This is a genomic window from Actinomadura sp. NPDC000929, assembly GCF_040492065.1.
GTDB lineage: Bacteria > Actinomycetota > Actinomycetes > Streptosporangiales > Streptosporangiaceae > Spirillospora > Spirillospora verrucosospora.
The window spans coordinates 1-43,141 of record NZ_JBEUPA010000056.1 but is presented as its reverse complement, the minus strand read 5'-3'; the positions used below and the strand labels follow the sequence as shown (position 1 = coordinate 43,141).

The window sequence follows — 43,141 nt, the reverse complement described above, 5'->3', positions numbered from 1 at the left end:
CCCCCCCCCCCCGGGGGCCCCCCCGCGCCCCGCCCGCCCGCCGAGCAGCCCTCCCCCCGCGTGCACGCGGGGGAGAACGACGGCGGCCCCGCCTCCGGGCAGCGCCGCCGTCCCGTCGTGTTCGACGAGGACGACGACCTCGACGTGCCCGACTTCCTGAAGTGATCACCGCCGTCGCCCTGGGCGACGGCGTCGGCGCCGGCTTCACCGGCCGCGCCGGCGGCGTGAGCGGGCCCCCCTACGACTCCCTGAACCTCGGCGGCGCGGTCGGCGACGACCCGGCCGCCGTCCTGGACAACCGGCGGCGCGCCGCCGCCGCGCTCGGCGCCGACCCCGAGCGCACCGTCTTCATGCGGCAGGTGCACGGCGCCGACGTCGCGTTCGCCGCCTCGACCGACCTGCCCGGTCCGGTCGACGCCGTCGTCACGACCGTGCCCGGGCTCGCTCTCGCCGTCCTCGTCGCCGACTGCGCGCCCGTCCTGCTGGCCGACGCGGCCGCCGGGGTCGTCGGCGCCGCCCACTCCGGCCGCCCCGGGACGGCCGCCGGAGTCGTCCCGGCCCTGGTGAAGGCGATGTGCGAGCGGGGCGCCGACCCCGCCCGGATGACCGCGGCCATCGGACCCGCCGCGTGCGGCCGCTGCTACGAGGTCCCCGCGGAGATGCGGGACGAGGTCGCCGCCGTCGTCCCCGCCGCGTACTCCACGACGTCCGCGGGCACCCCGGCCCTCGACATCCGCGCCGGCGTCGCCGAGCAGCTCGCGTCCGCGGGGGTGACCCGCGTGACCGCCGACGGCCGCTGCACGATCGAGGACCCGGGCCTCTACTCCTACCGCCGCGAGGGACGCACCGGCCGTTTCGCCGGATATGTCTGGTTGAAGGAAGGCACGTGACCGACCGGGACCACACCGGCGCCGCCGCGGACGGCCCCGCGGCCGGGCGGCGCGCCGAGATCGCCGAGGGCCTGGCCGCCGTCCGGGCGCGCATCGCCGCCGCGTGCGCGGCCGCCGGCCGGAGCGAGGACGAGATCACGCTGATCGCGGTGACCAAGACGTTCCCCGCGTCCGACGTGCGGCTGCTGGCCGGGCTGGGCGTCACCGAGGTCGGCGAGAACCGCGACCAGGAGGCGCGCCCGAAGGCCGCCGACTGCGCCGACCTACCACTGACCTGGCACTTCGTCGGACGGCTCCAGACCAACAAGGCGCGCGCCGTGGCCGGCTACGCCGACGTCGTGCACTCCGTGGACCGGTCGCGACTGGTCACGGCCCTCGCTGAGGGCGCCGCCCGCGCCGGCCGCACGCTCCGCTGCCTCGTGCAGGTCTCCCTGGACGAGGCGGGGAAGAAGGGCGAGGTGGGGGAGAGGGGCGGGGCCGTGCCCGACGACGTCCCCGGGCTGGCCGACGAGATCGCCGTCGCCCCCGGCCTGGAGCTCGGCGGCGTGATGGCCGTCGCGCCCCTCGGCGCGGACCCGCTGCCCGCCTTCGACCGGCTCGCGGAGACGGCGGCGCGGATGAGGCGGAACCATCCGGACGCGCGGATCGTCAGTGCGGGTATGAGCGGCGATCTGGAGCAGGCGATCGCGTGCGGCGCGACACACCTGCGGATCGGTACGGCGTTGCTCGGCGGCCGACGGGCAATCGTCAGGTAATGTCCCCCCAGTGGTACCTGCCTGAACGCGGGAGGCCACGACTGATCAGTCCAACGGCGGGGCCGGACGCGCCCGGCGCCGAGGCCACAGGACACGGAGGGACGTATGGCCAGCGCGATGCGCAAGATGGCGGTCTACCTCGGCCTTGTGGAGGACGATCGCTACGACGACAAGTACGGCGACTACGACGAGTACGAGGTCTACGACGAGGAGACCGACACCGGGCAGGGACGCCGTCGCGATGACGAATCCGGCGGTCAGCTTACCCGAGCCGAAGAGGCGTCGGACCGCGATCGCGACCATCACTCCACGTCGACCATCGAGCGACGGTCCGTGGCGCTCTACGAGTCCGGTACCACCGACCTCGCGCGTATCACTACGCTGCATCCGAGGACCTACAACGAGGCGAGGACGATCGGGGAGCACTTCCGGGAGGGCACGCCGGTGATCATGAACCTGACCGAGATGGTCGACAGCGACGCCAAGCGCCTGGTCGACTTCGCGGCGGGTCTCGTGTTCGGGCTGCACGGCAGCATCGAGCGTGTTACCAACAAGGTGTTCCTGCTGTCGCCCGTCAACGTCGAGGTGACGGCGGAGGACAAGGCCCGGATGGCGGAACGTGGGTTCTTCAACCAGAGCTGAGAGTCGCATGCGAGAGTGTCCGTGAACATCGTTGGATCCGTCCTGCAGGGCGTTCTGTACCTCTTCCTGCTGTTCCTGATCGGAAGGCTGGTCCTGGAGGTCCTGCAGTCGTTCGCCAGGCAGTGGAAGCCGACCGGAGTGGTGCTCGTGATCGCTGAGGCGACCTACACGGTCACCGATCCGCCGCTGAAACTCCTCAGGCGTTTCATCCCGCCCATCCGGCTGGGTAACGTTGCCCTGGACCTCAGCTTCACGGTCCTCATCCTTGTGGTCTGGGTCTTGATCGTCTTCGTCGGCTCCATATTCGGCGGAGGTTAGGTCGATCGGATACCGTCCTTCGGGGACAGACTCCAAGCGCGCCAAGGAGACGAGAACATGCCGCTGACACCCGCCGACGTGCGGAACAAGCAGTTCAGTACCACCAGGCTGAGGCCGGGGTACGACGAGGAGGAGGTGGACGCCTTCCTCGACGAGGTCGAGGCGGAGCTCGACCGCCTCATCCAGGAGAACGAGGAACTGCGGGCCAAGCTGGCCGAGTGCCTGCGCGGCAAGGTTCCCGCCATGGCCGCTCCCATCGTGGAGCCCAAGCCGGACATCCAGAAGATCCCCGAGCCTCCCCGCCCCGAGCCGCAGCCGCAGCCCGAGCCGGAGCCCGTCCTCGGCGGCCTCGGCATGTCGTCCCCCGCCCCGAGCGGCGAGGACAACATGGACACCGCGGCCCGCGTGCTGGCGCTCGCGCAGCAGACCGCCGACCAGGCGATCGCCGACGCCCGCCGCGAGGCCGACGAGACGCTCGGCCGCGCCCGCCGCGAGGCCGAGGAGATCCTCGGCAAGGCCCGCCGGCAGGCCGACCAGATCGTCAGCGAGGCCCGCTCGCGCGCCGAGGCCCTCGACCGCGACGCCCAGGAGCGGCACCGCCAGGTCATGGGCTCGCTCGTGCAGCAGCGCGAGGAGCTCGAGCGCGAGGTCGACAACCTGCGCGCCTTCGAGCGCGAGTACCGCAGCCGCCTGAAGGTCTATCTGGAGGGCCAGCTGCGCGACCTGGAGGCGGGCAGCACCGAGACCGGCGCGTTCGCCGCCGTCCCGGGCGCGGCCCCCGTGCAGGCGCAGCAGAACACGCCCCAGGCCGGTCCGCAGACGGGCCCGCAGAACGCCCTTCCGCACGCCGAGAACCGCAACGGCGGCGGCGCGCCGGCACCGGGCACGTTCCCCTCGCCCGAGCACGCCCAGCAGGTCCAGCACTCGGCGACGGGCGCTTTCCACTCCGGCGGCGACAACCCGCCGCACGACAGGCGCTGACACGGACGCCTCAGGCGATAGTGTCGTTCCGATCGCCGCGCCGGGGATGGCGCGCCGCCATCCCCGCGGCGCCGGGCGGTCGTGCCCAGGGCCGGCCGCCGGCCCTCTCGCGCGGCCCGGAGCCTAGCGGTCTGAACGAGGGGGAGTGACCCTGTGATCATCCTGAGTGGCGTTCTCGTGGTAGTGGCGATCGCCCTGCTGGTAGCGGGAATCGTCGCGGGCAACGGAGACAGCGCGCAGGTCTTCGGCCTGGACGCCCTGGTGGTGATCTACATCTCGATCGCCGTCAGCATCGTCTCCGCGGTGTGCCTGGCCATCGGGGTGTTCCTGCGGCGCAAGGAGCTGTTCGGCCCGGGAGCGTCGCCGACCCCGGCCCGCCCCAGCAGGAAGGCGCAGAAGGCCAAGAAGGACAAGCGGGCCAAGGGCGGCGAGAGCGCCCCGGCCGCGTCCGCTCCGGCCAAGGACGCGCAGGGCGCCGCGAAGGCCGAGCCTCCGGCCGACCCGGCCGACACCGAGGTCGAGATCCCCGCCCCCGCCGTCGACGTCCCCGACGACGCGCTGGTGTTCGTCGTCCGCGGCCGCAAGCGCTACCACCTCGACACCTGCCGGCAGCTCGCCGGGCGGGACACCGAGGAGCTCACCTACGCCGAGGCCAAGGAAGAGGGGTTCAGCCCCTGCACGGCCTGCATGCCCGACACCGCACTGGCGGCGCGCGCCGTGGCGTCGGCCCCCGCGTCCGCCGACGCGAGCAAGACGGCGGAGACCGCACCCGCCGCCCGCAAGCCCGCCGAGCGATCCGAGAGCGGCCTCGCGGGCCTCGCCAAGCCCGCGCCCACCTCGTTCGACAAGCCCGGCGCCTCTGACAGGCCCGGCGCCCCTGACAAGCTTGGTGCCCCTGACAAGCCCGGCGCGTTCGACACGACGGCCGAGATCCCGCGGGCCGGCGAGCCCGCCGACGACGCGGACCGGAGCGCCGAGGACGCGGGCGCCCCGAAGCGGGGCGCGGCCGTTCCCACCCGCACCGACATGCCCGTCGCGGGCCTCTTCGCGTCCGGCGCCTCCGAGGAGCCCTCCACGGCGCCGGAGACGGCCGATCCCGCCGACGCCGAGACCGATGACCGGCCCGGCGCCGAACCGGGCGCTGCGGCCGAATCCGCGCCGCCGGACGTCACCGTCGACCTCGGCACCGCACCGTTCGGCGGTCCCGACACGGACGACGCCCCGGCGCCGGAGCCCGAGCCGGACGAGGCCGGCGACGACGGCCCGCAGGTCCGCATCCTGAGCGGCACCAAGCGCTACCACCGCGTCGACTGCGCCCTCATCGAGGACATCGGCGACGAGGCCGACGACCTGGAGTCGCTGTCGCGCGCGGAGGCGAAGGCCCGGGGCTGCACGCCCTGCCTGGTCTGCCAGCCCGACCGCGAGCACGCCCGCGACTGACCCGCCCCGCCTCGTTCGCGTGACCCCCGGGCGGCCCGAGCCGTCCGGGGCTCAGCGGCCGTGGTGCCGTTCGTCGCGCAGTTCGCGGAGGCGGTCCCGGCGCGCGTCGCGCCGCTCGCGGTGCAGCCGCCGCATCTCCTCGTGGTGCTCGCGGCGGAGTTCCTGGTGCTCGCGGTGGAGCTGGTGCCGCTCCCGGTGGCGACCGCGCTTCTCGCCCACGGCCTTGCGCTCGACCGAGATGCCGCCGAACAGCAGCATCCCGGTCAGCCGGATGACGGGCGCGTCCGGGTCCACGGTGTCGTCCTCGGGGAGGTCGGTGCCGCCGAAGATCGTGAAGTGGGACCCGACGACCCGCACGCCCGGCGGCACCACGATGTTCACGCCGCCGAACACGCAGGTCACGGAGAGGGTGACCTCGCCCTTGCTGAGGACCGCCTGCCGGAAGTCCAGCTCCACGCCGCCGAAGACGCAGGTGACCGTGGTGGTCGGCTCGACCAGCCAGCGCCCCTTGCGCTCCGCCCCGCTGAACACCGCCACGAGGTGCGGCGACTGCGAGGGCGGCGGCGGGAGCCGGGGCGCCTGCTCCTTGCGCAGGTCGACCCGCGGCCGCGGCGCGTGCTGCGAGGGCAGGTCGCTGAGCACGGGCTCCAGCTCGGCGTAGGTCTTGGCGTTGTAGACGACGTCGATGCGCTCGGCGTGCTCCTCCGGCGTGATGCGCCCCTCGGCCAGGGCCTCGCGCAGGCGGTCGGCGACCTCGTCGCGGTCGGCGTCCGACGCGCGCATGCTCGCGGACGACGGACGCGCGGGCGGTTCGGAACCGGACGGCTGCTCGGGAAGATTCACGGATCCATCATCGCAAACGCGATGTGTCGCGAAGAACCCCATCCCGAAATTTCCCCAACCCCGCGAAGTCCCGCAGGGCCCTCCGCCGCAGCCGGGCCGTACAGCCCGACCGCGGCGGAGGGTCCGTTGAGCTAGGTCACGCCTTGCGGAGGTAGTACGTGAGGCCGAGCTCCTCGTCGCGGGTGGCGGTGAGGCTCTCGGGACGGCCCTCGGACACCGAGGCGGCGAGCACCTCGGCGGCGACCTCGTCGGCGTGGGCGCGCAGCGCCTCGGCGAGGTCGGTGCCGGTGGCCTCCCACCACAGGTCGATGCGGTCGGTCACCTCCAGGCCGGCGGCCTTGCGGCCCTCCTGGACGAGGCGGACGGCCTCCCGCACCAGGCCCGCGCGGCGCAGTTCGGGCGTGACGGTGAGGTCGAGCGCGACCGTCTCGCCGGCGGCGCTCTCCACCGCCCAGCCGCTGCGCGGGCGCTCGGTGACGATCACGTCGTCCGGGCCGAGCGGCACCGCGCCGACGCCGTCGGCCTCGACCTGCGCCGAGCCCGCGCGCAGCGCCTGGACGAGGGCGGCCGGATCGGCGGAGGTGATCGCCTTGGCGACCTTCGGGGTGTCCTTGGCGTACCGCTTGCCCAGCTCGCGGAAGTTGGGCTTGACCTCGTACTCGACCAGGTCGCCGCCGATCGAGGACAGCTCCTCGAAGCCGAGCACGTTCAGCTCCTCGGAGATCTGCGCGCGCAGCTGCCCGGGCAGCGCGGACCAGCCGGGGGCGCCGACGAGGGCGCGGCCGAGGGGCTGGCGGGTCCGGACGCCGCTGGCGGCACGCGCGGACCGGCCGAGCTCGACCAGCCGCCGGACGAGCGCCATCCGCTCGGTCAGCTCCTCGTCGAGGAGGCCCTCGTCGACGGCGGGCCACTCGGCGAGGTGCACCGACTCGGGGCCGTCCTCGGGGCGGATCACGTCCCAGACGTGGTCGGTGATGAACGGGACGATCGGCGCCATCAGCCGGGTGAGGGTCTCCAGGCACTGGTAGAGCGTCGCGAACGCGGCCGAGCCCTCCGGCGTCTCCGGGCCCTCCCAGAAGCGCCGCCGGGAGCGCCGCACGTACCAGTTGGACAGGTCGTCCACGAACTGCGAGAGCCGGCGTCCCGCGCGGGCGGTGTCGAACTCCTCCAGCGCGGCGTCGACCTCGCGGACGGTGCGGTGCAGCTCGGCGAGCGCCCACCGGTCCAGGAGCGGGCGGTCGGCGGGGGCGGGCGCCTCGGCCAGCCGGTCCGGCGTCCACGCGCGCCCCTGCGCCCGCGCCGCGTTGGCGTACAGGACGAAGAAGGACGCGGTGTTCCAGTAGGTGAGCAGGACCTTGCGGACGATCTCCTCGAGGGCGCCGTGCCCGACGCGGCGGGACGCCCACGGCAGCCCGCTCGCGGCCATGAACCAGCGGACCGCGTCGGCGCCGTGCTGGTCCATCAGCGGGATGGGCCGCAGCACGTTGCCGAGGTGCTTGCTCATCTTGCGGCCGTCCTCGGCGAGGATCAGGCCGAGGCACACGACGTTCTCGTAGGACGACCGGTCGAACACCAGCGTCCCGACGGCCATGAGCGAGTAGAACCATCCGCGGGTCTGGTCCTGGGCCTCGCAGATGTACTGGGCCGGGTAGGCGTCCTCGAAGACCTCGTTGTTGCGGTGGGGGGCGCCCCACTGCGCGAACGGCATGGACCCGGAGTCGTACCAGGCGTCGATGACGTCGGGGACGCGGCGCGCCTCCGCCCCGCACCTGGGGCAGGGGAGGGTGACGTCGTCCACGTACGGGCGGTGCGGGTCGAGCGCGGAAAGGTCACTGCCCGCGAGCTCGCCCAGTTCCTTGAGCGACCCGACGCAGGTGATGTGCTCCTCGTCCTCGCCGCAGACCCACAGGGGGAGCGGCGTGCCCCAGTAGCGGCTGCGGGACAGCGACCAGTCGACGTTGTTGCGCAGCCACTCCCCGTACCGGCCGTGCTTGACGGTCTCGGGGTACCAGTTGGTCTTCTCGTTCTCCTCCAGCAGCCGGTCCTTGATCTGCGTGGTGCGGATGTACCAGGCCGGGAGCGCGTAGTACAGCAGCGGCGTGTGGCAGCGCCAGCAGTGGGGGTAGCTGTGGTCGAAGTGCCCGCCGCGGAACAGCAGCCCGCGCGCGCGCAGGTCTTCGGTGAGCGGCTCGTCGGCGTCCTTGAAGAACTTGTTGCCGACCAGGGGCACCTCGCGCAGGAACCGCCCGTCCGGCCCGATCGGGTTCACGATCGGCATGCCGTAGCGCTTGCAGACGGTCATGTCGTCGCCGCCGAACGCGGGGGCCTGGTGGACGAGCCCCGTGCCGTCCTCCACGGTGACGTAGTCACCCAGGACGACGTAGTGCGCGTCGGGGATGTCGACAAGGTCGAACGGCCGCCGGTAGGGGGTCCGCTCGAGCTCGGTGCCCTGGAACGTGGCGAGCCGCTCGGCGCCCTCGCCGAGGACCTGGTCGACCAGGGGCTCGGCCACCACGAGGACCTCGTCGGACCCCTCCGGCCGGGCCGCCACGTACGTGACGTCGGGGTGGACGGCCACGGCGGTGTTCGACACCAGCGTCCAGGGGGTCGTCGTCCAGATCAGCAGCGCGGCGCCCATCTCGGCCAGGGGGCCGGACGTGACGGGCATCCGCACGAACACCGACGGGCTGGACACGGTCTCGTACCCGCCCGGCTGGCCCAGCTCGTGGTCGGACAGGCCCGTCCCGCAGCGCGGGCAGTACGGCGTGATGCGGAAGTCGCGGAACAGCAGGCCCTTGTCGAACACCTGCTTCAGGGACCACCAGACGGCCTCGACGTACTCGGGGTCCATCGTGCGGTAGGCCTGGTCGGTGTTGACCCAGTAGCCCATCCGCTCGGTCATCTCCTCGAAGGCGTCCACGTGGCGCAGGACCGATTCGCGGCAGCGGGCGTTGAACTCCGCGACGCCGTACTCCTCGATGTCCTTCTTGCCGGTGAGGCCGAGCTCCTTCTCCACGGCGACCTCGACGGGCAGGCCGTGGCAGTCCCAGCCGGCCTTGCGCGGGACGTGGTGGCCCTTCATGGTCTTGAAGCGCGGGAAGACGTCCTTGAAGACGCGGGCCTCGACGTGGTGGACCCCGGGCATGCCGTTGGCGGTCGGGGGGCCCTCGTAGAACACCCACGGGGTCCCGGACGCGGTCCGCTCCAGGGACCGCTCGAAGACCTTGTTCTCCTGCCAGCGGCGCAGCATGTCCCGCTCCAGGGCGGGTAGATCGACCTGCGCGGGCAGCGGCCGAAAAGCTCGGCTCACGATGGCGGACCTCCGGATCGACGCGAACACGGTGACCGGAGGGACGAGGCGGCTGCCCCGCGGTACCACCCTCCTTGACCGTGCCCGTGCGGCGCGGTCCGCTTCGTTCCAGTCTGGGCGGCCGGGTCTACTGGGCCCCTCGGCGGGGCGGTTCTTCCGGCGGCTCCGGGGTGATCAGACCGCCGGGCTCGCCCCCGGGCTCGCACCGTCCCCGGGTCGCTCATGGCTGCGTGCGGCGGCAGGTGTCCCCATCAGTGCCTGCCATGCGACTGCTCGTCCCGACTTTAACGCACGCCGGGCCCCGCCTCTTCCCCTTTTCCCTCCCCGGGGACACGGTTCCTTTGCGATCTCGTGCGCGGCGGGGGAGTTTCCATGCGTTCGGCGACCGGGCATAAGCGGTCGGTAACACGGCCCAGGTTGTTTACCGTGCCCGAGAGAGGGGACCAATGCTGCCCGCACTGCCCGTTGAGGCGACCAGCGCGAGGGAGGCCGACATGGCCGGCGCGATGAGGGGCGCGACGCCCGCCGCAAGCAAGAGCCGGGGCACGGCTCGGCCGTCCCAGACCCGGCCGCCCGCCGCGAGGACGGACGCGAGAACGGGTGCGGCGGAGAAAGGCGCAGCAGGAAAAGGCACGGCTGAGAAAGACGCCCCGGGAAAGGGCGCCGCCGGAAAGGGCGGGGCGGGAAAGGACGCGGTCGACGCGGTCGACGCGGTTGACGCGGTCGAGGCGGGCGCCGCCAAGAACCCGGCGAAGGGCACCGCCGTGAAGCCGGGCAAGGCGGCCGGGCGTCGGCCCGGGAAACCGGGCGGGGCCGGGACGGCCGCCAAGACCGGCGGGGCGCCGCCGGACGTGCGTGAGCCTGCCAGGACGGCCGCCGCGGAGCTGCCGGTCCGCGAGGGGGAGCACCAGTGGACGCCGGCGGAGCTGGCGGAGGTGCGGGCGGGCCTGGAGGAGCAGATCGAGGGGCTGCGCAGCGAGATCGCCGCGTCCGCCAGCCAGATCGCCGAGGGCGACGCCAGCGACGGGGCCGGCGACGACCAGGCCGACGCGGGCGCCAAGACCTACGAGCGCGAACACGAGCTCGCGCTGGCCTACAATTCACAGGACCTGCTCGCCCAGATCGAGCGGGCCGTCCAGCGGATGGACGCCGGCACGTACGGGATCTGCGAGTCCTGCGCCAGGCCGATCGGCAAGGCGCGCCTCCAGGCCTTCCCGCGTGCGACCCTGTGTGTGACATGCAAACAACGCGAGGAACGTCGCTGAGCGACTCAACGAACCCAGAGCGGCAGGCCGGGGAGACCGCGGAGTCTCCCCGGCCGCGCCGCGTCGGCGTGCTGGTCGCCGTGGCCCTGGCCGCGCTCGCCGCCGACATCGTGTCCAAGATCATCGTGGTGTCGACGCTGCAGGACCGCGCGCCGGTCCGGCTGCTCGGCGGCCTGCTGACGCTGCGCGAGACCCGCAACAGCGGCGCCGCGTTCTCGATCGGCACCGGCTACACCATCGTGTTCACGCTGATCGCCTGCGGGGTGGTCGTGGCGATCCTGCGGACCGCCCGGAACCTGCGCAGCGCGCCGTGGGCGGTCTGCCTCGGGCTGCTGCTGGGCGGCGCGATCGGCAACCTCATCGACCGGCTGCTGCGGGCCCCGGCCCCGCTGAAGGGCCACGTCGTCGACTGGATCCAGCTGCCGCACTGGCCGGTGTTCAACCTGGCCGACTCCGCGATCGTCTGCGGCGGCGTGCTGGCCGTCCTGCTGGCGGCGCGCGGCCTCCAGGTGGACGGGACGCGCCTCAAGGACGAGGGCCCCGGCGCCGGCGAGACCCCGGACTCGGACGAGGGCCCGGAAGCGGAGACGTCCTCCGGCAGGGGGGAGGCCGCCGCCGAGGGCCGTGCCACCGAGCGCGCGGCCGCAGGCGAGCCCGAGGGAGAGGCCGAGGTTCCGGCCCCCGAGGAGAAGTCGTGATGGGCGACGTGCGGAGCCTCCACGTCCCCGACGGCCTGGAGGGCGAGCGGATCGACGCCGCCCTGGCGCGCCTGTTCGGGCTGTCGCGCGGCAGCGCCGCCGACATCATCGCCGCGGGCGACGTGGCATTGGACGGCGCGCCGGTGGCCACCAAGTCCGAGCGGCTGCACGCCGGCGCGTGGCTGGAGGTCACGCTCCCGCCGCCTCCCGCGCCGCCCGCCCCGGTCGCCGAGCCCGTCCCCGGGATGGGCGTGCTGTTCGAGGACGACGACATCGTCGTGGTGAACAAGCCGGTCGGCGTCGCCGCCCACCCGACCACCGGATGGACGGGCCCGACCGTCCTCGGCGGGCTGCTCGGGGCCGGGCACACGATCGCCACCAGCGGCGCGTCCGAGCGGCAGGGGATCGTGCACCGGCTCGACGCCAACACCACCGGCGCCATGGTCGTGGCGAAGAGCGAGGTCGCCTACTCGCGGCTCAAGCGCGCGTTCAAGGAGCGCCGCATCGACAAGCGCTACCAGGCGCTCGTCCAGGGCCATCCCGACCCCTTCCGCGGGACGGTCGACGCCCCCATCGACCGGCACCCCTCCGGCGACGGCCGGTTCGCGGTCGTCGCGGGCGGGAAGCCGTCCGTCACCCACTACGACACCGTCGAGGCGTTCCGGGCGGCGTCGCTGCTCGACATCGACCTGGAGACGGGCCGCACGCACCAGATCCGCGTCCACATGTCGGCGATCCGGCATCCGTGCGTGGGCGACATGGCCTACGGAGCCGACCCGACCCTGGCGGAGCGCCTCGGCCTCAGGCGGCAGTGGCTGCACGCTGTGCGGCTCGGGTTCGAGCACCCCACCAAGGGCGAGTGGGTGGAGTTCGAGAGCCCCTACCCGGACGACCTGGCCCACGCCCTGGAGATCGTCGCTGCCGAGTCCTGAATGCAGGACAGAGCGCCCCTCAGAGACCGAGGAGGCGCAGCCCCGCCGCGACAGCGGCCGCGACGACCAGCACCACCAGGAACGGCGCGCGCAGCAGGAGCGCGGCGACGGCGGCGCCCAGGCCCGCCAGCCGCGCGGCGTCGAGATCGAGGGCCCGGCCGTCGGCGAGCGCCTGGACGGCGATCAGCGCGGTGAGCAGGGCCACGGGGACCAATTCGGTGAACCGGCGCACCCGGGGGTCGTCCAGCATGCGGCGCGGGGTGAGGAGCCCGCCGAGCTTCAGCGCGTAGCAGCCGAGTCCGGTGGCGATCACCGCGATCCAGACGCTCACGGCGCGGTCCTCCGGCCGAGCAGGGCGGGCAGCGCGGCGACGGCGGCCAGCATGACCGGCACGCCCGGCGGCAGCACCGGCGTCGCCGCCACCGCGATCACCGCCGCCGCGACGGCGACGCGGACCGCGGTCCGCCCGCTCGTGAGCCGGGGCCAGAGCAGGGCGAGGAACGCCGCCGGACCGAGGACGTCCAGGCCCACGGCCTCGGGATCGCCCAGCCGCGCCGCGCCCACCGCGCCCAGCAGCGTGGTGAGGTTCCACGCCAGGTAGAGGGTGATCGCCGTCGTGTAGAACCCGGCGCGGGCCGCGGCCCGGCCGCGCTGGGCGGTCGCCACGGCGGCCGTCTCGTCGATGACGACGTGCGCGGCGGCGAGCCTGCGCCGGCCGCGCACGCCGAGCGTCGCCGCGAGCCGCATCCCGTACAGCGCGTTGCGGCCGCCGAGCAGCACCGCGCCGAGGGTCCCGGCGACGAGCCCGCCGCCCCCGCCGATCACCCCGGCCAGCGCGAACTGGGACGCGCCGGTGAACGCCAGGAGGCTCAGCGCGCACGCCTGCGCGACCGTGAGCCCCGCCGTGACCGCCGCGGCGCCGAACGCCAGGCCGGACACCCCGACGGCGATGCCCACGCTGAGCCCGTGGCGTATGGCTGCGGCCCGCGCGGCCTCGTCCGATTCGCCCGCCTCCGGAGCGGTCTCGTCCGGGACGTCCTCACCGGCCGCCCGCGCGGACCCGGGCGCGCTCATCGGCCGGACTCGGCCGCGTCCAGCCCCGCCTCGATGATCGCGTTCACGATGGGGGCGAGCCGTTCCGGGCCGAGGGAGGGGGCGCGCACCGCCATGGCCTCGACGATCCGCCGCTCGCGCTCGGGGTCGCGGCCGGCGAAGCCGCCGACCGGCTTGAGCCGCTGGACGACGGCGGCGACCGCGGTGCGGTGCTCCAGCAGCGTCGCGAGGGCGGCGTCGAGGCCGTCGATCGCCTCGCGGGCCTCGGCGAGCGTGGTGACGTCGGCGGCCGACGGCAGCGCGACCCGCATCTCGCCGGACGGCTCGCGGACCGGGCACGCCGCGTCCGCGCCGACGTGGTCGATCACCTGGTCGTTCATCTCGGATCCCCTCTCGCGCGGCCCTTCCGGGCGGGGGAGCGGGTGCCCCGGGCCGCGCCTGATCAGCGAAAAGGCTGCTCCAGAAGAAAGGCGGAGTCCACGGGGACTCCGCCTCGGCCGGCTCCGGGGTCGTCGCTAGGTCGCGCGGGCGACCGGCTCACCCGGAGCCGGCCGCGTAAACCTGAGATGGCGACGTTCCACGGGACGATCGTATGCCGTGCCGCCCGGCGGGCCAAACTCCGGACATCCCGTCCCGGGTTCCGAGACGACCGGAAGGGGGCCCCCGGGGATTGGGCGCGTCGGGGCGCGAGTGACCAGGGATGCGGGTTAGGCTCTCAGAGCCGCGTCGTTCCGGCGCCCGCCGGCCCGACGACGTTCCCCCGGTACCGAGCCGCGACCACGTGCCGACCCCGCACGTGGGCGGTCGCATGCGACGAGCAGGAGGCGCAGCACGCATGGCCGACTCTTTCGTTCACCTGCACGTTCACACCGAGTACTCCATGCTCGACGGAGCCGCGCGGTTGAAGCAGATGTTCGAGGAGGTCGGCCGGCAGAAGATGCCGGCGATCGCGATGACCGACCACGGCAACATGCACGGCGCCTACGACTTCCACAAGCAGGCGACCGCGGCCGGCGTGACCCCGATCATCGGCATCGAGGCCTACATGGCGCCGGAGTCCCGCTACCACAAGAAGAAGGTCCAGTGGGGTGAGCCGAGCCAGAAGCGCGACGACGTCTCCGGCGGCGGCCTGATCAACCACATGACGCTGTGGGCGCGGAACAGGGCGGGCCTGCACAACCTGTTCAAGCTCTCCAGCCGCGCCTACACCGAGGGCTTCGTCTTCAAGTACGCGCGCATGGACGAGGAGCTGCTCGCCGAGCACTCCGAGGGCCTCATGGCCACCACCGGCTGCCCGTCCGGCAAGGTCCAGACCCGGCTGCGGCTCGGCCAGTTCGACGAGGCGCTGAAGGCCGCCGCGAACTTCCAGGACATCCTCGGCAAGGAGAACTACTTCCTGGAGCTGATGGACCACGGCCTCGAGATCGAGCGCCGCGTCCGCGACGGCCTCATCGAGATCAGCAAGCGGCTGAACATCCCGCCGGTCGTCACCAACGACTCCCACTACACGCACGAGTCCGAGGCCACCGCCCACGACGCGCTGCTGTGCGTGCAGGTGGGCAAGCAGCTCGCCGACCCCGACCGGTTCCGGTTCGACGGCAGCGGCTACTACCTCAAGACCGCCGAGGAGATGCGCGCCATCGACTCCTCCGACATCTGGGCCGAGGGCTGCAGGAACACCCTGCTGATCGCCGAGCGCGTCGACCCCGCCGGGATGTTCGAGTACCGCGACCTCAGCCCCCGCTTCCCCGTCCCGGAGGGCGAGACCGAGGAGAGCTGGTTCCGCAAGGAGGTCTGGAAGGGCCTGGAGCGCCGCTTCCCCGACGGCCTCCCGGACGGCTACAAGGAGCAGGCCGAGTACGAGATGGGCGTCATCCTCGGCAAGGGGTACCCGTCCTACTTCCTCGTCGTCGCCGACTTCATCATGTGGGCCAAGGAAAACGGCATCCTGGTCGGCCCGGGGCGAGGCAGCGCCGCGGGCTCGCTGATCGCCTACGCGATGGGCATCACCGACCTCGACCCCATCCCGCACGGGCTGATCTTCGAGCGGTTCCTGAACCCCGAGCGCGCGTCCATGCCCGACATCGACATCGACTTCCCTGAAGACCGGCGGGCCGAGGTCATCAAGTACACGACCGAGAAGTGGGGCGCCGACAAGGTCTCCTTCATCGCCACGTTCGGCACCATCAAGGCGAAGGCCGCCATCAAGGACGCGGGCCGCGTCCTCGGCTTCCCGTACGCGCTCGGCGACCGGATCTCCAAGGCGTTCCCGCCCGCCGTCATGGGCAAGGACATCCCGCTGTCGGGCATCTTCGACGACAAGCACCCGCGCTACGGCGAGGCGGGCGAGCTGCGCAAGCTGTACGAGGAAGAGACCGACGTCAAGCAGATCATGGACCTGGCGCAGGGCCTGGAGGGGCTGATCCGCCAGACCGGCGTGCACGCCGCCGGGGTCATCATGTCCGGCGAGACGATCACCGACCACATCCCGATCATGCGCCGGGACGCCGACGGGGCGATCATCACGCAGTTCGACTACCCGACCTGCGAGTCGCTCGGCCTGCTGAAGATGGACTTCCTCGGCCTGCGCAACCTGACGATCATCGACGACGCGCTCCAGGGCATCCGCAAGAACAAGGGCGTCGAGGTCGACCTGCTCGCCCTCCCCCTGGACGACAAGAAGACCTACGAGCTGCTCGCCCGCGGCGACACCCTCGGCGTGTTCCAGTTCGACGGCGGCCCCATGCGCTCCCTGCTCCGGCTGATGAAGCCGGACAACTTCGAGGACATCTCCGCCGTCGGCGCCCTGTACCGGCCCGGCCCCATGGGCGCGAACTCCCACACCAACTACGCGCTGCGCAAGAACGGCGCGCAGGAGATCACCCCGATCCACCCGGAGCTGGAGGAGCCGCTCAGGGAGATCCTCGACACCACCTACGGCCTGATCGTCTACCAGGAGCAGGTCATGGCGATCGCGCAGAAGGTGGCGGGCTACACGCTCGGCAAGGCGGACCTGCTCCGCCGCGTCATGGGCAAGAAGAAGAAGGCCGAGCTGGACGCCCAGTTCGTCGGGTTCGAGCAGGGCATGATCGACAACGGCTTCTCCAAGGAGGCCGTGAAGACGCTGTGGGACATCCTCGTCCCGTTCTCCGACTACGCCTTCAACAAGGCCCACTCCGCCGCGTACGGCCTCGTCTCCTACTGGACGGCCTACCTCAAGGCGAACTACCCGGCCGAGTACATGGCGGGCGTGCTCACCTCCGTCGGCGACGACAAGGACAAGAGCGCCCTGTACCTGTCGGAGTGCCGCCGGATGGGCCTGAAGGTGCTGCCGCCCGACGTCAACACGTCCGAGGCCGACTTCACCCCGCTCGGCGACACCGAGATCCGTTTCGGCCTGTCGGCCGTCCGCAACGTCGGCACCAACGTCGTGGACGGGATCGTCGCGGCCCGCCGCGAGAAGGGCGCCTACACCGACTTCAACGACTTCCTCAACAAGGTCCCGCCGCCGGTGTGCAACAAGCGGGTCGTGGAGTCGCTGATCAAGGCGGGCGCGTTCGACGAGCTCGGCCACCAGCGCAAGGCGCTGCTGATGGTGCACGAGCAGGCCATCGACTCGGTCATCGACATCAAGCGCAAGGAGGCCGTCGGCCAGGACTCCCTCTTCGGCGCCCTGGAGGACGACGGCGGCGAGGACGCGTTCGCCGTCGCGATCCCCGAGGGCGAGGAGTGGGACAAGACGACCCTTCTCGCCTTCGAGCGGGAGATGCTCGGCCTCTACGTGTCGGACCACCCGCTCCTCGGCGTCGAGCACATCCTGGAGCGGGAGGCCGACTGCACGATCGCCGTCCTGAACGGCGGCGAGCGTCCCGACGGCCAGGTGGTCATCGTGGCCGGGCTGCTGTCCGGCCTCCAGCGCAAGGTCACCAAGCAGGGCAACTCCTGGGCCATGTTCCAGCTGGAGGACCTCGGCGGCTCCATCGAGGTGATGTGCTTCCCGTCGTCCTACCAGCTGTGCTCGACCCTCCTCGCCGAGGACGCCATCCTCGTCGTCAAGGGTCGCCTGGACCGCCGCGAGGACGTAGCGAAGATCATCGCGATGGAGGTCGTCCAGCCCGACCTCAGCGTCACCGACGCGACCGGCCCGCTCTCGGTCACGCTGCCGCTGGGCCGCTGCACGCCCCCCACGGTGTCCCGCCTCAAGGAGGTGCTGATCACCCACCCCGGCACCGCCGAGGTGCACCTCCACCTCCAGAACGGCCCCCGCACAACGGTGGTCCGCCTGGACGACCGACTCCGCGTGGCCCCGTCCCCCGCCCTGATGGGCGACCTGAAGCAACTCCTGGGCCCCTCCTGCCTGGGGTGACCCAGGCGTAGCCCCGCCGGCCCGGCGCGCCCCCGGCGGGGCGCGCCGCCAGCCGAGCCCGAGCCCGACCTAGCCGACAGCGGATGACGGCGCACCCAGCGCCACCTGACGGGTCACCCTGGCCGCTCTGGTTGGGGCTGGCGAGGAGACGCAGACCGCAGCCACCACCCGCAGCAACCGCAACCACCACCCCCGACAACCGCAACCGGCACCTCAGCCACCGGGGACCTGAGGAATCGCGATCGCGTCCGAAGGCAGTTTCGAGCGAAGCAAGAAACTGATCGCGCAGCGAGCCGCCAGGCGAGTCGAAGCGATGCAGCGATCGCACCGCGGTTTCTTAGGGTTTCGGGCCCCCAAGGCCCGAAACCCTAAGAAACCGCAATAAGCTCAGCTCTCCAGTCGACGAAGCGGCCGAGGCCGTCGAAGTGGGCGCGGGCGGTGCCGCCGCCGGGGAGGGCGACTTCGGTGAGGACGTCGCTCTGCCGGTAGGGGACGCGGTGGTGCGACAGGAACCCGGCGAGGGTGAGGCGCGGCTCGTGGGGGAAGAGGCTGGCTGCGTTGGCCAGCAGGCGGGGGAGGGGGACGGGGTCCCACTGGGCGGGCGGTGCCTGGGGGTCGTCGACGTGCAGGTAGGCGGAGCCGCCGTCGTAGCCGGCGCCGATGTATCCGGCGCCGCCGAGGACGCCGCCGGCGGCCATCGCGATCAGTTCGCCGCCGTGGCCGGCGGGGCCCTCGTACCAGGACAGGTCGACCTCGGGGGTGGTGAACTCGGTGATGCCGAGCCGTTCGCCGAGGGTCCGGATGACCAGCGTGGGGGCGACGGCGGGGTGCGCGTCGCCGAACTGGGGGTTGGCCCAGCCCCACAGCCAGGTGCGCTCGCGGGCGGCGTAGCTGCCGAGCAGCGAGACGCGGACCGTGACGCCGCCGCTGGTGTAGGTGCGGGCGGTCAGGTCGGCGCTCCAGTCCTCGCGCGGCAGGAACTCGGCGAGCGTCTCCTGCTGCTGCAGGACGACGGCCGCCAGCGCGGCGCCGAGGCGTTCGAACGCGGGGCTGAATCCGGACATGTCGGGCACATTATCCCAGTAATCGGGGCCGTCGTGGGCGAGAATCGGACACCCTTCGAGAGTCGATCGGTTGACCTGGGCAGGCTAGGCTTTCGCTGTCGGACGACTTGCAACTAGGAGCGTACGAGGTGCGGCGACCCACCGGGAGGCTCTTGGCGATCTGGGCGGTCACCAGCGCCGTCGTCACGCTGCTGGGGCCGCTCGCCGGCCTGCTGTGGGCGGCGGTGGTCCCGAAGGTGACGTACGTGGTCGTGCAGGGTGAGGCCCTTCTGGCCGACCCGGAAGGCCAGGGCCCGATCGGTATCGACGTCCGCTTCGCTCTGATCGCGCTCGTCGCCGGAGCCGTGTGCGGCGCCGGCGCCTACCTGGCGGGCGGGCGCGGCAACGACTCCGCGCTGCTGCTCGGGCTGGCCGTGGGCGGCGCCGCGGCGGCCGTCCTCGCCTGGCAGACCGGCCACCTGGTCGGGCTCGGGCACTTCGAGGACGTGGTCCGGCACGGCCGCGACGGCACCACCGTCACCGGCGTCGCCGACCTGCGCGCCAAGGGCGTGCTGGTGTTCTGGGCGCTGCCGGCGGTCGCCGCCTACGGGCTGCTGGAGCTGGTCGTGCGGCGGCTACCCGCGGGCGATGGCGTCGACGAGGGCGCCGGTGAGGCGGACGAGGTCGGCGGGGACGAGCTCGATCTGGAGTCCGCGCCGGCCGGCCGAGACGTAGACGGTCGCGAGCCCTGACACCGACGCGTCGATCACGGTCGGCAGCCGCCTGCGCTGCCCGAGCGGGCTGATCCCGCCGACGACGTACCCGGTGGCGCGCTCGGCGTCGCGGGGGTCGGCCATCCGCGCCTTCTTGCCGCCGGCCGCCGCCGCGAGCGCCTTCAGGTCGAGGGTGGACGACACCGGGACGACGCCGACGGTGAGGTTCCCGTCGACCTCGGCCAGCAGCGTCTTGAAGAGCCGGTCGTGCGGGACGCCGAGGGCGTCCGCGGCGGCCTCCCCGTAGGACTCGGCGTTCGGGTCCGCCTCGTAGGCGTGCAGCGTGAAGTCGACGCCGGCCTTCGCCGCGGCGATCGTCGCGGGGGTGCCCTTGCCGCCCTTGGCCTTGGCAGTGCTCATGGGAGAAGTCTGCCGCGCCCGCTCAGTTCGGCGTGAACGACCCGTCAAGGAACTGCCCGGCGGGGATCATCGGGAGCACGTCCAGGATGCGGTTCTCCCTGGCCAGCAGCTCGGCCTCCGCCGCCAGGCGCAGCGTCGCGTCCTCGTGCTCCAGCAGCCGCTGCTTCTCGTGCCCGTCCAGGACGAGCGCCGCCGCGACCGCGTACGACAGCGCGACGGGGTCGTCCGCCTGCTCGATCTCCTCTGGCGGTCCGGCGCCGGCCGCGCCGAGGCGCCGACGGTAGAGCCGGAACAGCCGCCGGACGCGCGCCGCGGCGGGACCCGGATCGGCGCCGGGCTCCTCGGGCAGGAACTCGACCTCGCCCCGCAGGTAGGGCCTGGACCGATCCAGCTCCTTCAGCCGGAACCGCCGGGCGCCGACGGCGACGATGTCGTACCGCCCGTCGGGGTGCGGCGTCACCTCGCGCAGCTCGGCGACGCAGCCGACCTCGGCGAGGCGGTGCGCCGCGCCCTCGCCGACCTCGTGGCCGAGCTCGATGCCGACGACGCCGAACGCGCGCGGCTCGGGCTGTTCGAGGAGGTCGCCGACCAGCCGGCGGTAGCGGTCCTCGAACAGGTGCAGGGGGAGCACCAGGCCGGGGAACAGCACGGTGCCCAGGGGGAACAGGGCGAGCCGTTCGGTCACATCTTCTCTCCCGCGTTCCTGGGCGCAACCGGAAACGCCCGTGCCGCCAGGGTACGTCGCAAATGATGATCTTGGTAAGGGGAGATTTTTCACGGCGTGAAGCGGGTGTAGCGTCGGCGCCATGAGGATGCTCGTCGTCGACGCCTTCACCGGCCGCGCGTTCGCCGGCAACCCCGCCGGAGTGTGCCTGCTCACGGGCGCCGCCGACGCCGGGTGGATGCAGCGCGTCGCCGCGGAGATGAGGCATTCCGAGACGGCGTTCGTCCGGCCGGTTCAGGACGGGGACGCCGACTTCGAGCTGAGGTGGTTCACCCCGAAGACGGAGGTCGCCCTCTGCGGGCACGCCACCCTCGGTTCCGCCCACGCCCTCTACGAGACGGGCACGGCCGCGGCGGGCGAACCGATCAGGTTCCGTACGCTGAAAAGCGGCGTCCTCACCGTCACCCCAGAGGAGGACGGCGCGCTGGCGATGGACTTCCCGGTGATGCGCGCCGACCCCGTCGAGGCGCCCGAAGGGCTCGCGGAGGCGCTCGGCGCCAAGGTGCTGCACACCGGCCGCAACGCCCAGAACGACCTGCTCGCCGAGGTCCCGGACGAGGACTGCGTGCGGGGCCTCGCCCCGGACGTCCGGGCGCTCGCCGGGATCGACGCCCGCGGTGTGATCGTCACGGCGGCCGCCGGCCCCGGCCGGGAGCACGACTTCGTGTCCCGCTTCTTCGCTCCGCGGGTCCTGCCCGGCGACGCCGAGGACCCGGTGACGGGCTCCGCCCACTGCGCCCTCGCGCCCTACTGGGCCGAGCGCCTCGGCCGCGACGCCCTGACCGGCTACCAGGCGTCGCCGCGCGGCGGGCACGTCCGCGTGGCCCTGCACGGCGACCGGGTGACCCTGGCCGGGCGGGCCGTCACCGTCCTGGACGGCGCCCTCCGGGTCTGACCCGCCGGGCCGCGGCGACACGACGTCTCGGGACGTGAGACGGTGCGCGAGGGACGGAGGGCACTCCGTAGACTGGACGGGTGATTTCCCGTATCGACCTGCGCGGCTCGCTTCCGGGCGACCTGCGCACCGTGCTGCCCCGCGCCGAACTCGACGTCGAGGCCGCCCTGGACAAGGTGCGGCCCATCTGCGAGGACGTGCGCCATCGGGGCTCGGCGGCGGTACGGGAGCACACCAGCCGGTTCGACGGGGTCGAGCTGGAGCGCGTCCGGGTCCCGGTCGAGGCCGTGCACCGGGCGCTCACCGGCCTCGACCCGGCCGTCCGGGACGCGCTGGAGGAGAGCATCCGCCGCGCCCGGGCCGTGCACCGCGCGCAGCGCCGCACCGACGTGACCACGCAGGTCGTGCCCGGCGGCACCGTCACCGAGCGGTGGGTCCCGGTCGGGCGCGTGGGCCTGTACGTGCCGGGCGGCCGCGCCGTCTACCCGTCCAGCGTGGTCATGAACGTCGTCCCCGCGCAGGAGGCGGGCGTCGGCTCCCTCGCCGTCACCTCGCCCGCGCAGAAGGACTTCGGCGGGCTGCCGCACCCCTCGATCCTGGCCGCGTGCGCGCTGCTCGGGGTCGACGAGGTGTACGCCGCGGGCGGCGCCCAGGCGATCGCGATGTTCGCCTACGGCACCGAGGAGTGCCCCCGCGCCGACCTGGTCACCGGGCCCGGCAACGTCTACGTCGCCGCGGCCAAGCGGCTGCTCAAGGGCGTGATCGGCATCGACGCCGAGGCCGGCCCGACGGAGATCGCGATCCTCGCCGACGACACCGCCGACCCGGTGGAGGTCGCCGCCGACCTGATCAGCCAGGCCGAGCACGACACGCTCGCCGCCGCCGTCCTGGTCACCGACTCGGTGCGGCTCGCCGACGAGGTCGAGGCCGAGCTGAAGGCGCAGGTCGCCCGCACCCGCCACGTCGAGCGGATCACCGAGGCGCTGGCCGGGCGGCAGTCCGGCATCGTCCTGGTCGACGGCGTCGAGGACGGCCTGAAGGTCGTGGACGCCTACGCCGCCGAGCACCTGGAGATCCAGACCGCCGACGCCGCCGCGGTCGCCGCGCGCGTCCGCAACGCCGGCGCCGTCTTCGTGGGCCGGTACGCGCCGGTGTCGCTCGGCGACTACCTGGCGGGCTCGAACCACGTCCTGCCCACCGGCGGGTGCGCCTGCCACTCCTCCGGGCTGTCGGTCCAGTCGTTCCTGCGCGGCGTGCACGTCGTCGAGTACGACCGCGACGCCCTCGCCGACGCCACCGCGCGCGTCGTCGCGCTCGCCGAGGCGGAGGACCTGCCCGCCCACGGCGCCGCGCTCCAGGCCCGCTTCGACTGGGAGACCCCTTCGTGACCTCGCTCAACGACCTGCCGCTGCGGGACGACCTGCGCGGCCGCGAGCCCTACGGCGCGCCCCAGATGGACGTCCCGTACGCGCTGAACACCAACGAGAACCCCTACCCGCCGTCCGAGCGGCTCGTGAAGGCCCTCGGCGAGGCCGTCATGGACGTCGCCGGGTCGTTGAACCGCTACCCCGACCGGGACGCGGTCGCGCTCCGCGAGGACCTCGCCGCGTTCCTGAACACCGACACGCCCGGCGCGGGCCTCACCGCGGCCCGGGTGTGGGCCGCGAACGGCTCCAACGAGATCATCCAGCAGATCCTGCAGGCGTTCGGCGGGACGGGCCGCACCGCGCTCGGCTTCGAGCCGTCCTACTCGATGCACCCGATCATCACGGGGGTGTCCGGGACCCGCTGGGTGAACGCCTTCCGCGACGAGGACTTCGGCCTCGAACCCGAGCGCGCCGTCGCGGCCGTCGAGGAGCACCGGCCCGACGTCGTGTTCCTGACCTCGCCCAACAACCCGACCGGCACGGCGCTGCCCCTCGACGCGATCGAGGCCGTCCTGGCGGCCGCGCCCGGGATGGTCGTCGTCGACGAGGCCTACGCCGAGTTCCGCCGCGCGGGCACCCCGTCCGCGCTGACGCTGCTGGACGGCCACCCGCGGCTGATCGTCACCCGGACGATGTCCAAGGCGTTCGCGATGGCCGGGGCCCGGCTCGGCTACCTGGCCGCCGGCCAGGCCGTGATCGACGCGCTGCTGCTCGTCCGGCTGCCCTACCACCTGTCGGCCGTCACCCAGGCCGTGGCGCGCACCGCCCTCGCCCACGGCGAGGAGCTGCTCGGCGGCGTCGACGCCCTGCGCCGCGAGCGCGACGACCTCGTGGCGTGGCTGCGCGGCGAAGGGCTCCGGGTCGCCGACTCCGACGCCAACTTCGTCCTGTTCGGGACGTTCCCCGACCGCCGCCGCGTCTGGGAGGACCTGCTGGAGAGCGGCGTGCTGATCCGGGAGGTGGGCCCGCCCGAGTGGCTGCGGGTCAGCGTCGGCGCCCCGGAGGAGATGGCCGCCTTCCGCACCGCGCTCCGCCGGGCGCGGGGAGCCGGCACCGAGAACAACGAGGAGAGTCTGTGACGCGCAAGGGACGAGTCGAGCGCGGGACCGGGGAGACCCAGGTCCTCGTCGAGATCGACCTCGACGGCACCGGGCAGGTCGACGTCGCGACCGGCGTGGGGTTCTTCGACCACATGCTGGCGCAGCTCGGCAAGCACGGGTCGTTCGACCTGACCGTCAAGACCACCGGCGACCTGCACATCGACAGCCACCACACCATCGAGGACACCGCGATCGCGCTCGGCGCGGCGTTCCGCGAGGCCCTCGGCGACAAGGCCGGCATCCGCCGCTTCGCCGACGCCTCCATCCCGCTCGACGAGGCGCTCGCCCAGGTCACCGTGGACGTCTCCGGGCGCCCCTACCTGGTGCACGTGGAGCCGGACGGCATGGCGCCAATGATCGGCCCCGAGTACGACACCACGATGACCCGGCACATCTTCGAATCGTTCGTGTCGAACGCGCGGGTCGCGCTGCACGTCCACGTCCCCTATGGACGCAACGCCCACCACATCGTCGAGGCGCAGTTCAAGGCCCTCGCCCGGGCGCTGCGCGACGCCGTGGCGTTCGACCCGAAGGTGCACGGCATCCCCTCCACCAAGGGGGCCCTGTAGCCGTGGAGATCGGTGGCCTGCACCTCACCTACGGCACGGTGGCGATCTTCGCGGTCGCGGTGTTCCTGCTGGCGGGCGTGTACAGCTTCGTCAAGCAGGGCCTCAAGATCGCCGCGGTGCTCCTGCTGGTGCTCGCCGGGATGGCGGTCGCCGGGGGAGTGATGTGGTCGTGAAGAAGATCGTCATCCTCGACTACGGCTCGGGGAACCTGCGCTCGGCCGAGCGCGCCGTGGCGCGCGCCGGCGCGGAGGTGACCGTGACCGCCGACCGGGACGCCGCGCTCGCCGCCGACGGCCTGGTCGTCCCCGGCGTCGGCGCGTTCGCCGCCTGCATGGCGGGCCTGCGCTCGGTGCAGGGCGACCAGATCATCGGCCGCCGGCTGGCGGGCGGCCGCCCCGTCCTCGGCATCTGCGTCGGCATGCAGATCCTGTTCTCCAAGGGCATCGAGCACGGCGTCACCACCCAGGGCTGCGACGAGTGGCCGGGCACGGTCGACCGCCTGAACGCCCCGGTCGTCCCCCACATGGGCTGGAACACCGTGGAGGCCCCCGAGGGCTCCGCGCTCTTCGAGGGCCTGCGCGGCGAGCGCTTCTACTTCGTCCACTCCTACGCCGCGCGCAGCTGGGACCTGGAGTCCGACCCGACCGGCACCATCCCGGCGCCGCTGGTCACCTGGTCCGAGCACGGCGACCGCTTCGTCGCCGCGGTGGAGAACGGCCCCCTGTGCGCCACCCAGTTCCACCCGGAGAAGTCCGGCGACGCCGGCGCCCAGCTCCTGCGCAACTGGCTCGCCACCCTGGCCTAGGCACTCGTTCCATCTGCATCGATAGGGTTTCCGCATGACTCTGACGCTCCTTCCCGCCGTCGACGTCGCCGACGGCCGGGCCGTCCGGCTGGTGCAGGGCGAGGCCGGCACCGAGACCTCCTACGGCGCGCCCCTGGAGGCGGCGCTCGCCTGGCAGGGGGCGGGGGCGGAGTGGATCCATCTGGTGGACCTCGACGCGGCGTTCGGGCGCGGCTCCAACCGGGAGCTGCTCGCCGAGGTGACCGGGAAGCTGGACGTGAAGGTCGAGCTGTCGGGCGGCATCCGCGACGACGCGTCGCTGGAGGCGGCCCTGACCACCGGGTGCGCCCGGGTCAACATCGGCACCGCCGCGCTGGAGGACCCCGCCTGGTGCCGCAAGATCATCGCCTCGCACGGCGACCGGATCGCGGTGGGGCTGGACGTGCGGGGCACGACCCTGGCCGCGCGCGGCTGGACGCGGGAGGGCGGCGACCTGTGGGAGGTCCTCGCGCGGCTGGAGGACGACGGCTGCCCCCGGTACGTGGTCACCGACGTCACCAAGGACGGGACGCTGCGCGGCCCCAACACCGAGCTGCTGCGCGAGGTGTGCTCCCGGACGGACAGGCCCGTCGTCGCCTCCGGCGGCGTCTCGTCGCTGGACGACCTGCGGGCGCTGGCGGGGCTCGTCCCCGACGGCGTCGAGGGCGCGATCGTCGGCAAGGCCCTCTACGCGGGGGCGTTCACGCTGGAAGAGGCCCTGGAGGCCGTGAAGTGACCGTCGCCGTGCGGGTGATCCCGTGCCTGGACGTCGACGCCGGGCGCGTGGTCAAGGGCGTCAACTTCCAGAACCTGCGGGACGCGGGCGACCCCGTGGAGCTGGCCCGCCGCTACGACGCCGAGGGCGCCGACGAGCTGACGTTCCTGGACATCACCGCCTCCAGCGCCGACCGCTCCACGACCTACGACGTGGTGCGGCGCACCGCCGAGCAGGTGTTCATCCCGCTGACGGTCGGCGGCGGCATCCGCACGGTCGAGGACGTCGACCGGCTGCTGCGCGCGGGCGCCGACAAGGTCTCGATCAACACCGCGGCGATCGCGCGGCCGGAGTTCCTGCGGGAGGCCGCGCACCGGTTCGGGTCGCAGTGCGTCGTGCTGTCGGTGGACGCGCGGCGCGCCGAGGGGACGCCGTCCGGCTTCGAGGTCACCACGCACGGCGGCCGCAAGGGCACCGGCATCGACGCGATCGGGTGGGCCCGCCGCGGCGCGGAGCTCGGCGTTGGGGAGATCCTGCTGAACTCGATGGACGCCGACGGCACCAAGGCCGGGTTCGACCTGGAGATGCTGCGCCTCGTCCGGGAGGCCGTCACCGTCCCGGTGATCGCCAGCGGGGGCGCGGGCGCGGTCGAGCACTTCCCCCCGGCCGTGGAGGCGGGCGCGGACGCCGTCCTCGCCGCCAGCGTCTTCCACTTCGGGGAGCTGAAGATCTCCGACGTCAAGGCCGCGCTGAGCGCCGCCGGCAGTCCCGTTCGCTGAAGAGGAAATCCCCCCGTATGAACCCCCGTGTGAACATCGCGCTCGCGACCTGCTCCCTGCTGCCCGACGGAAGCGACGACGTCCAGGACCTGATCGGCGCTCTGGCGGCCGAGGGCGTCGGCGCCGAGCCCGTCGCCTGGGACGCCGACGTCGACTGGTCCCGCCACGACCTGGTCGTCATCCGCTCCACCTGGGACTACACCGCCCGGCGGGACGAGTTCGTGGCCTGGGCGGAGAGCCTGCCCCGCGTCCTCAACCCCGCCGCGATCGTGCGGTGGAACACCGACAAGCGCTACCTGCGCGATCTCGCCGCGGCGGGCGTCCCCGTCGTCCCGACCCTCTGGGATCCGGACGACATCCCGTCCGAGTGGCCGGAGTTCGTCGTCAAGCCCGCGGTCTCGATCGGCGCGGGCGACACCGCACGCTGGGGCCCCGGCGAGGAGGACGCGGCCCGCGCCCACCTGCGCTCGCTGCGCGAGGCGGGCCGGACGGCGATGGTCCAGCCGTACCTGTCCGCGGTCGACACGGTCGGCGAGACGGCGCTGGTCTTCCTCGACGGCGAGTACAGCCACGCCGGGCGCAAGGCGCAGATCCTCGCCGCCGGGGCGGGCGTCCAGGGCTCGGTCCGGGACGACCCGGCGCGCGGGCAGGTCACCGCGTCCACGGCGACCGAGGCCGAGCTGGAGCTGGCCGCCCGCGCCCTGGCCGCCGTCCCGCACGGCGACGATCTCCTCTACGCCCGCGTCGACATGATCCCCGGCCCGGACGGCGCCCCGATGCTGATCGAGCTCGAACTGGCCGAACCCGCCCTCTACCTCCACCATGCCCCCGGAAGCGCGAAGAAACTGGCGAAGGCGATCATTTCCCGGGTGCGCTGAGCCGTCTCCTGGACGCGGTCACGGGGGGTCCTCCTCGGGGGCCGGAGCCGCGGCCTCGGGCGAGCGTCCGGCGACGGGGAGAATGATCGCGGACGGGTGGTCGGGGTCGTGCAGGACCTCCTGCCGGGCGGTGACCATCCTCGTCGCGGTGGTGGCGAGGGGCTCGCCGGTGCCGGGGTTGACGGCGACCTTGGGGTGGGCGCCGCTGGTGACGTGGACCCGGACGCTGTGGCCGCGCTGGAACCGGTGGCCGGTGGGCCACAGGTCGACGGCGAGGCGGAGCACCCCGCCGGTCCCGACGGGCGCGGCCGCGGCGGAGGGCAGGCGCAGGCCGCCCTCGCAGACGTTGCGGGACGTCCCGTCCGGGGAGACGTCGCAGAGCCGGACGACGAAGTCGGTGTGCTCGCGGTCGGAGCGGACGAACAGGTCGGCGCCGACCGGGCCGATGACGTCCAGGTCGGCGTCGAGGGGCGCGGAGGTGAAGACCAGCACGTCCGGCCGCCGCTCCAGAGGGCGGTTGTCGACGGGGCGGGAGCTGCCCAGGAGGGTGGGGCCGCCGAGCGCGGGCGTCGGGCGGGCCGGGTCGAAGCGGTAGGGGCTGGGCGGGGCGTCGCGCGGGCCGTCCTCGCCGAGGCCGCCGCCGGCGTGCAGGTGCCAGCGCGTCGGCCGCGTGCCCGGCGGGGGCCAGTCGCGGTAGTGCCGCCACTCGCGGGCGCCGGTGACGTAGACGCGGACGGGGTCGCGCCGCAGCCCGGACGGGTCGCCCTGCAGGTGGGCGCGGAACCAGGCGAGCGTCTCGCGGATCGCCGGCAGGCCGTGCCGCGCGTCGGTGTGCCACCAGGGGCCGATCGTGAGGTACGGGACGCGCCCGGCGGCGCGCAGCGCCAGATAATCCTTGATCATCCAGGGCAGGAAGATGTCGTACCAGCCGCCGAGGAGGGTGGCGGGCGCGGCGACCTCGCCGACGGTGGCGCTGAAGTCGCGGGTGTCCCAGTAGCCGCTGGCGGGCCCGTGGCCCGCGAGCAGGTCCTGGTAGAAGCGCATGGGCTCGCCGCCGGCCAGCACGTCCAGCTCGGCGAGCGGGCGGCCGGAGCGGGCGGCGCGCAGGGCGCGGCGCCGCGAGGTCAGCGGCGCGGTCAGCATGCCGAGCCGCCGCTGCTGCCGGTGCGTGAGGTCGGTCCAGGTGAGCGTGGACTCCAGGGCGAACGACCCGCCCACGTAGGCGGCGTCCCGGAAGGTGGACGCGGTGATCTGCAGGGACATCGCCTTCAGCTCGGGCCCGGCCTCGGCGGCGATCGCCCAGGCCGCGTAGCCGAGGTAGCTCGGCCCGAAGGCGGCGAACGAGCCGTGGAACCAGGGCTGCCGCTTCAGCCACTCGACGGTGGCGAGCCCGTCGGTGCGCTCGCTGCCGAGAGGGTCGAACTCGCCGCCGGACCCGGACGTCCCGCGGGCGCTCTGCACGACGAGCTGGAAGCCGAACGGGACGAAGAGCAGGCCGTTGGCGAGGGCGGCGGGGCCGCGGCGCCCGTAGGGGGTGCGGACGAGGATGGTGGGGGGCCGCTCGACCCCGGCCGGGACGTACCGGTCGGCGAGGAGGACGACGCCGTCCGGCATGGTCACCGGCAGGTCGCGCTCGACGGTGTAGGGGGCGAGGCCCCACGGCCACGGCAGGCCCGCCGGCCAGGACAGCCCCGCCGGCCACGGCAGGCCCTTCGGCCGGGGCAGCCTGATCGGCGGGACGGGCAGTCGGTCCCAGGGCGCCATGCTGTCTCCGAACGCGGTCCGCTACTCCTAGCGAGATTACCGACCCGTTCCGCCGACCGGGCGATCAGGTGCCGGTGACGAGCGCCCAGGGGTCGGGCGCGGCGGCGAGGGCGGCGCCGAGTTCGTCGGCCCAGGCGGTCTCGCCGCCGTACTCGTCCCGCCACGACCACAGCCGCAGGGTGACCCGGCGCAGGGGGTGCTCCTCGGTGGCGCCGAGCGCGCCGTGCACCTGGTGGGCGAGGGCGGCGACCGCGCCCGCGGCCCGCGACGCGTTCGCCTTGGCGGCCGCCACCGCGACGGGGTCGCCGGGGGCGCGGACGGCGGCGCGCACCGCGACGTCCGCGACCGTCGCCTCCCCGGCCAGTTCCGCCAGCATCTGCTGGACGGCCTGGAACCGCCCGATCGGCCTCCCGAACTGCTCCCGCTCGCCCGCGTACCGGACGGACAGGTCCAGCGCCCGCGCCATCGCCCCCGTCAGCTGGACGGCCCGCGCCAGCGCTCCCCGCCGCCGCAGCTCGGCCGCGTCCACCGCGCACGGCGCCGCCTCCTCCGCCGGGACGCCGGCCAGGACGACGTCGTCGCGCGGCTCGCCCGCCACGTTCGCGCCCTCGGTGATCCGCGCCCGCGCCGGATCGACGACGGCGACGAGACCACCGCCGAGGACGATGAGGAGCCGCGCCGACCGCGCCCAGGGGACCCGGTGGAACGTCCCGCTCAGGACGGGACCGTCACGGCCCTCGACCGCCTCGACCTCGCCGGTCATGGCGGTGAGAGCGCCGGGCGCCGCCCGCAGGCCGGCGTCGGCGAGCAGCCGCCCGGCCAGCAGCGTCTCGGCCAGGGGCACGGCCGCGGCGTGATATCCGGCCGCGCGCAGGACGGCCGCGGCGTCGGCGAGGTCGCCGCCGCTGCCGCCCGCCTCCTCCGGCACCCCGGCCAGCGTCAGGCCGGACTCCTCAAGCGCCCGCCACGGGTCGCCGCCTGCCAGGATCTCGTGCGCGGTCTCGTCCAGAAGCCCCATCAGCGCACTCCCAGGCCGCGGGCCACGATGCCCCGCAGGATCTCGTTGGTGCCGCCCCGCAGCGTGAACCCGGGCGCCTGGACGACCGACTCCGCCAGCGCGCGGGCCAGCGGGTCGGGGGAGCCGGGATCGGGCTCCACGCCCGCGTGCGCGCGCGCCGCCTCGACGACCTCGCGCTCGAACCGCGTCCCGAGGTCCTTGACGAGGGCCGCGGGCAGCTCGGGCGTCTCGCCCCGGGCGAGGGCCCCCGCCACCCCCAGCGACGCCTGCCGCAGCGCCCACAGGCGCGCGGTGAGCGCGCCGAGCGTCCGCCGCTCGGCCGGACCGGCGGCGCGGCCGTGCAGGAGCCGGATGAGCATGAACGTGCTGAGCAGCCGCTCGGGGCCGCTGCGCTCGTGGGCCAGCTCGGCGGTGACCTGCCGCCACCCGTCCCCGGCGCGGCCGAGGACCAGCGCGTCCGGCACGAACACGCCGTCGAGGACGACCTCGTTGAAGTGGTGCTCGCCGGACAGCCCCCGGATCGGCCTGATCGTCACGCGGTCGTCCGGCAGGGGCACGATGAACTGGCTGAGGCCCGCGTGCCGGTCCTGCGAGCGGGGCGCGCTCCGGGCCAGGACGAGGATCGCGTGCGCGAGGTGGGCGCCGCTCGTCCACACCTTGGTGCCGTGCAGCCGCCACCCGCCGCCGTCGCGCTCGGCGCGGGTCCGGACCGACGCCAGGTCGGAGCCCGAGTCGGGCTCGCTCATCCCGACCGCGAAGAAGCACTCGCCGCGCGCGATCGGCGGCAGGAACCGCCGCTTCTGCTCCTCGGTGCCGTGGGCCAGGATGGACGGGCCGGTCTGCCGGTCGGCGATCCAGTGCGCGCCCACCGGGGCCCCGGCGGCCAGCAGCTCCTCGACCACCACGAACCGCTCCAGCGGTGAGCGCCCGTGCCCGCCGTAGCGCTCGGGGAGCGTCATGCCCAGCCAGCCGCGCTCGCCCAGCAGCCGGCTGAAGGCGGGGTCGGCGCCGGTGAGCCAGCTGTCGCAGCGGGCCGTGAAGGGGGTCTCGGCCAGGAACTCGCGCACCCGGGCCCGCAGCGCGGCGGCCTCGGGCGGGAGCGTGCCGGGGGTCAGGCCGGGCAGTGCCGCCACATGCACCTCCTCTGTCCAGGGGGACGTTACAGACAATCCCCAACCCTTCCGTCAGCGGCCCCTTACAGGGGGCCGTCTGGCGGGGTGGACGGTTCTCTGGGATCGTGGTCGTCCGGCACAGGCGTTCCGCAGGGGGAGAAGACATGTGGCCCGGGTCCAACCCACCGATGGGACCGCCGCCCATGGGACCGGGCCGGCCGGCACCGGGCCCGCCGGGGGAGGGCTGGACGCCGCAGCGGCGGCGCGTCGGCCCCAGCGCCGGGTGGTACGCGCTGCCGATCGTCCTCGTCCTGGCCGCCGTGATCGGGTTCGCCACGGTGCTGGCGTTCCTGTGGGACGACTCGGAGGTCGCCGAAGGCCCGACGGCCGCGGGCGACCCGGCGTCCGGGGTGACCGTCCGGCTCAGGGAGGGCTACGGCTACTTCGTCTACGTCCGTGAGGGCGGCCCCTCCCCGTACGCGTGCCGGGTCGAGGCGGGGGAGCGGTCCGGGCCCGTCCAGCTCACGCGCAAGAACTCCTGGAGCGCCTCCGACCACGCGTCCTACCGCTACACCGCCACGTTCAGAGCGCCGGTGACGGGCGACGCCCGGCTGACGTGCCGCGGCGCCGACGGGCCGATCCTCGTGACGCCGGACGACACCGCCAACGGCTACCTCGGCCTCAGCCTGCTGGCCGCGCTCGGCCTCGGCGGTCTCGCCGCCCTCGCGTTCGTCGTGACCTTCCTCCGGCGCAGCGGGGCCGATCGCCGCGCCGCGACCACCGCGGGCCCCTACTGAGGCTTCGACCCCGCCCGGAGGCCGCAGGAGGCCGCAGGAGGCCGCAGGAGGCCGCAGGAGGCAGGGCCCGGCTCAGGCCGTCAGCTCGCGCTCCAGCGGGGTGCGGAACCGGGGGATCGCGCGGACGTCGCCGTACCACTCCGCCATCCGCGCCGCCTCCCGCTCGACGGCGGCCTCCGCGTCGGCGCCGACGTCCTCGAGGAGGCGGAAGACGATCTCACCGTCCCTGCGCTGCGCCCACCCGCCGACGATGCGGCCGTCCCACCAGACCGACGGCCCGACGTTGCCGCTGCGGTCGAACAGCAGCGGGCCGTGGGGGCCGAGGAACCAGCCGCGCTCCTGCCAGCCCATCGGGGTCGGGTCGAGCGCGGGCAGCAGCGCCGCCGACGGCTCCGGCGCGGGCACGGGCTCCAGGTCGTCGGACAGGACGAGACCGGCCGCCCCGTCGAGGTCGACCTCGGTGACGTCCAGGAGCGCGAGGGCCTTCTTGACGTCGCCGGCGCTCCAGCCCGTCCACCACTTCAGGTCGGACACCGGCGCGGGCCCGAACGTGCGCAGCCAGCGGCGGACGAGGTCGGCGCGGGCCTCGGCGGCCGGGAGCGGCTCGATGCCGCCGGGCAGCCACGTCTCCACGGGCGACCACACGTACTGGCTGCTCGTCCACGACCCGTTCGGCCGCCCCCGCACGATGCGGCCCTCGCAGCCGAGCGTGACCAGGACCCAGGTGGTGATGCCCGTGAGCCGCGAGTAGGACTTGCCGGGCGCCATCTCCACCTGGGTCCGCAGCAGCGGCACGTCGGCGCTGATCTGGGTGCCCGTCGCCTGGCCGCGCGCGAGCAGCGCCTCGTGGGCGGCCTCCTCGGCCCTGGCGAACAGGGCCGGCGCGTCGGCGACGTCGCTGCCGCGCTCGATCATCTTCGTGTACCTCGCGCGCTGCCTGGCCGCCAGCCCGTTCGCCGTGGACGCCTGCAGCACCGGGACCAGGTCGGTCGGCGCGACGAACATCGTCCGGCGCATCGCGAGCATCCGCAGCAGCGTGCGGTCGTCGTACAGGGCCTTCTCCACCGCCGCCGGGACGGCGTGGACGCTGCGGGCCGCCACCGACAGGTGGACGGTGGCCGGGTCGGTGGCGTGCAGCACCACCAGGGACCGGACGATGTCGAGGACGTCGTCGGTCCTGGCCGGGACGGTGAGCCGGTGGCGGAGCGCGAGCCGGGCCCGCCGCTCCGCCGTGCTGATCGAACGCATGAGCGAATCCTAGACCGGATCAGCCGTTGTTGGAGATCTTCACCACCACCTGGTCCTGGGTGACGGACTGCACCGAGACGTCGAAGCCCTCGGCCTGCTGCCCGTCGCCGACCGGCACCGTCACCGTCTGCCCGCCGATCTTCAGGGTGACCATCTCGCCCTGCACCCTCACCAGCTCGGCCTTCACGCCGAGGATGGACGCGCTCGCCTCGACGCCGCGGTCGAAGGTCACCGTGCAGGAGTTGACGCCGCAGGAGGTCTTGCTGTTCTCGCCGCCGCACGCGGCCGCGGCGCCGAGGGGCAGCAGGACGAACGGGAGAACGGCCAGCTTCCGCCGAAGGGGAAAGGAGGTCGAGGTCATGCCGGGGAGTCTAGGCGGGCGGGGCCGCGGTGCGCGCCCTCCGTGAGGCGGATCTCCGCGGCGCGGATCCGGCACCTGGCGGTGAGTGGATCTCGCACTGCGCGGTGAGCGGATCTCGCACTGCGCGGTGAGCGCGCTGGATCTCGGGATGACCTCGTGTTTCGCTGGACGGGTGAACTTCACCGAAGGGGCGGGCGCCGCCGGAGGAGAGGGCTGGGACGACGCCGTGGACGCGCCGATGCTCGGCCCCGTGGTGTGCGCCGCGCTCGGCATGGAGGCGCGCGCGGTCCGGCGCGGGCTCACCCGGACCCCGGTCGTGGTCGTCGGCTACCGGGCGCGGCGGGCCGACCGGCTCCCGGCCGCCTGCGCCGCCGTCGTCGTCGCCGGGTTCGGCGGGGCGCTCGACGAGCGGCTGCGGCCGGGCGACGTCCTCGTCGCCGACGAGATCCGCGGCGCCGGCGCGGGCGGGAAGGCGGTGCCGTGCGCCGCGCCGCGCCTGCTCGCCGAGGAGCTCATCCAGGACGGGCTGAGCGCGCAGGTCGGCCCGCTGGTCACGACCGACCGCGTCGTCCGGGGCACCGAGCGCGCGCTGCTGGCGGCGCAGGGCGCGCGGCTGGCGGACATGGAGTCGGCGCTCGTCGCCGAGCGCGCCGGGCCGCTGCCGGTCGCGGCCGTCCGCGTCGTCGTCGACGGCCCGCGGCATCCGCTGTGGCACCCGGGCATCGTCCGGCGCGGGCTGGCGGGACGGCGCGTCCTGGCCCGCCTGGGCCCCGCCCTGGAGCGGTGGAGCGTCCTGCTCGTGCGGGGCGAGGAGGGCACCAGCGAGGGGAGCGCGGCCGGCCGCGCCTGACCCGCGCTCAGCCGTGCCCTGAGCCGTGCTCGGGACCGTGCCCGTCGCCCTGGACGATCCTGCCGCCGAGGTCCCCGCGCAGCGACTCCAAGGTCTGCTGCTGGCTGACCGCCACCCAGCGCGCCCCGACCAGATACGTCCCGCCCCAGGGCTTGGCCTCCTCCAGCCAGGCCTTCATGCCGTTGTCGGAGGTGAAGCTGAGCAGCACGTAGCGCCCTCGCGCGGTCTTGCAGTTCCCCTGCTCCAGATCCTTGACCTTGCGCTTCCCGGTCAGGGAGCAGTCCGTCCGCTGCGCCAGCTCGGCCAGGCTCGCCGGCTCGGCGGCCTTGCCGCCGGAGGCGTCCGACCCGGCGGAGCAGCCGGCCGCCACCGGCATCGCCAGCAGGGCCGCGCAGAGCGGCAGCGTCTTCAACAAGCCGAGATGGTGTCGGGAACCCATCGCTGTTCCTCTCCGGGGTGAGACGCGCGATTCGAGGAAGGAATACGCGCCCCGCCCCGGAGGGGTTCATCCGGGCTCACAGCACCAGGGTGTCAGGGCATCATGCGGGCGCCTGCGGCGGCGCGGACGCCGGGTTCCTCGGCGCCGTCGTGGTGGAGCCGCTGGAGCCGCAGCGACGTCTCCCCGGTCAGCGGCGCGGTCCGGGCGGCCTCGGCCCGGACGCCCTCCTCGCAGTCCCACAGCCCTTCGACGGCGTAGGACTCGGCGGTGTGCGGGGCGGTTCTCGTGAGCGCGGTCAAGATGCGGGGTCTCAGATAGGCATAGGTGGATTCGGTCCAAGCGGTCTTCAACAGCGGGACGGCCTCGCCCGCGCGCAGCCGTCCCAGTCCTTCGATCGGGCTCGCGGCGTCGGCCCAGTCGCGCCGGGCGACCGCGGCGTTCAGCTCGTCCATCAGCAGGGGGATGTCCTGGCGGGTGCCGTAGCGGGCGAGGATGCGCAGCCCCATGTCCGCGCAGCCGCCGCGCTGCGCCGCCCACATCCGCGCCCGCGGAAGGGTCTCCGGCCCGTACTCCCGCAACGCCCGGCACACCGCGCCGCCGAACCTGCTCGGCCGCTGGGGCAGCAGTTCCTCCGCGAGGTCCAGCAGGGCGAGCGTCCGGCGGCGGCCCAGCTCGAATATCGCCGCTATGGAGCCCTCGCCGCGCCGCCGCGCCAGGTCCAGCAACTCGGCCTCGCTCTGCGCGTCCTTCCCGGGGGCGGGGACCATCGCGCGGCGCGCCGCCCGTCCCGCCTCCCGCTGCCGCGCCAGCGCGTCTGCCACCCGCGGCTGCCTCGCCGCCCACGCCTCGATCACCGGGTTGTGGCGGCCCGGGACCAGCAGCGCCAGGTCGGCGTCGTCGCACCGCGCGGCGACCAGGGAGTCCAGCCCCACCGCCAGCGAGGGATCCCCAAGATCGATGAGCTCGGCCACCGCGTCGAACCACTGCGCGCCCTCCTCGGCGTACCGGCGCAGCGGCCCGGCGGCCTCCCGCCGGCTCAGCCGCACCAGGTCGGCCAGCACGCCCAGCGCCAGGTCCACCCGCCACTCGTCGGGGTCGGTGTGGTCGGACGGGGCGAAGAGATGCTCCGCCACCGGCCCCACCGGCAGCTCCAGATCCACCATCAACCGGGCGTAGTACAGCCGCCGGGACTCGCACTGCCGATCCCAGCGCGGATCGCTCCGGACGCAGGCGTACACGTACTCGCCCGCGCCGGGCTTGTCGGCCGCGCGGCGCGCGGCCCTCCCGAGTCCACGCTGCAGCTGACCGTGCAGCGTGCTCGCCGATTCCAACATGACGTCGTTGCTCACCCCAGCAGAATGCGCACTGGACCAGATATCGGGCAAGTGCTTTAGCGTGCGTTTACCCAGGGAGCGGCCCTGTGGAACCCGTCACAGGCTCCGCTGGGCGACCCAGGAGGCGTGCAGATCGGCGTACACCCCCGGCACGGCGACGAGCTCGGCGTGCGGGCCGCGCTGCACGATCCGCCCCGCCTCGAAGACGATCACCTCGTCCGCCGCCTCGGCCGTGGAGAGCCGGTGCGCGATCGCGATCGCCGTGCGGCCCCGCGTCACGCCGTCCAGCGCCCGCTGGATCCGCACCTCGGTGGCCGGGTCCACGGCCGAGGTCGCCTCGTCCAGGACGAGCAGGTCCGGATCGGCGATGTAGGCGCGGGCCAGCGCGACGAGCTGGCGCTCGCCCGCCGACAGCGACTCCCCCCGCTGCCCCACGGGCGTGGCGAGGCCCTCGGGGAGGCCGTCCAGCCAGTCGGCGAGGCCCAGCTCGGTCAGCGCGAGGACGAGGTCCTCGTCGGAGGCGTCCGGACGCCCGTACCGGATGTTGTCGGCGAGCGTGGCGTCGAACAGGAACCCGTCCTGCGGCACCATGACGATCCGCTCCCGCAGCGACGAGAACCGGACGCGGTCCAGCGGCACCCCGTCCACGAGGACACGGCCCGACACCGGGTCCATGAGCCGCGTGAGGAGCTTGGCGAACGTCGTCTTGCCCGACCCGGTCTGCCCGACGACCGCGACGCGGCTGCGCGGCGCGATGGCGGTGCTCACCTCGTGCAGGACGGGCGGGCCGCCCGGGTAGGCGAACCCCACCGACTCGAACCGCACCTCGATGGGACCGCGCGGCAGCGACTCGCCGGCCTCGCCCGGGTCGGCGACGTCCGGGACGGTGTCCAGCACGCCGAGCACCCGCCGCCAGCCCGCGATCGCGTTCTGCGCCTCGTTCAGGACCTCGGTGGCCGTCTGCATCGGGCTGACGAACAGCGTCACCAGGAACAGGAACGCCACGAGCCGCCCGGCCGACAGCTCCCCGGCGACGCCGAGCAGCGTCCCGGCGATGACGACGGCGGCGGTGGCGAGCGCCGCCACCAGCTCGCTGACCGGGAACGTCAGCGCGACCATCGCCTGCGCCCGCGTCTGCGCCGAACGGTAGGACTCCACGGTCTCGTCCACCCGCCGGCCGGTCCGCTCCTCCGAGGCGTAGGCGCGGATCACCGGGGCGCCCACCACCGACTCGCTGACCGCCGCCAGCAGGTCGCCCATCCGCTCACGGACCCGCATGTACGCCCTCGACAGGATCCGCTGGAAGCGGCGCAGCGCGAACGCCAGCGGCACGAACGCCGCCCACACCAGCAGCGCCAGCGGCCACGAGTAGACGACCATCAGCACGCTCGCCACGACCAGCTGCCCGATCGAGACGATGAACATCAGCCCGCCGGACTGCATGAACTGGCTGATCTGGTCGACGTCGCCCGTCACCCGCGACACCAGCGAGCCCCGCCGCTCGCCGCTCTGGGTGAGCATCGACAGGTCGTGGACGTGCCGGAACGCCCGGACCCGCAGCGTCGCCAGGCCGCCCTCGGACGTCCTGTAGAGCCGCACGTTCATCAGGTACGCGCACACGGCCGTCACCAGGACGGCCGCCGCGCACAGCAGCACCGCCGTCCGGATGAACGCCAGGTCGGGGCCGTCCGGGCGGCCGAGTCCCTTGTCGATCGTCTGCTGGACGGCGACGGGCACCACCACCCGCCCGGCCGTCGACACCAGCGCGAGCGCCAGCGTTCCGGCCAGCCCGGCCCGGAACTCCGGGCTCAGCCGCAGCCCGCGCCGCAGCGTGCTGATCGCGCCCTCCGCCGCGGTGTCGCTCAGACCCGCCGCGCTCTTCGGCTTCGAGGCCGCCGTGTCGGTCACCGTCGTCATGCCATGGCCTCCTCGCCGCCCTCGACCGCTTCCTGCTCCGCCTCGGCCCGCTCGTAGGCGTTGACGAGGTTGCGGTAGCCCTCCGAGCCGTCCAGCAGCTCGGCGTGGGTGCCGCGCGCGATGACGCGGCCGTGCTCCATGTAGACGACCTCGTCCGCGAGCGCGATCGTGGCCTTGCGGTAGGCGACGACCACGACGGTCGCGCCGCCGGACTCCTCCGCCTGCGACTCCCGCAGGCTCTGCAGGATGCGCGCCTCGACCTGCGGGTCCACGCTGGACGTCGCGTCGTCGAGGACCAGCAGCCGGGGCCGCCGCACCAGCGCCCGCGCGAGCGCGAGCCGCTGGCGCTGGCCGCCCGACAGCGTCGCCCCGCGCTCGCCCACCCTCGTGTCGAGCCCGTCGGCGAGCGCCGCCACGAACCCCTCGGCCTGGGCGAGCCGCAGCGCCTCCCAGACCCGCTCGTCCGGGACGTCCAGGCCGAGCGTCACGTTGCCGCGGACGGTGTCGTCGAACAGGAACGTCTGCTGGGGGACCAGGGCCGCCGTCGCCGCGACCCCGCCGCGCTCCACGTCGCGCAGGTCGACGCCGTCCAGCAGGACCGACCCGTCCTCCGGGTCGACCAGCCGGACGAGCAGCGACGTGAGCGTGGACTTGCCCGATCCCGTCGGCCCGACGACCGCGATCGTCCTGCCCGGCGCGGCCGCGAACGACACGTCGTGGAGGACGCGGCGGCGCGCGCCCTCACCGGCCGCCTCGTAGGCGAACCTGACCTCCCGGACCTGGAGCTCGGTCGCCGCGCCGGAACCGTCCAGCGAGCCGTCCCCGAACGGCAGCGAACCCGTCGCGTCCAGAACGCCGCGGACCCGCTTCCATCCGACGACGCTGCGCGGGACCTCGCCCAGCACCCAGCCCAGCGCCCGGATCGGCCACGACAGCAGCGTGAACAGGTAGGCCACGTTCACCAGGTCGCCCGGCGACATCGCGCCCGAGTCCAGCCGCACCGACCCGATCAGCAGGACGGCCAGCACCCCGAGGTTCGGCAGCGCCTCCAGCACCGGGTCGAACAGCCCGCGGATGCGGCCGACGGCGATGTTGGCGTCCCGCAGCTCCCGCGCCCGCTCGGCGAACCGCTCGGTCTCCGCCGCCTCCCGGCCGAGGGTCTTGACCACCAGGCCGCCCTCGAAGCTCTCGTGCGCGACCTCGCTGACCTCCGCGCGCAGCTGCTGCGCGCGGGTCGCCACCGGGGACAGCCGCCGCTGGTACACCACGTTGATGAGGGCCACGGCGGGGAACACCAGGAACCCGACCCCGGCCACGACCACGTCGGTGACCAGGATCGACACCGCGGCGATCAGCAGCATGAACACGACGCCGACCGCCATCGGCAGCGGCGCGATCGGCGCCCACACCGCCTCGACGTCGGCGTTGGCGTTCGACAGCAGCTGCCCGGTCGGGTGCCGGTGGTGCCATGCCAGCGGGAGCCGCAGGTACTGCCGGGTCACCGCGCGGCGGTAGGACGCCTGGAGCCGGTACTGCATGAGGCCCGCGTAGAACCGGCGCCCCGCGACGCCGAGCGCCTTCAGCAGCGCCACCGCCAGGATCAGGGCCGCGGCCCCCGCCAGTGCCCCCGCGGTCGTGTGCCCGGCCTCGAACGCCGGCAGCACGACATGGCCGGTCGCCCAGCCGAGCACCTGAGCGGTCCCCACGGTCATCGCCGCGTACAGGGCGCTCGCCAGCACCGAGAGGGCGAACACCCGCGGCTCCGCCTTCACCGCCACCCACAGGACGCCCATGCCCTCTCTCAGGACAGGCGGGCTGACGCGTCTGGACGCAGGTGGCACGGCGACTCCTCGATCACGGCGGACCCCAGGAAATGTCCCGTTGCGACTGCGGCGGGGGGTTTGTGGGGCTGGATATTCCCTACCATCCGGCCGGGGCGCTTATTCCCGGCCACCCCGCCGCGGCCTACCATCGGTCGATGAGCACGCCCGACGACGGCCCCGTGCCGTCCGCCCCGAAGCAGGACGGCCCCGGCCCGGCGGACCCGGGTCCGGTCCGCCGCGAACGGCTGCTGCTGGCCGCGGCGCTGGAGGAGGCGGGCCCGGAGGCGGCCACCAGGTGCGCGGGCTGGGACGCCCGCGACCTGGCCGCCCATCTGGTCGTCCGGGAAGGGCGCCCCGACGCGGCCCCCGGGATCCTGCTGCCCCCGCTTGCCTTCTACACCGAGCGTGTACGGCGGCGTACCGCCCGCGCCGTTCCGTTCGAACGGCTGGTGGAACGGTTCGCGCAGGGCCCGCCGAAGTTCTCCCCCTACGCCCTTCCCGGAGTCGACAGAAACGCGAACGCCGTCGAGTTCTTTGTTCACCATGAGGACATCCGGCGTGCGCGTCCCGACTGGGAGCCCCGTGCCCTCTCGCCGGAACTAGAGGAACTACTCTGGCGAAGGATAAAAATTGCCCGCTTTGTCCTAAGAAAAGTTCAGGTCGAGGTAACCTTCGTCCGCCCCGACGGCCGCGCCGCGCGCGTGTCCGGCGGCGCTCGCGGAGCCGTGCGCGTGCACGGCCCGGTAGGCGAACTCCTCCTGTGGGCACTGGGCCGCCGGGACGTCGCGAACGTGCGCCTCACCGGCGCCACGGACGCTGTCAAGACCCTGACGGAGACCGGTTGGAGTCTTTAACGGGCAGGTAACGGCACGGTTCGCCGAGAGGAGAAACGCAAGTCTTGCGGCTCCTCCGCTTTACGCGGAACCGGTGATACGGTGGGGCGGTCGGTTGCAGTCGTGGTTCTCGATCGTTCTAGACGCCCGCGAACTGATGGCAGCGGGCGTTTTGGCTTTTCCGGGACCGTACCGGGAGGCGAGAGCGTTCCGCAGCGACCGCGGGGGCCCGCGAGGTGTGGGCCCAGGTTTTGCCGCAAGGAGAAAGACATGCCCCAGCAGGGCACCGTGAAGTGGTTCAACGCCGAGAAGGGCTTCGGCTTCATCGCCGTGGACGGCGGCGGGCCGGACGTCTTCGTGCACTACTCGGCCATCCAGAGTTCCGGCTACCGCAGCCTGGACGAGAACCAGCGCGTCCAGTTCGAGGTGACGCAGGGCAACCGTGGCCCGCAGGCCGACCAGGTCGTCCCCCTGTAACGCCCGCCAGCCGTACGTGGCAGAGCCCGCCCCCCACCGCCAGGGGGAGGCGGGCTCTGTTTAATTGCGTTTTTCTCCTTCTTCGGGCCTGGCGGCCCTCCATCGTCGATAAACGCGGGCGATCGCTGGCATCGCTCCGTCTCGCCTAGCGGCTCGCTGCGCGATCAGGTTCTCGCAAGCTCGAACCTGCCTTCGGACGCGATCGCCACTGTGCTTACTGCAGCGTCCTCCTCCTTCGGGCCCGGAGGGCCCTCCATCGTCGGACACTGCGGCGATCGCTGGCATCGCTCCGACTCGCCTAGCGGCTCGCTGCGCGATCAGGTTCTCGCTTCGCTCGAACCTGCCTTCGGACGCGATCGCAGCCATTGAGGTTGTTACGTGGTTGCGGTGGTGGCTGAGGTCGGCGCGCCCGTTGTGCTGCGGGTCGCCCTTCGGGCCTGGCGGCCCTGGGGCTCACGTCCGATGGGTGCTGGCTGGCTCGGCTCGTCTTGTGGCTTGCTTCGCGAGCGGTTCTTGCGGGCTCGAACCGCCTCTCGGGGCCCGCCGCTCCCTCGGCTCGCGGCGGGGGCGCCCTTTGGGCCTGGCGGCCCTGGGCTGCCGCCGTAGGCTTCACGTTCGGTGGGTGGTGCTGGCTGGCTTGCCTGGCGGCTTGCTTCGCTCACGGGCTTTGGGTAGCTCAGATCCGGCTCTGGATGCTCCGCGCATCCCTCCGCTTGTCCCGTCGGGTGCGCTTGGTGCGCTGGTGTGCTGCGGGTCGGCCTTTGGGGCTTGCGGACCTTGGGCTCGCGGTCGGTGTGGGTGGGGTGGGGGCGGGGGTTCGGGTGGCTGCCATAAACTCGGGGGCATGTCCGTGGGAACGTCTGGTTTGGTCGCATTGATCACTTTGGTGGTCGTTGAGCGGCGCGGCTCATGACGCCTGGGCGTGAACGTGGGTTGACGGCGGTGGTGTGCGCTGCGGGGGCCGGGCTCGCGCTGCTCGCCGCCGGGCGCACCTGGGCCACCGTTCGGGCGCAGGACGCCATCACGCCGTTCACCCAGCATCTGACCGGTGGCGACCTCGGGGGCGCGGCCGGGGCGCTCGGGTGGGCCGGGCTGGCCGGGCTCGCCGCGCTTCTGGCGACCCGGGGGCGGGTTCGCGCGGGTGTCGGGGTCCTCATCGCCTTGTTCGGTGTTGGGATCGCGTACGCGTCCACCGTGAGTGTGCAGCGGTCCAGCGTGCTGGCGGCCGCGGGGGACAAGAGCGCTCTGCTGAGGCTCGGGGCGCATCCCGTGCTGGATGTGAATCTTTGGTGGCTGGTCTCGGTCACCGGTGGGGTCGTCCTTGCGGTGGGTGGGATACTCACCGCCGTGCGGGGGGCGCGGTGGCCCGGCATGTCGGCCCGCTACGAGCGCAGCGCGCCGCGCAAGGCGGCGGATGACGATCCGTCCGCACTGTGGAAGTCGCTCGACCGCGGCGAGGACCCGACCGCGCACGAGCGGTCGTGAGCGGCGACGGTGGCGGGGTGGGTGGACGGTTAGGGGAGGCCCCCCCCGCGAGGCGGCTGGGGCGCCGCGCCCACCCACCGGGCGGGGTTGCGGGGGAGGTGTTA

At 73.7% G+C, this 43,141-nt stretch carries 42 protein-coding genes; 25 read left to right on the top strand and 17 right to left on the bottom strand.

The annotated features are described in order from the left end of the window. The first annotated feature begins 161 nt into the window (after positions 1–161). From pgeF to ABWI04_RS20735, 6 genes are all read left to right on the top strand, one after another. The gene (gene pgeF / locus ABWI04_RS20760) at positions 162–890 is read left to right on the top strand and encodes a peptidoglycan editing factor PgeF (protein ID WP_345175483.1); all 729 of its coding nucleotides are present in this window, start codon (positions 162–164) and stop codon (positions 888–890) included. A 59-nt stretch (positions 891–949) separates the two neighbouring features. Then, positions 950–1,645, top strand: coding sequence for a YggS family pyridoxal phosphate-dependent enzyme (locus ABWI04_RS20755; RefSeq protein ID WP_353833449.1), 696 nt, complete (start codon positions 950–952; stop codon positions 1,643–1,645). A gap of 105 nt (positions 1,646–1,750) precedes the next feature. After that, on the top strand, positions 1,751–2,287 hold the full coding sequence (locus ABWI04_RS20750) for a cell division protein SepF (RefSeq protein WP_345175482.1): 537 nt from the start codon (positions 1,751–1,753) through the stop codon (positions 2,285–2,287). Between the two features lie 21 nt (positions 2,288–2,308). Then, positions 2,309–2,605, top strand: a complete 297-nt coding sequence (locus ABWI04_RS20745; RefSeq protein ID WP_089312594.1) for a YggT family protein — start codon at positions 2,309–2,311, stop codon at positions 2,603–2,605. A gap of 57 nt (positions 2,606–2,662) precedes the next feature. Further along, entirely contained in the window at positions 2,663–3,586 is a 924-nt protein-coding gene (locus ABWI04_RS20740) for a DivIVA domain-containing protein (protein ID WP_345175479.1), read from the top strand. Positions 3,587–3,739: 153 nt separating this feature from the next. Then, positions 3,740–5,026, top strand: a complete 1,287-nt coding sequence (locus tag ABWI04_RS20735) for a prolipoprotein diacylglyceryl transferase (protein WP_353833448.1) — start codon at positions 3,740–3,742, stop codon at positions 5,024–5,026. A gap of 51 nt (positions 5,027–5,077) precedes the next feature. Here ABWI04_RS20735 and ABWI04_RS20730 read toward each other — a convergent pair whose 3' ends face one another. Together ABWI04_RS20730 and ileS are read right to left on the bottom strand one after the other, a co-directional pair. After that, positions 5,078–5,869 carry a DUF1707 SHOCT-like domain-containing protein gene (locus ABWI04_RS20730; RefSeq protein ID WP_345175476.1) on the bottom strand — a complete coding sequence of 264 codons (792 nt, stop codon included), beginning with the start codon at positions 5,867–5,869 and terminating at the stop codon, positions 5,078–5,080. Between the two features lie 136 nt (positions 5,870–6,005). Continuing rightward, a complete protein-coding gene (ileS, locus tag ABWI04_RS20725) occupies positions 6,006–9,179 on the bottom strand; it encodes an isoleucine--tRNA ligase (protein ID WP_345175474.1) in 3,174 nt (1,057 codons plus the stop codon). Positions 9,180–10,030: 851 nt separating this feature from the next. Here ileS and ABWI04_RS20720 point away from each other — a divergent pair. From ABWI04_RS20720 to ABWI04_RS20710, 3 genes are read left to right on the top strand one after another with little or no spacing between them, the layout of a single operon-like run. Next, positions 10,031–10,444: a TraR/DksA family transcriptional regulator gene (locus ABWI04_RS20720; RefSeq protein WP_345175625.1), complete on the top strand. Its 414-nt coding sequence runs from the start codon at positions 10,031–10,033 to the stop codon at positions 10,442–10,444. Beyond that, positions 10,417–11,142 (top strand): signal peptidase II, encoded by a 726-nt coding sequence (gene lspA / locus ABWI04_RS20715; RefSeq protein WP_353833447.1) that lies wholly within the window; start codon positions 10,417–10,419, stop codon positions 11,140–11,142. Before ABWI04_RS20720 ends, lspA begins: the two co-directional genes overlap by 28 nt. Then, positions 11,142–12,074, top strand: a complete 933-nt coding sequence (locus ABWI04_RS20710) for an RluA family pseudouridine synthase (RefSeq protein ID WP_345175469.1) — start codon at positions 11,142–11,144, stop codon at positions 12,072–12,074. Before lspA ends, ABWI04_RS20710 begins: the two co-directional genes overlap by 1 nt. 19 nt (positions 12,075–12,093) lie before the next feature. Here ABWI04_RS20710 and ABWI04_RS20705 read toward each other — a convergent pair whose 3' ends face one another. The 3 genes from ABWI04_RS20705 to ABWI04_RS20695 all read right to left on the bottom strand — a co-directional run bounded on the left by ABWI04_RS20705 (position 12,094) and on the right by ABWI04_RS20695 (position 13,507). Then, positions 12,094–12,405 carry an AzlD domain-containing protein gene (locus ABWI04_RS20705; protein ID WP_345175467.1) on the bottom strand — a complete coding sequence of 104 codons (312 nt, stop codon included), beginning with the start codon at positions 12,403–12,405 and terminating at the stop codon, positions 12,094–12,096. Continuing rightward, positions 12,402–13,049, bottom strand: coding sequence for an AzlC family ABC transporter permease (locus tag ABWI04_RS20700; protein ID WP_345175622.1), 648 nt, complete (start codon positions 13,047–13,049; stop codon positions 12,402–12,404). Before ABWI04_RS20700 ends, ABWI04_RS20705 begins: the two co-directional genes overlap by 4 nt. Positions 13,050–13,144: 95 nt before the next feature. Further along, positions 13,145–13,507 carry a chorismate mutase gene (locus ABWI04_RS20695; RefSeq protein WP_378189125.1) on the bottom strand — a complete coding sequence of 121 codons (363 nt, stop codon included), beginning with the start codon at positions 13,505–13,507 and terminating at the stop codon, positions 13,145–13,147. A gap of 455 nt (positions 13,508–13,962) precedes the next feature. Between ABWI04_RS20695 and dnaE the strand changes: the two genes are divergently transcribed. Continuing rightward, positions 13,963–17,493, top strand: coding sequence for a DNA polymerase III subunit alpha (dnaE, locus tag ABWI04_RS20690; protein ID WP_345175465.1), 3,531 nt, complete (start codon positions 13,963–13,965; stop codon positions 17,491–17,493). Positions 17,494–17,861: 368 nt separating this feature from the next. Here dnaE and ABWI04_RS20685 read toward each other — a convergent pair whose 3' ends face one another. Next, positions 17,862–18,557 carry a DUF6882 domain-containing protein gene (locus ABWI04_RS20685; protein WP_345175463.1) on the bottom strand — a complete coding sequence of 232 codons (696 nt, stop codon included), beginning with the start codon at positions 18,555–18,557 and terminating at the stop codon, positions 17,862–17,864. A gap of 128 nt (positions 18,558–18,685) precedes the next feature. On the opposite strand from ABWI04_RS20685, the gene ABWI04_RS20680 reads away from it, so the two are divergent. Beyond that, the gene (locus tag ABWI04_RS20680; RefSeq protein ID WP_345175462.1) at positions 18,686–19,288 is read left to right on the top strand and encodes a hypothetical protein; all 603 of its coding nucleotides are present in this window, start codon (positions 18,686–18,688) and stop codon (positions 19,286–19,288) included. Here ABWI04_RS20680 and ybaK read toward each other — a convergent pair. Beyond that, positions 19,172–19,669 carry a Cys-tRNA(Pro) deacylase gene (gene ybaK, locus ABWI04_RS20675; RefSeq protein ID WP_345175460.1) on the bottom strand — a complete coding sequence of 166 codons (498 nt, stop codon included), beginning with the start codon at positions 19,667–19,669 and terminating at the stop codon, positions 19,172–19,174. The two genes, ABWI04_RS20680 and ybaK, sit on opposite strands and share 117 nt — an antisense overlap. 22 nt (positions 19,670–19,691) lie before the next feature. Beyond that, the gene (locus tag ABWI04_RS20670; RefSeq protein ID WP_345175458.1) at positions 19,692–20,354 is read right to left on the bottom strand and encodes an LON peptidase substrate-binding domain-containing protein; all 663 of its coding nucleotides are present in this window, start codon (positions 20,352–20,354) and stop codon (positions 19,692–19,694) included. A gap of 121 nt (positions 20,355–20,475) precedes the next feature. Here ABWI04_RS20670 and ABWI04_RS20665 point away from each other — a divergent pair, with 121 nt between their 5' ends. From ABWI04_RS20665 to ABWI04_RS20625, 9 genes are all read left to right on the top strand, one after another. Next, positions 20,476–21,288, top strand: coding sequence for a PhzF family phenazine biosynthesis protein (locus tag ABWI04_RS20665; RefSeq protein WP_345175456.1), 813 nt, complete (start codon positions 20,476–20,478; stop codon positions 21,286–21,288). Positions 21,289–21,368: 80 nt separating this feature from the next. Continuing rightward, a complete protein-coding gene (gene hisD, locus ABWI04_RS20660; RefSeq protein ID WP_353833446.1) occupies positions 21,369–22,676 on the top strand; it encodes a histidinol dehydrogenase in 1,308 nt (435 codons plus the stop codon). Then, positions 22,673–23,794 carry a histidinol-phosphate transaminase gene (locus ABWI04_RS20655; protein WP_353833445.1) on the top strand — a complete coding sequence of 374 codons (1,122 nt, stop codon included), beginning with the start codon at positions 22,673–22,675 and terminating at the stop codon, positions 23,792–23,794. Before hisD ends, ABWI04_RS20655 begins: the two co-directional genes overlap by 4 nt. Further along, entirely contained in the window at positions 23,791–24,384 is a 594-nt protein-coding gene (gene hisB / locus ABWI04_RS20650; protein ID WP_345175452.1) for an imidazoleglycerol-phosphate dehydratase HisB, read from the top strand. Before ABWI04_RS20655 ends, hisB begins: the two co-directional genes overlap by 4 nt. Before the next feature lie 2 nt (positions 24,385–24,386). Further along, entirely contained in the window at positions 24,387–24,557 is a 171-nt protein-coding gene (locus ABWI04_RS20645) for a CG2302 family histidine operon protein (RefSeq protein ID WP_345175450.1), read from the top strand. Continuing rightward, complete coding sequence (gene hisH / locus ABWI04_RS20640; protein WP_378189120.1) at positions 24,554–25,189, top strand: imidazole glycerol phosphate synthase subunit HisH; 636 nt, start codon at positions 24,554–24,556, stop codon at positions 25,187–25,189. The genes ABWI04_RS20645 and hisH overlap by 4 nt, the downstream gene beginning before the upstream one ends. 34 nt (positions 25,190–25,223) lie before the next feature. Then, the gene (gene priA, locus ABWI04_RS20635; protein WP_353833444.1) at positions 25,224–25,943 is read left to right on the top strand and encodes a bifunctional 1-(5-phosphoribosyl)-5-((5-phosphoribosylamino)methylideneamino)imidazole-4-carboxamide isomerase/phosphoribosylanthranilate isomerase PriA; all 720 of its coding nucleotides are present in this window, start codon (positions 25,224–25,226) and stop codon (positions 25,941–25,943) included. After that, complete coding sequence (gene hisF, locus ABWI04_RS20630; RefSeq protein ID WP_345175444.1) at positions 25,940–26,701, top strand: imidazole glycerol phosphate synthase subunit HisF; 762 nt, start codon at positions 25,940–25,942, stop codon at positions 26,699–26,701. The genes priA and hisF overlap by 4 nt, the downstream gene beginning before the upstream one ends. A gap of 17 nt (positions 26,702–26,718) precedes the next feature. Continuing rightward, a complete protein-coding gene (locus tag ABWI04_RS20625; protein WP_353833443.1) occupies positions 26,719–27,579 on the top strand; it encodes an ATP-grasp domain-containing protein in 861 nt (286 codons plus the stop codon). An 18-nt stretch (positions 27,580–27,597) separates the two neighbouring features. On the opposite strand, the gene ABWI04_RS20620 is transcribed toward ABWI04_RS20625, so the two are convergent. The 3 genes from ABWI04_RS20620 to ABWI04_RS20610 form a co-directional block, all read right to left on the bottom strand. Then, positions 27,598–29,343 (bottom strand): CocE/NonD family hydrolase, encoded by a 1,746-nt coding sequence (locus ABWI04_RS20620; protein WP_353833442.1) that lies wholly within the window; start codon positions 29,341–29,343, stop codon positions 27,598–27,600. 64 nt (positions 29,344–29,407) lie between these two features. Further along, positions 29,408–30,361 (bottom strand): acyl-CoA dehydrogenase family protein, encoded by a 954-nt coding sequence (locus ABWI04_RS20615; protein ID WP_353833441.1) that lies wholly within the window; start codon positions 30,359–30,361, stop codon positions 29,408–29,410. Then, a complete protein-coding gene (locus tag ABWI04_RS20610; protein ID WP_353833440.1) occupies positions 30,361–31,494 on the bottom strand; it encodes an acyl-CoA dehydrogenase family protein in 1,134 nt (377 codons plus the stop codon). Before ABWI04_RS20610 ends, ABWI04_RS20615 begins: the two co-directional genes overlap by 1 nt. Before the next feature lie 182 nt (positions 31,495–31,676). On the opposite strand from ABWI04_RS20610, the gene ABWI04_RS20605 reads away from it, so the two are divergent. Then, positions 31,677–32,270: a hypothetical protein gene (locus ABWI04_RS20605; RefSeq protein WP_345175433.1), complete on the top strand. Its 594-nt coding sequence runs from the start codon at positions 31,677–31,679 to the stop codon at positions 32,268–32,270. 72 nt (positions 32,271–32,342) lie between these two features. Here the strand turns inward: ABWI04_RS20605 and ABWI04_RS20600 are convergent, their stop codons facing one another. Together ABWI04_RS20600 and ABWI04_RS20595 are read right to left on the bottom strand one after the other, a co-directional pair. Further along, complete coding sequence (locus ABWI04_RS20600) at positions 32,343–33,518, bottom strand: winged helix DNA-binding domain-containing protein (RefSeq protein ID WP_353833439.1); 1,176 nt, start codon at positions 33,516–33,518, stop codon at positions 32,343–32,345. A gap of 19 nt (positions 33,519–33,537) precedes the next feature. Next, positions 33,538–33,879, bottom strand: a complete 342-nt coding sequence (locus ABWI04_RS20595; protein ID WP_345175430.1) for a hypothetical protein — start codon at positions 33,877–33,879, stop codon at positions 33,538–33,540. Positions 33,880–34,051: 172 nt separating this feature from the next. Here ABWI04_RS20595 and ABWI04_RS20590 point away from each other — a divergent pair, with 172 nt between their 5' ends. Next, the gene (locus ABWI04_RS20590; RefSeq protein ID WP_353833438.1) at positions 34,052–34,729 is read left to right on the top strand and encodes a phosphorylase family protein; all 678 of its coding nucleotides are present in this window, start codon (positions 34,052–34,054) and stop codon (positions 34,727–34,729) included. A gap of 7 nt (positions 34,730–34,736) precedes the next feature. Here ABWI04_RS20590 and ABWI04_RS20585 read toward each other — a convergent pair whose 3' ends face one another. The 4 genes from ABWI04_RS20585 to ABWI04_RS20570 form a co-directional block, all read right to left on the bottom strand. Continuing rightward, entirely contained in the window at positions 34,737–35,168 is a 432-nt protein-coding gene (locus ABWI04_RS20585; protein WP_353833437.1) for a hypothetical protein, read from the bottom strand. 92 nt (positions 35,169–35,260) lie between these two features. Beyond that, the gene (locus ABWI04_RS20580; protein WP_353833436.1) at positions 35,261–36,517 is read right to left on the bottom strand and encodes a hypothetical protein; all 1,257 of its coding nucleotides are present in this window, start codon (positions 36,515–36,517) and stop codon (positions 35,261–35,263) included. Positions 36,518–36,598: 81 nt separating this feature from the next. Beyond that, positions 36,599–38,419, bottom strand: a complete 1,821-nt coding sequence (locus ABWI04_RS20575) for an ABC transporter ATP-binding protein (RefSeq protein ID WP_353833435.1) — start codon at positions 38,417–38,419, stop codon at positions 36,599–36,601. Next, a complete protein-coding gene (locus ABWI04_RS20570; protein ID WP_345175619.1) occupies positions 38,416–40,212 on the bottom strand; it encodes an ABC transporter ATP-binding protein in 1,797 nt (598 codons plus the stop codon). The genes ABWI04_RS20575 and ABWI04_RS20570 overlap by 4 nt, the downstream gene beginning before the upstream one ends. Before the next feature lie 185 nt (positions 40,213–40,397). Here ABWI04_RS20570 and ABWI04_RS20565 point away from each other — a divergent pair, with 185 nt between their 5' ends. The 3 genes from ABWI04_RS20565 (at position 40,398) to ABWI04_RS20555 (ending at position 43,037) form a co-directional block, all read left to right on the top strand. Next, on the top strand, positions 40,398–41,096 hold the full coding sequence (locus ABWI04_RS20565; RefSeq protein WP_353833434.1) for a TIGR03085 family metal-binding protein: 699 nt from the start codon (positions 40,398–40,400) through the stop codon (positions 41,094–41,096). Positions 41,097–41,345: 249 nt separating this feature from the next. After that, on the top strand, positions 41,346–41,552 hold the full coding sequence (locus ABWI04_RS20560) for a cold-shock protein (RefSeq protein WP_030144886.1): 207 nt from the start codon (positions 41,346–41,348) through the stop codon (positions 41,550–41,552). 945 nt (positions 41,553–42,497) lie between these two features. Then, entirely contained in the window at positions 42,498–43,037 is a 540-nt protein-coding gene (locus ABWI04_RS20555) for a Trp biosynthesis-associated membrane protein (RefSeq protein WP_353833433.1), read from the top strand. Positions 43,038–43,141 lie beyond the last annotated feature (104 nt).

Excerpts from the sequence above, each read along its gene's own strand:
- ABWI04_RS20740 (WP_345175479.1), top strand. The coding sequence starts at position 2,663 with ATGCCGCTGACACCCGCCGACGTGCGGAACAAGCAGTTCAGTACCACC.
- ABWI04_RS20620 (WP_353833442.1), bottom strand. The coding sequence starts at position 29,343 with ATGGCGCCCTGGGACCGACTGCCCGTCCCGCCGATCAGGCTGCCCCGG.
- ABWI04_RS20575 (WP_353833435.1), bottom strand. The coding sequence starts at position 38,419 with ATGACGACGGTGACCGACACGGCGGCCTCGAAGCCGAAGAGCGCGGCG.
- ABWI04_RS20600 (WP_353833439.1), bottom strand. The coding sequence starts at position 33,518 with ATGCGTTCGATCAGCACGGCGGAGCGGCGGGCCCGGCTCGCGCTCCGC.
- ABWI04_RS20565 (WP_353833434.1), top strand. The coding sequence starts at position 40,398 with ATGAGCACGCCCGACGACGGCCCCGTGCCGTCCGCCCCGAAGCAGGAC.
- ABWI04_RS20560 (WP_030144886.1), top strand. The coding sequence starts at position 41,346 with ATGCCCCAGCAGGGCACCGTGAAGTGGTTCAACGCCGAGAAGGGCTTC.
- ABWI04_RS20625 (WP_353833443.1), top strand. The coding sequence starts at position 26,719 with ATGAACCCCCGTGTGAACATCGCGCTCGCGACCTGCTCCCTGCTGCCC.
- ABWI04_RS20595 (WP_345175430.1), bottom strand. The coding sequence starts at position 33,879 with ATGACCTCGACCTCCTTTCCCCTTCGGCGGAAGCTGGCCGTTCTCCCG.
- ABWI04_RS20615 (WP_353833441.1), bottom strand. The coding sequence starts at position 30,361 with ATGGGGCTTCTGGACGAGACCGCGCACGAGATCCTGGCAGGCGGCGAC.
- ABWI04_RS20585 (WP_353833437.1), bottom strand. The coding sequence starts at position 35,168 with ATGGGTTCCCGACACCATCTCGGCTTGTTGAAGACGCTGCCGCTCTGC.
- ABWI04_RS20750 (WP_345175482.1), top strand. The coding sequence starts at position 1,751 with ATGGCCAGCGCGATGCGCAAGATGGCGGTCTACCTCGGCCTTGTGGAG.
- priA (WP_353833444.1), top strand. The coding sequence starts at position 25,224 with ATGACTCTGACGCTCCTTCCCGCCGTCGACGTCGCCGACGGCCGGGCC.
- ABWI04_RS20685 (WP_345175463.1), bottom strand. The coding sequence starts at position 18,557 with ATGTCCGGATTCAGCCCCGCGTTCGAACGCCTCGGCGCCGCGCTGGCG.
- ABWI04_RS20695 (WP_378189125.1), bottom strand. The coding sequence starts at position 13,507 with ATGAACGACCAGGTGATCGACCACGTCGGCGCGGACGCGGCGTGCCCG.
- dnaE (WP_345175465.1), top strand. The coding sequence starts at position 13,963 with ATGGCCGACTCTTTCGTTCACCTGCACGTTCACACCGAGTACTCCATG.
- ABWI04_RS20665 (WP_345175456.1), top strand. The coding sequence starts at position 20,476 with ATGAGGATGCTCGTCGTCGACGCCTTCACCGGCCGCGCGTTCGCCGGC.
- ABWI04_RS20605 (WP_345175433.1), top strand. The coding sequence starts at position 31,677 with ATGGGACCGGGCCGGCCGGCACCGGGCCCGCCGGGGGAGGGCTGGACG.
- ABWI04_RS20570 (WP_345175619.1), bottom strand. The coding sequence starts at position 40,212 with ATGGGCGTCCTGTGGGTGGCGGTGAAGGCGGAGCCGCGGGTGTTCGCC.
- ybaK (WP_345175460.1), bottom strand. The coding sequence starts at position 19,669 with ATGAGCACTGCCAAGGCCAAGGGCGGCAAGGGCACCCCCGCGACGATC.
- ABWI04_RS20710 (WP_345175469.1), top strand. The coding sequence starts at position 11,142 with ATGGGCGACGTGCGGAGCCTCCACGTCCCCGACGGCCTGGAGGGCGAG.
- lspA (WP_353833447.1), top strand. The coding sequence starts at position 10,417 with ATGCAAACAACGCGAGGAACGTCGCTGAGCGACTCAACGAACCCAGAG.